The sequence below is a fragment of the Kitasatospora sp. NPDC048662 genome (genome assembly GCF_055587065.1).
On record NZ_JBVJHA010000002.1, the window covers coordinates 176,685 to 234,355 of the forward strand.

Sequence of the window (57,671 nt, forward strand, 5' to 3'; positions counted from 1 at the left end):
GCACTCGCTGCTCAGCGGCGTTCACCAGGCCCGTGCCTGCGGCCGGCTCGACCCGCTCGCCTTCCACGCGCCCGTCGGCCGGGCCGCCGCACCGCCGCTCAGCAGTGCCCACCTGACCACCGCCGCGCACACCGCCCTCGACGAACTCGACCCGCTCGCCCTCCGCGCGCCCCGCGCGCTGCTCGCGCCTCTCGACGACTCTCACCTGGCCGTCTCCCGGGACGGCACCGGCAACGCCTCGTCGAGTTCGGCGTACACGGGCCGGAGCTCCCCGCGCAGGAACAGTTGCCGCATCGTCGAGCGCCGGACCTTGCCGCTGGTGGTGCGGCGCACCGAGCCGGGGCGGACCAGCAGGACGCCGGCCGGCCGCGCGCCGAACTCCTCGGCCAGGCAGCCGCGCACCCGCGCGGCGAGCGCCGCCAGCGTGGCCTGGTCGCGGCCGGGGTGCCGGACTTCCTGGACCACCACCAGCCGGTCTGGCTGGTCGGCGCCGAACACCACGGCGGAGGCCAGGCGTTCGCCGCAGTCGATCAGGCGGCGTTCCATCTCCTGGGGGTGGACGCTCTGTCCGGCCACCTCCACGGTGTCCTTGAGCCGGCCGGTCAGGTACAACTCGCCGTCGCTGAGCACGCCGAGGTCGCCGGTGCGCAGGAAGCCGCGGGCGCCGGCGGCGGTGACGGCGCCGAACACCTCGGCGGTCTCCAGCGGCCGCTGCCAGTACCCGGCGGCGACCGCCGCGCCCCGCACCCACACCTCGCCCTCCGCGCCGTCGGGCAGTTCGGTGCGGTTCACCGGGTCGACGATCCGCACCTCGCCGCCGCGCGGCCGCCCGCAGCTGACCACCCGTCGGCCGTCCGCGGCTCCCACCGGCAGCCCGGACCGGACCGCGGCGGGGCTGCCGCCGGTGGTGCTGACCAGCAGCGTCGCCTCGGCCAGCCCGTACCCGGCGACCATCGCGCCGGGCCGCAGCCCGGCCGCGGCGAAGCGTCCGGCGAACGCCTCGACGGTGGCCGCGGACACCGGTTCGGCGGCGTTCACGGCCATCTCCCAGCGCGACAGGTCGAGCCCGGCGAGTTCCGCGTCGGTGATCTCGGCGGCGCACCGGGCGTACGCGGAGTCGGGGGCGGCGGCGACCGTCACCCCGTACTCGTCGATGGCCCGCAGCCAGCGCACGGGGCGTCCGAGGAACAGCCGGGGCGGCATCAGCACGGCGGTCGCGCCCAGCCACAGCGGGTGCAGCACCTGCCCGATCAGGCCCAGGTCGTGGTAGCAGGGCAGCCAGCCGCCGATCCGCGAGCCGGCGTGGGTGCCCAGCGCCTGCTGGATCTCCCGCATGGTGGCCAGCAGGTTGGCGTGGGTGACCTGCACGCCGCGCGGGGCGGCGGTGGTGCCGGAGGTGTACTGGATCAGCGCGACCGTCTCCGGGCCGAGGCGCGGCATCGGCCGTCCCTCCGCCCGCTCGGCGGCGTCCGGCAGCACCGTGTCGACGGCCAGGCACAGCACGGCGCCGCGCCCCGCGTCGGACAGTCGCCGCGAGACGTCCGCGGCGTGCCGGGAGACGGTGAGGACCACGGCCGCGCCGGTCTCCCGGGCGATCGCGGTGGTCCGCTCGGCGGCGGCCGCGGACGTGGACGGCGGCGGGACGGGCACCGCGACGGCGCCCGCGTACAGGCAGGCCACCACCGCGACGGCCAGTTCCACGCCGGTTTCCAGCGCCACCAGTACCGGCCGGCCGGTCGCCTGGCGGTCGGTCAGCCAGTTCGCCAACTCACGGGCCCGGCGGTCGAGTTCACCGTAGCTCGCGGTGCGCGCAGCGGTGCCCGGATCACCCGGCTCGACCACCGCCGGCTCGGCGGCCGCGCGGGCGAACCGCTCGACCAGGGCCTCGGTCAGAGTTGCCGGCTCCCGCATTCCGCACCTCCGGAGGTTCCGCGCCCGGCCCGCTCCTCGAGCCGCGCTGCGCCCAGTCTCCGGCGGTCCGCTCAACCGGCTCTTGAAGCCCGCTCTCCTCCGGCTCGGCCGCGCCCGCGCGGTCAGCGCCATGTCCCTCCCGGCAGCAGTCGCTCCAGGTGGCGCAGTTCGGAACGCAGCGCGAGTTCGACGGCGCTCAGCGGCACGTCCGGGATCAGTTGCTCGGGGTGTCCGGGGGGCGGCGGCAGCAGGGTGATCGGCGGTTCCAGCGGCCACGGGCGTTCCACCGGCCGTCCGAGCAGCAGGGCCTCGTACCGGGAGGCCGCCGTGCAGAGGTACATGTCGCCGAGCAGCGACAGGCCCCGCAGCAGCCGTCTCACAGCCGTCCCCAGCAGCCTCCGTCCCGAACCTGTCGTCCCGGCCATTACCCCACCTCGCTTCGTCTCCGGCGTACCGCGGAGGGCAGGATCGGAGCGGCGACTCGAACCTCCCTCGAATCGCGCCGGAAAACGACGGTGCCCGCCCCCGTGTGCGGGGACGGGCACCGTGCGGAGCAGCAGCACTCAGGCGAGCTTCTCCAGGATCAGGTCCTTCACCTTCGCCGCGTCGGCCTTGCCGCGGGTGGTCTTCATGACCGCGCCGACCAGCGCGCCGACCGCCTGCACCTTGCCGTCGCGGATCTTCGCGGCGATGTCCGGGTTGTCGGCGATCGCCTGGTCGACGGCCGCGCCGAGCGCCGAGTCGTCGGAGACCACGGCCAGGCCGCGCTTCTCGACGACCTGGTCCGGCTCGCCCTCGCCGGCGAGGACGCCCTCGATGACCTGGCGGGCCAGCTTGTCGTTCAGCTTGCCCTCGGCGACCAGCGCGCAGACCCGGGCCACCTGGGCCGGGGTGATCGGCTGCTCGGACAGCTCGGTGCCGGTCTCGTTGGCGCGCCGCGCCAGCTCGCCCATCCACCACTTGCGGGCCTGGTCGGCGGGGGCGCCGGCCGCGATGGTCTCCAGAATCGGCTCCACCGCACCGGCGTTCAGCACCGACTGCATGTCCTGGTCGGACAGGTTCCACTCCGCCTGCAGCCGGGCCCGGCGGACCCGCGGCAGCTCGGGCAGACCGGCCCGCAGTTCCTCGACCCACTCACGGGCCGGGGCGACCGGGACGAGGTCGGGCTCCGGGAAGTACCGGTAGTCCTCGGCGTTGTCCTTGATCCGGCCGGAGGTGGTGGAGCCGTCCTCCTCGTGGAAGTGCCGGGTCTCCTGGACGATCGTCCCGCCGTCCGTCAGCACGGTGGCGTGCCGCTGGATCTCGAACCGGGCGGCCCGCTCCACGCTGCGCAGCGAGTTGACGTTCTTGGTCTCGCTGCGGGTGCCGAAGGTCTCGGTGCCGTTGGGGCGCAGCGACAGGTTGACGTCGCAGCGCATCTGGCCCTTGTCCATCCGCGCCTCGGAGACGCCCAGCGCCTTGATCAGCTCGCGCAGTTCGGCGACGTACGCCTTCGCGACCTCCGGGGCCCGGTGGCCCGCGCCCTCGATCGGCTTGGTGACGATCTCGATCAGCGGGATGCCGGCCCGGTTGTAGTCGAGCAGCGAGTACTCGGCGCCGTGGATGCGGCCGGTCGCGCCACCGACGTGGGTGGACTTGCCGGTGTCCTCCTCCATGTGGGCGCGCTCGATCTCCACCCGGAAGATCTCGCCGTCCTCCAGCTGCACGTCGAGGTAGCCGTTGAAGGCGATCGGCTCGTCGTACTGGCTGGTCTGGAAGTTCTTCGGCATGTCCGGGTAGAAGTAGTTCTTCCGGGCGAACCGGCACCACTCGGCGATCTCGCAGTTCAGCGCGAGACCGATCCGGATCGCCGACTCCACACCGACCGCGTTGACCACCGGCAGTGAGCCGGGCAGGCCGAGGCAGGTCGGGCAGGTCTGCGAGTTCGGTTCCGCGCCCAGCTCGGTGGAGCAGCCGCAGAACATCTTGGTCTTGGTACCCAGCTCGACGTGGACCTCAAGGCCCATCACCGGGTCGTACGAGGCGAGTGCCTCCTCGTAGGAGACCAGGCTCATGACGCTCACAGCGTCCCTTCTTCAGTCATGGGGGGTTCAGCCGAGCAGGACGTCGTCGTCGCCGAGCCGCTTGAGCTCGCGGACGAGGAGCGCGGTGCCGGTGATCAGGGCGGCGGCGCCGACCACGGCGTTGATCAGCTTGAGGGTGTCGTTGTCCTCGCGGGCGTGGCGGATGTCCTTGACGACCGAGATCGCCCCGAACGCGCTGGTGCCGATGGACAGCCACAGGCCGGGCTTCGAGTGCTTCCAGCCCTTGGCCTTCTCGATCTTGCTCATAGTGCCGGTGCCTCCTCCAGCAGGGTGTGACCCCACTTGTCGTTGAGCGCGGCCTCGACGGCGCCGCCCACGCGGTAGAGGCGGTCGTCCGCCATCGCGGGGGCGATGATCTGCAGGCCGACCGGGAGATTGTCCTCCGGAGCCAGACCGCAGGGCAGCGACATGGCCGCGTTGCCCGCCAGGTTCGAGGGAATGGTGCACAGGTCGGCGAGGTACATCGCCATCGGGTCGTCCGCCCGCTCGCCGATCGGGAACGCGGTGGTCGGCGTGGTCGGGGAGATCAGCACGTCCACGCCGGCGAACGCGGCGTCGAAGTCCCGGGAGATCAGCGTGCGGACCTTCTGCGCCGAGCCGTAGTAGGCGTCGTAGTAGCCGGACGACAGCGCGTAGGTGCCGAGGATGATGCGGCGCTTGACCTCGTCGCCGAATCCGGCCTCGCGGGTCAGCGCGGTGACCTGCTCGGCGGAGCGGGTGCCGTCGTCGCCGACCCGCAGGCCGTAGCGCATCGCGTCGAACCGGGCGAGGTTCGAGGAGCACTCGGACGGGGCGATCAGGTAGTACGCGGGCAGCGCCAGCGTGAACGACGGGCAGGACACCTCGACGACCTCGGCGCCCAGCTCGCGCAGCAGCTCCACCGACTCGTTGAAGCGCTGCATGACGCCGGCCTGGTAGCCCTCGCCGGCGAACTCCTTGACGATGCCGATCCGCATGCCGCGGATGTCGCGCATCTTCGCGGCCTCGACCACGGCCGGGACCGGCGCGTCGATCGAGGTGGAGTCCAGCGGGTCGTGGCCGGCGATCGCCTCGTGCAGCAGCGCCGCGTCCAGCACGGTGCGGGCGCACGGGCCGCCCTGGTCGAGCGAGGACGAGAAGGCGACCAGGCCGTAGCGGGACACCGAGCCGTAGGTCGGCTTGACGCCGACGGTGCCGGTGACGGCGCCGGGCTGGCGGATCGAGCCGCCGGTGTCGGTGCCGATCGCCAGCGGAGCCTCGAACGCGGCGAGCGCCGCCGCGGAGCCGCCGCCGGAGCCGCCGGGGATCCGGGTCAGGTCCCACGGGTTGCTGGTCGGGCCGTACGCCGAGTTCTCGGTGGAGGAGCCCATCGCGAACTCGTCCATGTTGGTCTTGCCGAGGATGACGACGTCCGCGTCCTTCAGACGCCGCGTCAGGGTGGCGTCGTAGGGCGGGATCCAGCCCTCCAGCATCTTCGAGCCGCAGGTGGTCGGGATGCCCTTGGTGGTGAAGACGTCCTTCAGCGCCAGCGGCACACCGGCCAGCGGGCTGAGCTGCTCGCCCTTGGCGCGCTTGTCGTCCACCGTGCGGGCGGCGGCCAGCGCGCCCTCGCTGTCGACGTGCAGGAAGGCGTTGACCTTCTTGTCGACGGCGTTGATCCGGTCCAGGTGGGCCTGCGCGACCTCGACGGCCGACACCTCGCCCGAGGCGATCGCGGAGGCCGTCTCGGCCGCCGTGTACTTGATCAGGTCGGTCATCTGGGTCAGTCCTCCCCGAGGATCTGCGGCACGCGGAAACGCTGGTCCTCACTCGCCGGGGCGCCGGACAGCGCCTGCTCCGGGGTCAGCGACTGTCGCACCTCGTCCGCCCGCATGACGTTGCTCAGCGGGAGCGGGTGGGAGGTCGGCGGGACGTCCTGCCCCGCGACCTCGGAAACGCGGGCGACCGCGCCGATGATCACGTCGAGCTGCTCGGCGAAGTGGTCCAACTCCTCCGCCTGCAACTCCAGACGCGACAGCCGGGCGAGGTGGGCGACCTCCTCGCGCGTGATGCCAGGCATGCAGCGATCCTCAAGGGTGAGTTCTGGTGGACCGGGCGGCCCTGGGCACACCCGTCCTTTTTGGTCTTGGGGGCCATCCTATGTGCCCCTTCCGTGGCACGGAGAACCGCGCGAGCAACCGGGCAGACGCGGAAAGGTCCGCCCGGGGGCGGAACTCCCCTCCCCGGGCGGACCTCGCGGGCGAAGAACTATCGCGGAAGCGACGAAACCGGCGCCGCCCCCGTCTGCCGCACCTGCAGCCACGCCGTCGCCTGATCGACGGGCAGCGCGGCCGACACCAGCCACCCCTGCACGGCGTCCACCCCGAGGTCGTGCAGCCGCTCCCAGGTCTCGTCGTCCTCGACGCCCTCGGCGACCACCGTCAGGCCCAGCGAGTGGGCGAGTTCGACGGAGCAGCGCACCACCGCCGCGTCGTGGTCGTCGGCGACCATCCGGGAGACGAAGGAGCGGTCGATCTTCAGTTCGCCGACCGGGAGGCTGCGCAGCCGTACCAGCGAGGAGTGCCCGGTGCCGAAGTCGTCCAGCGACATCCGCACGCCGTAGCGGCGCAGTTCGGCCAGCGTGTCGGCGGCCCGCCGGCTGTCGTCGAGCAGCAGCCGTTCGGTGATCTCCAGTTGGAGTGCCTCGGCGGGGACCTGGTGCCGGGTGAGGTGTCCGGCGACCCGGGCGGCGAAACCCGGATTGAGGACGTCGCGCGGCGAGACGTTGACGGCGACCGGCACCAGCAGGCCCTGGTGGCGCCAGCGGGCGATCTGCCCGACGGCACTCTCCAGCACGTAGTCGGTGAGCCGGGGCATCAGTCCGGAGGACTCGGCAAGGCTGATGAACTCGTCGGGGGGCACCCGGCCCTGCCCGGGCCGCTCCCAGCGCACCAGCGCCTCCAGGCCGACCACCCGGCCGTCGAAGGCGACCTTCGGCTGGTAGTGCAGGGCGACCTCGTTCATCTCCAGCGCCCGCCGCAGGTCGCCGAGCAGGCCGATCCGGTACGGGGTCTCCAAGTCCCGTGCCTCGTCGTACAGTTCGACGCCACTGCGGCTGTGCTGGGCGTGGCCCATCGCCACGTCGGCCCGTCGCAGAAGCGATTCTGCGTCCGGGGCGTGCGTCGGGTGCACACAGACCCCGGCGCTGGCCTCCAGCACCAGCAGCAGCCCGTCCAGCCGGATCGGTGCGGCGAGTTCGGCGATCAGCCCCTTGGCGATCCGCTCCAGCAGCTCGGGGCTGCCGACGCCGGGGAGCAGCACCGCGAACTCGTCGCCGCCCATCCGGGCCACCACCGGGCGCTCGCCGCGGCGGCGCACCTGCGGGGGCAGCACGGCGGTGTCCGGTCCCGGCGCGAAGCCGCCGCCGGAGCGCAGCGCCCGGTGCAGCCTGCGGGCGATGTGCACCAGCAGCCGGTCGCCGGCGGTGTGCCCGAGCGCGTCGTTCAGCGACCGGAAGCGGTCCAGGTCGAGCAGGATCAGCCCGACGCTGTAGCCGGGTTCGCCCTCGTGGGCGGCGAGCGCCTCCTGGGTGGCGATCAGCAGGGCCTGCCGGTTGGGCAGGTCGGTCAGCGGGTCGGTGAGCTGGTCCCTGGCCCGGTCCCGGGCGATCCGCCAGGCGGCGACCAGTACGGCCAGCGGAACCGCGAACAGCGGGAGCAGTTCGGGTTCGTAGCGGTACACCAGGACGGCCAGCGGGATCAGCGGTGCGGCCCCGGCCAGCAGGACACCGAGCAGCAGCACCGCCCCCGCCATCCCCTGCGGCGGGCGTGTGGGCGCGCCGCCGGTCGTACGATCCATAAGCCCAGTCCTCCGTCGGGCCCGCCCCCGCTGGGCCGCCTCACGGTGAGGCACCCCCTCCTCGGGATGCCGGTGGACGTCAGACGAGGGCGTGTCCCCGGGGCTCCGGCAGAACCGGTGCCACACACTCCTGCTGACAGTTCGTAGCGCCCAGGGTAAGCCGGGGTCCGCCGCACGGGCGCACTTTCCGGTCACCTCCGAGCGCGACGTCATATCCGCGCGCTGCTCGATGACACAATGCCCGATTTCGCTCTCGAACACCCGGCTGGCGCGGCATCAGGACGATAACGACCCGTCAGGACACCTGCTCCTGCGGCACTTCTCCGGCGTTCTCCTCACTGTCCACGTCCAGCCCGAGATGCCGGCGGGCCGCGTCCGCGCCCTGGCCGAGCAGCACCTCGAACCCGGCGTCGTCCAGCACCGGAACGCCGAGCTGCACCGCCTTGTCGTACTTGGAGCCGGGGTTGTCGCCGACCACCACGAAGTGCGTCTTCTTCGACACCGAGCCGGTCACCTTCGCGCCGCGCGAGGTCAGCGCCTCCTTCGCGCCGTCCCGGGTGTGCCCGGCGAGGGTGCCGGTGACCACCACCGTCAGCCCCTCCAGCGGCCGTTCGCCCTGCTCCTCGCCGGCTTCCTCGGTGAACCGCACGCCCGCGTCCCGCCACTTGCGGAGGATCTCCCGGTGCCACTCCTCCGCGTACCACTCCTTGACGGACCGGGCGATGGTCGGCCCGACGCCCTCGACGGCGGCGAGTTCGGTCTCGTCGGCGGCGAAGATCCGGTCCAGGTCGCGGAACTCGCGGGCCAGTTCCTGGGCGGCCACCGGGCCGACGTGCCGGATCGACAGGCCATTCAGGAAGCGCCACAGCGGGCGGTCCTTGGCCTTGTCCAGATTCTCCAGCAGCACGCCGGTGTTCTTCTTCGGGGCGCCGGCGGTGGTGGCGAAGAAGGACGTCCGCTTCTCCTTGCCGGTCTTGTCGTCCGGCTTGGGCATGCCGGTCTTCGGGTCGCGCACCAGCACCTTGATCGGCAGCAGTTGCGCCTCGGTCAGGCCGAAGATGTCGCCCTCGTCCTTGACCGGCGGGTCCGCGGGCTCCAGCGGCTGGGTGAGCGCCGTCGCCGCGACGTAGCCCAGACCCTCGATGTCCAGGCACTGGCGGCCGCCGAGGAACGCGATCCGCTCACGGATCTGCGCCGGGCAGTGCTGGGCGTTCGGGCAGCGCAGGTCGATGTCGCCCTCGGACATCGGGCGCAGCTCGCCGCCGCACTCCGGGCAGTGCGTGGGCATCTCGAACGCCACCTCGTTGCCGTCGCGCAGGTCGTAGACCGGGCCGAGGATCTCCGGGATCACGTCACCGGCCTTGCGCAGCACGATGGTGTCACCGAGCAGCACGTCCTTGGCCTTGACGATCTGCTGGTTGTGCAGCGTCGCGTACTGCACCATCGAGCCGGCCACCTTCACCGGCTCGGCCAGCACCGCGTACGGGGTGGCCCGGCCGGTGCGGCCGATGCCGATCTTGATCTCGGCGAGCTTGCCGGTGACCTCCTCCGGCGGGTACTTCCAGGCGATCGCCCAGCGCGGCGACTTGGAGGTGGAGCCGAGCCGGCCCTGCAGGGCGATCTCGTCGACCTTGACCACCACGCCGTCGATCTCGTGCTCGACGGAGTGCCGCTGCTCGCCGAAGTGCTTGATGAACGCCCGCACCTCGTCGAGCGAGCCGACCACCTTGTTGTGCCTCGCCGTCGGCAGGCCCCAGTCGTGCAGCAGCTGGTAGGCGTGCGACTGGCAGTCGATGTCGAAGCCGACCCGGGCGCCGATGCCGTGCACCACCATCCGCAGCGGGCGGGCGGCGGTGACCAGCGGGTCCTTCTGCCGGAGCGATCCGGCGGCGGCGTTGCGCGGGTTCATGAACAGCCGGATCATCGCCCGCGGCCGCTTGCCCTCCTTGGCACGCTCCTCGTTCTCCTGCCGGCGGCGCTCGTTCTCCTCGGCGAAGGAGGCGTTCAGCGCGTCGAAGTCCTCGGTGGGGAAGTACACCTCGCCGCGGATCTCGACCAGCGCGGGGATGTTGTCGCCGTGCAGGCGGTGCGGGATCTCCTTGATGGTGCGGACGTTGGCGGTGATGTCCTCCCCGACCCGGCCGTCGCCGCGGGTCGCGGCCTGCACCAGCACCCCGTTCTCGTACGTCAGGTTGACGGCCAGCCCGTCCACCTTCAGCTCGCACAGGTAGTGGTAGTCGATGCCGGACAGTTCGGTGGCGACCCGCTCGGCCCAGGCGGCCAACTCTTCGGCGTCCATCGCGTTGTCGAGGCTGAGCAGCCGCTCCCGGTGCTCGACCGGCGCGAACAGCACGGTGGGCGCGCCGCCGACCTTCTGGGTCGGCGAGTCGGGCGTCACCAGCGCCGGGTGCTCGGCCTCCAGCGCCTCCAACTCGCGCATCAGGGCGTCGAATTCGGCGTCGCTGATGGTCGGCGCGTCCAACTCGTAGTACCGGGCCCGGTGTTCCTCGATCTCGGTCGCCAGTTCGGCGTGCCGGGTCCGCACCTCCGCCGGGATCTCCTCCCAGCCCTCCACAGCAGCCGCCACCGGGCCCTCCTCGCTCGTCACTCCGGGTTGTCCACCAGGCTCCGCGCCGCCTTCACGGTCTGCGCCAACGCCCGCCGGGCATACGCCGGGGACGCCCCCGCCAGCCCGCACGTCGGCGTCACCACCACCCGGCGGCCCAGGAGCTCCGGGGCCAACCCGAGCCTGCGCCACAACGTCCTGACACCCTGGACACTACCGGCCGGGTCTGACACTGCTTTTGATTGAACCGCAGCGGTGTCAGTGGAGGGCACCACACCGGCGAGGATCAGCGTCCCGCCCTCGATCGCCTCGCCCAGGTCGTCGTCGTCACGCTCGGTCAGGAGTCCGAAGTCGAGGCTGATCCCGGCCACACCGGCCCGGCGCAGCAGCGGGATCGGCACCTTCGGCGCGCAACTGTGCACCAGCACCGCCGTTTCCACGCCCCGGATCACCTCGCGCAGCGCCTGCTCGGCGAGTTGGCGGTCGATCGCGCGCAGCCGCTGGAAGCCGCTGGCGGTCTTCACCGACCCGGCCAGCACGGCGGGCAGCAGCGGCTCGTCCAGCTGCAGCACCACCGTCGCGCCCGGCACCCGGCGGCGGACGTCCTCCAGGTGCCGGCGCAGCCCCTCGGTCAGCGACGCCGCGACGTCCCGGCAGGCGCCGGGGTCGCTGAGCGCCTTCTCGCCGTGCCGCAGCTCGATCGACCCGGCCAGCGTCCACGGCCCGACCGCCTGGATCTTCAGCAGCCCTTCGTAGCCCTGGGTGTACTCCTCCAGCGCGTCCAGGTCCTCGCCCAGCCAGGACCGGGCCCGCTTGGTGTCCCGCCCCGGGTGGTCGGTGAACCGCCAGCCGCTCGGCTCGGTCTGCACGAACAGCTCGGTCAGCAGGCCCGCGCCGCGCCCGATCATGTCCGCCCCGGGCCCCCGCCCGGGCAGCTCCGGCAGGTGCGGCAGCTGCTCCAGCTCCGCCATCACGCCGCGGGTCATCTCCCGCACATCCCCGCCGGGCATCGACCCCACCCCGGTCGCGGCCCCGGCCAGCTTCCCGAAAACGTCCACGTCAGTCACGGGACAGAGCCTACGCAGCCCGGGCGTCAGGCGTCGCCGAGGAAGCCGGTCAGGCTGCGCAGGTACTCCGCGGGGTGCGAGACGTGCGGGACGTGGCCGGCGCCCTCCAGGGTTCCGATCTCGGCCCGGGGCAGGGCCTCGGCGAGCTTGGCGATGATGGCCGCGAACCACGGCGGGCTCTCGGTGCCGTTGGTCAGCAGGGCGGGGCCCAGGTAGCCGGACAGCCCGGCGAGATCGAGGAACGACCAGCCGGGATCGCCCAGTTCGTCGAGGAAGGTGGGGGCGTTGAAGAGCAGGACGTCCCGGAGCCGGTCCGGGAACTCGTCCCAGGTACCCGGGCCGAGGGCGACCTCGTCGATGAACTGCTTCGCGCCCGCGAGATCCTCGCCCGCGCGCAGGTGCGCGTGCACGGACCCGAGTCTCTCCCCCATGGCCCGCATCAGCGGCCCGAGGTCCCGGTCCTGCGCCACGATCCCCATCAGCGGGGGCTCGTGCGCCACCAGGCTGCGGAACAGTTCGGGGCGCCGCGCGGCCAGGCCCAGCGCCGCCGAGGCACCGAAGGAGCTGCCCACGACATGCGCCGGCGCCAGGCCGAACGTCTCCACCAGCGCGGCCAGATCCTGCTCGTCCTCGGCCCGGGACCCCTGCCCGGCGGGGCGTTCGCTGCGGCTGTGCCCCCGCCGGTCGTAGACCAGGACGCGGTACCGCTCGGCCAGCACGGGCACCACGGACGCCCAGGTGGCGTGGTCGCTCCAGGATCCGTGGACCAGCACCAGCGGATCGCCGCTCCCCGCCAGCTCGTAGTAGAGGCCGACGCCGTTCACCCGGGCCAGCGGCATGCGCGCCCTCCTCACCTGCCGGAGCCGCGAGCGCAGCCCCCGTCCCTCCAGTGGACCGCAGGCGCGGGCCCCCGGCTACTTACTGCCCCGGGCGCACCGTGATCTCGGTGATCTCGGCGTCGCGCGGCAGGTCGAGCGCGGCGAGGATCGCGGTGGCGACCGACTCCGGCGCGATCCACTTCGAGGGGTCGTACTCCTTGCCCTCCTGCTGGTGCACCTTGACCTGCATCGCGGTGGCGGTGCGCCCGGGGTACACGGTGGTGACCCGGACCCCGTTGGCGTGCTCCTCCTGCCGCAGCGCGTCGGCGACCGCCCGGACGGCGAACTTGCTGGCCGCGTACGAGCCCCAGGTCGGGGCGGCGCGCAGCCCCGCACCGGAGTTGACGAAGACCACGTGCCCGCGTGCCAGCCGCAGCGAGGGGAGCAGCAGGCGGGTGATCTCGGCGGGCGCGACGGCGTTGACGTTCAGCTGCTGCTGCCACGCCTTGACCGGGGTCTCGGCGACGGTGCCGAGTTCGACCACGCCGGCGATGTGCAGCAGCGAGTCGAGTTCGACGGGCAGCGCCTGGTGGCCGAACGCCCAGGACAGCTTGGCGGGGTCGTCGAGGTCGCCGACCAGGGTCCGCGCCTCGGGGTAGCGCTCGCGCAGCTGGGCGGCGCGGCGGGCGTCCCGGGCGAGCAGCCAGACCTCCTCGCCGCGGGCGGTGAGCTTGTCGGCGACGGCGGCCCCGATGCCGGAGCCGGCGCCGGTGATCAGGTGGGCACCCATGGGATTCCTCAGTTCTGCTGGACGGTGGCGTGGGCGAGGGCTTCGGCGGGAGTCTGCGCGAAACTCACCAGCTCGGCGAGCGGACGCGGCAGGAACCCTTCGCTGTCCATCCGTTCGAGCTGCGTCCGCAGCCCGGCGTAGAACCCCTCGGTGTCGAGGAACACCACCGGCTTGTCGTGCTGCCCGTGCTTCTTCAGCTCCAGCACCTCAGTGACCTCGTCCAGCGTCCCGAGGCCGCCGACCAGCACCACCAGTGCGTCCCCGCGCGCCAGCAACTCGGCCTTCCGGGTGGCCAGATCGGGCATCACCACCAGCTCGTCGGCGCCCTCGTACGCCTTGTGCCGCAGGAACTCCACCGACACCCCGACCAGCCGTCCCCCGGCCTCCTGCACCTCGTCGGCCAGCAGCCCCATCAGCCCGGTGTGCGACCCGCCCCACACCAGCGTGTGCCCGGCCGCCCCGAGCAGCCGGGCGAACTCCCCCGCCGGGGCGGTGTACTTGGCATCGAGCAGGTTCGCCGAACAGAAGACCGTGATGTTCATAGTGCGACCAGTCCTATCACCGCCCGCCACGCCCGGGTCAACCCGGCAACGACCGGCCGCAGCCGGGCAGTCCCCGGACCTCGGCCCCTGGACCTCGACTAGACCTCGACGGCCCGCTCGGTGCTCGCGATGGTGGCCGAGCCGACCACCCGGGTGCCGTCGTACAGCACCACGGCCTGGCCGGGGGCGATGCCGCGGGCGGGGGTGTCGAGGCGGACGTGGAGCTGCTCGTCGGTCAGGACGGCCGTCACCGGGACTTCTTCGCCGTGGGCGCGCAGCTGCGCGGTGTAGCGGCCTTCGCCGCTCGCCGGGGTGCCGCACCAGCGGGGGCGGATGGCGGTGAGGACGTGCACGTCGAGGCCGCTGGCGGGGCCGACGGTGACGGTGTTGTTGACCGGCGAGATGTCCAGGACGTAGCGCGGCTTGCCGTCGGCGGCGGGGCGGCCGAGGCGCAGGCCCTTGCGCTGGCCGATGGTGAAGCCGTACGCGCCGTCGTGCTCGCCGAGCTTGGTGCCGTCGGTGTCGAGGATGTCGCCGGGAGCCGTGCCGAGGCGTTCGGCGAGGAAGCCCTGGGTGTCGCCGTCGGTGATGAAGCAGATGTCGTGGCTGTCGGGCTTCTTGGCGACGGCGAGGCCGCGCCGCTCGGCCTCCTCGCGGATGACGTCCTTGGTGGTGTCACCGAGCGGGAACAGCGAGTGGGCGAGCTGCTCGGCGTCCAGCACGCCGAGCACGTACGACTGGTCCTTGGCGCCGTCCACGGCCCGGTGCAGCTCGCGGGTGCCGTCGGGCAGGTCGACGATCCGGGCGTAGTGGCCGGTGCAGACGGCGTCGAAGCCGAGGGCGATCGCCTTGTCGAGCAGGGCCGCGAACTTGATCTTCTCGTTGCAGCGCAGGCACGGGTTGGGGGTGCGCCCGGCGGCGTACTCGGCGACGAAGTCCTCGATCACGTCCTCGCGGAAGCGCTCCGCCAAGTCCCAGACGTAGAACGGGATGCCGATCACGTCGGCGGCGCGGCGGGCGTCCCGGGAGTCCTCCAGGGTGCAGCAGCCGCGCGCGCCGGTGCGGAAGGACTGCGGGTTGCTGGCGAGCGCCAGGTGGACGCCGGTCACCTCGTGGCCGGCTTCGACGGCCCGGGCGGCGGCGACGGCGGAGTCGACGCCGCCGGACATCGCGGCGAGCACGCGCAGGCGGCCGGTGGACGGGGTGGTCGGGGCGCCGGGGAAGTCAGTCATAAGGAGTCCAGCCTAACGGGGGCCGGGCGGGCGTCGGACGGCCAGTTCGTTCCGGGCTCCGACGGTCGGCCCGGCCCCGGACGGCCAGTTCGTTCCGGGCTCCGACGGCCGGCCCGGCCCCGGACGGTCAGTTCGGCACCAGGACGGGCGGCTCGGCAGCGGCCGGGACAGCAGCGGTCCGCGAAGGTAGTGCGGTGGCCAGCAGGAACGCGGCGAGCAGCAGCCCGGTGAGGTCGCGGACGGTGCGCTCGGGCAGGGGTGCGTCCATCCCCTCAGAAGACGTCCGACAGCAGATGGTTCCGCTACCGAACGAACCCGGTCAGCGGCCGGCCCGCACCAGTCCGGCCCGGCGGGCCCGCTCCACCGCGCCGGGCAGCGCGGCGGCCAGCGCCTCCACATCCGCCCGGGTGGAGGTGTGACCGAGCGAGAACCGCAGCGAGGCGCGGGCGAGTTCGGCGTCCACGCCCATCGCCAGCAGCACGTGACTGGGCTGCGGAACGCCCGCCGAGCAGGCCGAACCGGTCGAGCACTCCACACCGGCCGCGTCCAGCAGCATCAGCAGCGCGTCGCCCTCGCAGCCGGGGAAGGAGAAGTGCGCGTTGGCGGGCAGCCGGCCCGCCGGGTCGGGGTCGCCGTTCAGCAGCGCCTCGGGCGCGGCCGCCCGGACCACCGCGAGCAGGTCGTCGCGCAGCATGCCGACGCCCGCCGCGTACTCGGGCTGCCGCTCGACGGCGAGCGCGGCCGCCACCGCGAACCCGGCCGCACCGGGCACATCCAGCGTCCCGGAGCGGACGTCCCGCTCCTGGCCGCCGCCGTGCAGCAGCGGAACGGGGGTGGCGGAGCGCGACAGCAGCAGCGCGCCGACCCCGTACGGCCCGCCGATCTTGTGGCTGGTGACGGTGAGCGCCGTCAGCCCGGAATCGGCGAAGGACACCGGGACCTGGCCCAGCGCCTGCACCGCGTCCGCATGCATCGGGATGCCGAACTCGGCGGCGACGGCGGCGAGTTCGCGGATCGGCTGAACGGTTCCGACCTCGTTGTTGGCCCACATCACGGTGACCAGCGCGACCGTCTCCGGCGCCCGCCCGATCGCCTCGCGCAGCGCCTCCGGGCGCACCCGGCCGACCTCGTCCACCGGCAGGTACTCGACCTCGGCGCCCTCGTGCTCGGCCAGCCAGTGCACCGCGTCCAGCACCGCGTGGTGCTCGACCGGGCTGCTCAGCACCCGGCGGCGGACCGGGTCGGCGGCCAGCCGGGCCCAGTACAGGCCCTTGACCGCCAGGTTGTCGGACTCGGTCCCGCCCGCGGTGAGCACGATCTCGCTGGGCCGCGCGCCCAAGGACTCGCCCAGCGACTCCCGGGACTCCTCGATCACCCGGCGGGCCCGCCGCCCGGCGGTGTGCAGGGAGGACGCGTTGCCGACGGCCCCGAACTGCGCCGTCATCGCGGCGATCGCCTCGGGAAGCATCGGGGTGGTGGCGGCGTGGTCGAGGTAAGCCATAGCGGGTCCAGTGTAGGCGGCCCAGAGGTCACGATTTGGCCATTGCACCCTCTGCAACGCGCCGTTAGCGTTCCGGCCACGCCGCTGTGAGAGGGGGAGGGCCGTGTCCCAGACGGTCGACCGTGCGCTGACCATCCTGGCCTCGCTCGGCGAGGGCCCGGCCTCGCTGGAGCAGGCCGCGTCCCGGATCGGCGTGCACAAGTCCACCGCCCTGCGGCTGCTGCGCACCCTGCAGGAGCACGGCTTCGTCACCCGGCAGTCCGACCACCGCTACCGGCTCGGCGGCCGCCTGTTCGCACTCGCCCACCAGGCCCTGGAGGGCATCGACATCCGCCAGGTCGCCGCCCCGTACCTGGCGGTGCTCAACGAGCGCTACGGGCACACCGTCCACCTGTCGGTGCTGGAGGGCGACGAGGTGCTCTACCTGGACAAGGTGGACGCCAAGTACCCGGACCCGGGCCGCAGCTGGCTCGGCGAGGACAGCCGGATCGGCCGGCGCGCCCCGGCGGCGGCCACCGCGGCGGGCAAGGTCCTGCTGGCCGACCTGCCCACCGACCGGCTCGCCGCCTTCCTCGCCGAGACGGAGCTCCCGGCCCGCACCCCGCAGTCGACCGGCGGCCCGGACGAGCTGCGCACCGAACTGGCCGAGGTGCAGCGGCGCGGCTGGGCGGTCGACCAGGCCGAGTACCACGCGTCCGTGAACTGCATCGCCGCCCCGATCGCCGGCACCGAGGGCACCGCGATCGCCGCCTGCTCGATCTCCGCCCCCGTGCAGATCGCCTCGGTCGTCGAACTCAGCAAACTGCTGCCGGAACTGCTCTGCACGGTCGAGGCGATCTCGCTGGCGTACGGCGGCTCCCCCACTCCGCGCTGGTGCGAGAACCGCTGCGGCGCCAAGCACGAGGTGCGCGCCGCCCGCACCTGAGCCTCACTCCTCGCCGGCCCGGGAACCGTTGCGGTGCCAGGCCCGAGGTGCCCGCCACCCGTACCTGAGCGCCAGCATCCGCATGGTGAACGCCGCCACCGCCGCCAGCGCGGCGCTCGCCGGGGTGAGCTGGTCCACGCCGATCAGGACCGCCGTGATCGCCGCGCCGACCAGCGCCGGCACCGCGTAGATCTCCCGGTCCCAGCGCAGCAGCGAGGGCGGCTCCATCGCCAGCACGTCACGCACCACGCCGCCGCCCGCCGCGGTCAGCATCCCGCAGGCCACCGAGGAGACGGCGCCCAGGCCGTGGTCGTGCGCCTTGATCGTGCCGGTGACGGCGAACAGGCCGAGGCCCGCCGCGTCCAGCACCATCACCGCCCGGGTGATCCGCTCCACCTCCGGGTGCAGGAAGAACACCACCACCCCCGCCACCAGCGGGGTCGCGAAATAGCCGGCGTTGGTGAACGCGGCCACCGGCAGCGCCCCGATCATCAAGTCCCGCAGCACGCCGCCGCCGAGTGCGGTGGCCTCGGCCAGCACACAGATGCCGAAGATGTCCATGTTCTTGCGGACCGCCATCAGGCCGCCGGACAGTGCGAAAACGAAGATGCCCACCAGGTCGAGGATCTGCTGGACGTCGTGCGGGAAGATCTCGGATGTCACGTGGTCAGTGTCCACGCCGACCTTCCGGCTCCGGTCGCCGGGCGGTCAGACGAACGACTCGTGCGGCGCCGGCCCGCCCAGCGCGTTCAGCTTGGCGGGCATCCGCAGTGTCGTCATCCGCCGCCACCCGCCCGCCCGTTCGTACCCGTACACCGCGTGGATGCCTGCGGCCAGCGCCGCCGACTTCGCCCTCGGCCAGCGCAGCAGCTCCCCCATGTGCGCCATCACCGCCAGGCTGACGTCCCGGTAGGTGCGGATCTCCGCCCGCGCGGTGTCCTGCAGGATGTCCAGGATCGACCGGCCGTGCCCGTGGTACGCGAGCCGCAGCAACTCCTCGTGGCAGAACGCCAGATGGTTGTCCTCGTCGTTGGAGATCATCCGCACCGCCCGGCCCACCTCGGGGTGGTCGCCGAAGATCCGCTTCAGCATCCGCATCTGCTCGGACGCCCGCTGCTCGGTCACCCGGCTGTGCGCCAGGTAGGTGATCACGTCCTGCTCGTCCAAGGGCTCGTCCCGGCGCAGCCGGGAGTGCGCCAACCCGATGCCCTGCCGCTCCAGGATCATCGTGTAGTCGGTCTCGTCCGGGACCTCGGCCGGCTCCAGACCCCGCTTGTGCAGCAGCGCCTTGAAGATCCGCCCGTGCTTGTCCTCGTCCGCGCCGTGCCGGGCCACCTTCGGCGCCAGCTCCTGGTCGGGTACCAGCCGGGCGATCCGGCCGTTCTCCCAACCGCCCTGGTCCTCCCCCTTGGCCGCGATCGAACAGAACAGCCGGAACGCCCGGTCGTCGTCGTGGATCTCCTGGAACAGACTGCGCGCCGACAGCATGGTGGACCTACCCCTCGCACGGGAGCCGGAACATTCCGGTCCAGCTCAAGGCACCCCCACTCCCCGGGCAACAGCTCACGCCCCCCACTGCGCCGGACGAAGGAAAGCCTGCCCGGCTCGGACTACCCGACCAGCCGGCGCCGCCAGTCCAGTCCGGTGACCCGGATCGCCTCGTCCGGGCTGCCGTCCCAGCGCACCTCCAGGCCGCGGTCCTCCAGCGCCGCGACGACCTCCCGGCCGACCGCCGCCGTGGTGTCCGGCGAGCCGTCCCAGCCGCCGTACAGCAGCCACAGGTCCTGGCCGGACGCCGCGCCCTCGGTGCCCTGGGAGTGGAAGTAGACGAAGCCTCGGGAACCCTCCGCCGCCTCGGCACCGATCTCCTCGTGGCCGCAGTTGCGGCAGCAGGTGAAGTTCTCCCGGGCCGTGATGCCGGCCGCTTCCAGCGCGGCGAACGCCCGCGCCACCCGCTCCGGATCCGTCTCCCCCACCCACGCCCGCTGCTCGGCGACCCGCTCCAGCCACATCCGGTCGGCCAGCTGCTTCGCCTGCTCCTTCGTCACCGGCCGGGAGCCGCCGTCCACCAGGCACTCCGCCGCGAAATCGGCCACCTGCGCACGGGTCGCGTACCCGCCCGCGAGCAGAACGCGCACCGCCTCGACCAGGGTCCGCTCGTCCTGCGCGGACAGCTCCAGCGGTGCGGGCTCCGGAACGTCGAACTCGATCCGCTCCCACGCCACCCCGGCGTCCCAGCCCTCGTCCTCCCGCGCCCACCCGAGCAGCAGCGCGGCGACCTGCTCCAGGTCGTCCACCCGCGCCCCGTAGTGCCGCGCGGGGCTCCCCGCCCGGTGCTCCACCGTCCACGCCCCGTTCTCCGGGCACGCCTGCGCGTACGTGTGCGGCAGGTCCGGCACCCGCTGCAGCACCACGAAGGAGTCCGGCCACTCCCCCATGTCCCGCACCGTGTCGAGGAGTTCGTCCTCCGACACCCGCACCCCGACCCTGCCGGAGTTGTCCTCCACCGCGATATCGAGCATGCCCACCACTGTCCCACCCGCCACTGTCAGCGCCCCCTCCCCGTGCCCCGCCAGGGGCGCGTGGGGGCACCTTCCAGCCCGCTGGGGCTGGGGGAGAACTGCGCGAGCAACCATCCGCTGAAACGGCAAGGTCCGCCCCAGGAGGGAACCCCCTCCCAGGACGGACCTCGGTTCGGCGAACTACTCGGCGTTCTCCGGGAAGTGGCAGGCCACCTGATGCCCGGCCCGCGCGGCGCTGAGCGGCGGTTCCTGGCTCGCGCAGATGTCCTGCGCCTTCCAGCACCGGGTGCGGAAGCGGCAGCCCGACGGCGGGTTGAGCGGCGACGGGACGTCACCGGTGAGCAGGATCCGCTCGCGGCGCTCCTTGCGCCGCGGGTCGGGGACCGGCACCGCGGACATCAGGGCGTTGGTGTAGGGGTGCATCGGCTTGGCGTACAGGGAGTCGCGGTCGGCGATCTCCACCACCTTGCCGAGGTACATCACGGCGACCCGGTCGGAGACGTGCCGGACCACCGAGAGGTCGTGCGCGATGATCAGGTAGGTCAGGCCGAGTTCCTGCTGGAGATCGTCCAGCAGGTTGACCACCTGGGCCTGGATGGAGACGTCCAGGGCGGAGACCGGCTCGTCCGCGACGATCATCTTCGGGCGCAGGGCGAGCGCGCGGGCGATGCCGATGCGCTGGCGCTGGCCGCCGGAGAACTCGTGCGGGTAGCGGTTGTAGTGCTCGGGGCTGAGTCCGCACAGTTCCAGCAGGTCCTGGACGGCCTTCTTGACGCCGTGCTCGGTCTGGACGTTCTGGAGCCGGAACGGCGCACCGACGATGGTGCCGATGGTGTGCCGGGGGTTCAGCGAGGAGTACGGGTCCTGGAAGATCATCTGGATGTCGCGGCGGTAGGGCCGCATCGCCGAGACTCCCAGGTGGGTGATGTCGGCGCCCTCGAACTCGATCTTCCCGCCGGTGGGTTCGTCGAGTCGGGTGACCAGGCGTCCCATGGTGGACTTGCCGCAGCCGGACTCGCCGACCACGCCGAGCGTCTCGCCGGCCATGACCTCGAAGTCGATGCCGTCGACGGCGCGCACGGCGCCGACCTGACGCTTCAGCAGGCCCTTGGTGACCGGGAAGTGCCGGGTCAGTCCGGTGACCCGCAGCAGGGGTTCACGGTCCGGGCCGGGTGCCTGGGCGGGCACCTTCGCGGCCTGCGGGGCCGCCGTCTGGCTGTCCGTCATCGGTTGTCTCCAAGTGGGTGGTACGTGCTCACAGCCGGGGCGCGATCTCTTCGGTGAAGATCCGGTGGCGTTCGGCGATCGGCAGGTGGCAGGCGGCGAAGTGCCGGGGCGCGGCCTCGGCGAGCACGGGCACCTCGCTGGTGGAGCGGCCGCCGGTGAGCTCGGCGTACGGGCAGCGCGGGTGGAACGCGCAGCCGGACGGCACGTTGATCAGGCTCGGCGGGGTGCCCTTGACCGGGATCAGCCGGTCCTGGAGCTCCCGGTCGAGTCGGGGCATCGAGCCGAGCAGGCCCCAGGTGTAGGGGTGCTCGGGGGATTCGAAGATGGTGGCGGCGGGGCCGCGCTCGACGGGCTTGCCGCCGTACATGACCAGGATGTCGTCGGCGATCTCGGCGACCACGCCCAGGTCGTGCGTGATGATGATGACGGCGGAGCCGAACTCCTTCTGCAGGTCCCGGATCAGGTCGAGGATCTGCGCCTGGACGGTGACGTCCAGGGCGGTGGTCGGCTCGTCGGCGATCAGCAGCGAGGGGTCGTTGACCAGGGCCATGGCGATCATGGCGCGCTGGCGCATACCGCCGGAGAACTCGTGCGGGTAGTTGTCGACCCGCTTGTCGGGCTGCGGGATGCCGACCCGGTCGAGCATCTCGATGGCCCGGGTGCGGGCGACCTTCTTGGAGGTGCCGGGGTGGTGGGCCCGGTAGCCCTCGATGATCTGGGCGCCGACCGTGTAGTACGGGTGCATCGCGGTCAGCGGGTCCTGGAAGATCATCGCCATCTTCTGGCCGCGGAGCTTGCGCACCTGGTCCGGGTTGGCCGAGACCAACTCCTCGCCGTCCAGCCAGATTTCGCCGGAGATCTGCGGGGCGCCGCGCTTGCTGCCGGTGCGGTGCAGGCCCATGATCGACAGCGAGGTGACGGACTTTCCGGAGCCGGACTCGCCGACGATGCCCAGGGTCTTCCCGCGCTCCAGGTCGAAGCTCAGGCCGTTGACGGACTTGACCAGTCCGTCGTCGGTCGGGAAGTGCACCTTCAGGTCGCGGACGGACAGAAAGGGCTTGTCAGCCTGGAGGGGCTTGTCGTTGTTGCTCATGCCAGCTTCACCCGGGGATCGACGACGGCGTACAGCAGGTCAACCAGGAGATTGGCCATCACGATGAAGAACGCGGCGAAGAGCGTCACACCCATGATCACCGGTAGGTCGCTGGAGGCGATCGACTGGACCGCCTCGTAGCCGAGCCCGCGCAGGTTGAAGGTGGACTCGGTGAGCACCGCGCCGCCGAGCAGACCGCCGAGGTCCATGCCGAAGATGGTCAGGATCGGCGTCAGCGTGGAACGCAGGGCGTGCTTGCCGATGACCACCGGCTCCTTGAGGCCCTTGGCGCGCGCGGTGCGGATGTAGTCCTCGCCGAGCACGTCCAGCAGGGTGGCGCGACTGAGTCGGGCGTAGGTCGCCGCGAACAGGAAGGCCAGGGTGATCCAGGGCAGTACCAGCCCCTGGAACCAGGCCACCGGATCGACCGTGAAGTCCGTGTACTTGCGCGGGAACCAGCCGAGCTGTCCGACGAAGACCGCGAGCGCGACCATGCCGGTGAAGTACATCGGCAGCGAGACGCCGGCCAGCGCGACGGACATGCTGATGCGGTCCAGCGGGGTGCCCCGGCGCAGCGCGGAGATGACGCCGGTGGCGGTGCCGAACACCAGCCACAGGATCGAGGCACCGACGGCCAGCGAAGCGTCCACGCCGACCCGGTTGAGCAGCAGCGGCCAGACCGCCCGCTCGGTCTTGAACGAGTAGCCCAGGCAGGGGGCGTAGCAGTGGGTCACGTCGGTGCCGGCGTTGTAGTCGCGGCCGACGACGATGCCCTTCAGGAAGAGCCAGAACTGTTCGACGATCGACTTGTCGAGGCCCATCTTGTGGCGGATACCCTCGACGGCCACCTTGTCCGCGATCTTGCCCACGTAGAGCAGCGCGGGGTCGGTTCCGGTGAGCTTGGGCACCATGAAGAAGATGCCGAAGGTCACCGCAGCGACCACCAGCAGCATGAGGACGACGTTGATCAGTCGCCTGAAGAGATACACGAGCACTGCGGTCGGCCCTGCCACGGTCCGGCCGGACGTCCCCGGTGGGGGACTGTTCCGGCCGGACCGGGCAGGGCCTTCACCTGCCCTTCGGACTAGCGGTGCGAACTAAAGGGAGAAGGTCAGGTCACTTGCCGTCGGAGACGCCGAGGGCCTGGAAGTCCACCTCGCCGAACGCGTCGGAGATGTAGACGTTGGTCAGGCGCGGGTTGCGCCAGTTCAGGGCCTTGTCGGCGACGATCGGCAGGTAGTAGCCGCCGTCGATCACCTTGTGGTTGATCTTCTTGTACAGCTCGGCGGCCTTGGCCGGGTCGGTCTGCTGCGCGGCCTGGTCGAACCAGCCGTTGATCTCCGGGTCGTTGATCTCGGAGTAGTTGCTGTTGCCGTTGCTCGGGATGAAGCGGCCGTCCATCAGCGGCTGCATGTAGCCGGAGCCGGTCGGGAAGTCGGCGCCCCAGCCCATCACGATCAGGCCGTAGCCCTTGGACTTGACCACGTCGGGCGCGCCGATCTCGGAGGCGATCAGCTTGCCGTCGTACTGCTGGACCGTGACGTCGATGTTGACGGCCTTGAGGGCGGTCTGCAGCGCCACCGCGGAGTTGACCTCCTTCGGCTTGTTGCCGCGCACCGCGATGTTGGTCTTGAAGCCTTCCGGCTTGCCGCAGGCCTTCAGCTCTTCCTTGGCCTTCTCGATGTTCGGCTTGCCCTGGGTCAGCTTGTACGGGTCGTAGTCGTCCGAGCCGAGGATGTTCGGGGGCAGCATCGAGCCGTAGATCGAGCCGGCCACCGAGCCGCCGCGGGCGGTCTGCAGGGCGGTGGTGTCGGCCGCGTACAGCACCGCGTTGCGGCAGTGCTGGTTGTCGAACGGGGCGACCGACGGGGCGAGGCTGACGTAGCGGATGAAGCCGTTGTACGGGTCGTCCGTGTTGGCCTTCAGCGCCTGGTCCTGCAGCACCTTGACCTGCGCGGCCTGCGACAGGCCGGTCTGGGCCCAGTCGAGGTCGGCGGTGTTCGCCAGCAGCTGCGCGTCCATGTCGTCGGCGTTGGTGGTGACGGTCAGCTTGACGACGTCCGGCAGCGCCTTGCGGAACGGGTCGGAGGCCGGGTCCCAGTTCTCGTTGCGGACCAGCTCGTAGAGCTTGCCCGGCTCGGCCGACTTGAACTTGTACGGGCCGGAGGAGACCGGCTTCTGGCCGTACTGGGCGCCGGTGTCCAGCTTCTGCGGGACCGGGGCGGCGGAGCCCATGGCCAGCAGGTACGGGAAGTCCGAGTTGGGCTTGGCCAGGTTGAAGACGATGGTGTTGTCGTCCGGGGTCAGGACGGTCTTCAGGCCGAGCTTGTTCGGGTCCGAGTCGGTGTAGGGGCCCTTGTAGTTCTGGCCCTGGTCCAGCTCGTTGATCAGGTAGGTCGGGCCGCCGGAGATGACGTCCTGCGCGAAGATGCGCTCGATGCCGTACTTGATGTCCTTCGAGGTGATGACCGAGCCGTCCTCGAACTTCAGACCCGGCTTCAGCTTGAAGGTGTAGGTCTTGGCGTCCGCGGAGATCTCCGGCTGGGCGGCGGCCAGGTCGGGGACCAGCTTCAGGCCCTCCTTGCCCGGCTTGCCGTCGAAGGCGAGCAGGGTGCGGGCGTAGAAGCGCTCGAAGTTCCACACCGAGGCGTAGTACGCGCGACCGGGGTCGAGCGAGTCCACGTCGGTGGTGGTCCACATGTTGAGGGTGCCGCCCTTCTTGTCGGACGCGTTCACCACCTTGTCGACGGCCGCGTTGAAGCCCGCGCCGCCCTTGTTGCTGCTCTCGTCGCCGCTGTCCTTGCTGCCGCCGCAGGCAGTGGCGGTGAGCGCGAGGGTGGCCGCGAGGGCGGCGACCGCGAGCGTCCTGTTTCGCTTCATGGGTTGGAAACCTCCAGAGTCGCGGGCTCAGTTGCCCTTGGGGTCGAGCGCGTCGCGCAGGCCGTCACCGAAGAGGTTGAAGGCGAGCACGGTGATGAAGATGGCGAGGCCGGGAACGACCATGTACATGGGGTCCGCCTCGTAGATCCGGACCGCGTCGGAGAGCATCTGCCCCCAGGAAGCGGTGGGCGGGCGGACACCGGCCCCGAGGAAGCTGAGCGCCGCCTCGTTGAGGATGTTGGTGGGGATGATCAGGGTCGCGTAGACCAGGATCGGCGCCACCAGGTTGGGCAGGAGTTCGCGGAACAGGATGTGGGTGCGGCCGGCGCCGAGGCTGCGGGCCGCGTCCACGAACTCCCGTTCGCGCAGGGACATGGCCTGGCCTCGGACGATGCGCCCGATGTACGGCCAGCCGAAGAAGCCGATGACGAAGACCAGAATGAGCGGCCGCAGCCACTGGTCCGGGATGCCGAACGCCGAGGTGGGCATCACCGACACCAGCGCGATGCTGAACAGCAGCTGCGGGAAGGCCAGCAGGATGTCCATGACGCGGCTGATGAACGCGTCCACCCAGCCGCCGAAGTAGCCGGCCATGACGCCCATGACCACACCGATGCAGACCGACAGCACGGCGGCGCCGAGCGCCACCAGCATCGAGATCTGCGCACCGAAGAGGATCCGGGAGAACACGTCGCGGCCGAACGTCGGGTCGACACCCAGCAGGAAGTCGCTGCTGATGCCGCCGAACGCGCCCTTGGGCAGGCCGAGGTCGGGGTTGATCTGGTCCGGGTGCGGTTCGTTCGGCGGGTGGCCGAACATCGAGCTCAGCACCGGCGCGAAGATCGCCGCGAGCACCAGCAGGATCACCACGACACCGCCGGCCAGCGCGATCTTGTCGCGCTTGAGGCGGTCCCAGGCGATCCGGCCCGGCGAGCGACCCTCGATCTTCTTGGCCGGCTCGGAAGTTGACGCGCCGTCAGGCTGCGCGCCGGCCGGCGGACCCGAGGTCTCGGTGGGTGTGGTCATGAGTCAGTTCGTTCCCCTCGCCGACGGTGGCCGGCCCACGGAGTCGCGTTTGGTGCGGAAGGCAGAGCGGTTGCGGTGGTGCCGGGTGCCGATGCGGCGGTGCAGAAGTGCGTTTGGCAAGCAGGGCGTTGCGGGTGGTGCCGTTCGACGCCGGGCGGAGTGCCCCGGCGCGCATGGTGCTGCCGCACGGAGATGCGCATCGTGCGGTTCATGCTGTGGCGGCGGCACGTTCACCTTCGTGAGGATCGTCTCGCGCTCCGCATTGGGCAGCACTCTCCGTCATTGGATGTGCCGGACGGAAGACCCCCATGGCGAAGGATGCCTAACCGTGATCTGCTCGCATGCACATTCGTTGCGCTGGCATATCGCTCTTCACACAGCTGTCACTCGCACGTCAAGGGGCACACTGACGACACCCCGCCAGTGGCGGGGAAACGCCAGGTGGCGCCGTTGGTGGCACGCGTAGAGCGCGCAACAGCGGAAAACCCCCGCCGACCTTCGGGGGAAGGTTCGTACGGGGGTCTTCAGGCGTTCCGCCGGGGTGCGGTCAGCGGCCCGGATAGCCCGGCCACTGGGGCTGCGGCCAGCCCGGCGCGGGCCCGGCCGGCGGTTGCGCTGCGTAACCGAAACCGGTGGAGTAGGCCTGCGGCGGACCCTGCCGGTCGAAGAACGGGCGGGCGTTGGCCCGCAGCCACATCGCCACCGGGTCGAACTCGTCGGCCATCATCACGGTCGAGACGGCCGGCCCCTCGGGGGCGTGCGCGGCGGCCCGCTGCACCAGCGCCCTGGCCGCCTCCACGGCCTGCGGCGAGGTGTCGTAGAGGTCCAGTCCGATCGCCAAGTACGGCTCGCCCAGCACCGGTTGCACCCAGGCCCGGCGCAGCGAGCGCAACGGGCGCACCTCGGCGGCCTGTTGTTCCAGCACGGCGAAGAACTGCGGTGCCTGGCCGGTCGGTTCGGAGATCCGCAGCGGCCCGGCCGGCAGCCGGTCCAGGCCGACGGCGATCCGCCGCAGGTCGGCCCACGGCACGCCGATGCCGCCGCCGGGGCGGTGCGGGTCCAGCCACAGGCCCCAGCGGGAGCGGTACAGGGAGCCGGCGATCTCCGGCCCGGACACCACCTCGTGGCCGCGCGCCCAGCCACTGGCCGCCAGCTGCCCCGGGGAGGTCACACAAGGCGCGTAGCCGTGCCCGCCGACGTCCATGTTCCCGTACTGGGCGTCCGGGCTGCCCGGGCTGCCGTGCCACAGCAGCATCCAGACCTGCCCGCTCGCGAGAGCGCGCAACAACCCCTCGTACGCCTCCCAGCGCTCCGGTGCGACCGCTGCGAGGGCGCGCTCGATCGCGCCCGGATCGCCGGCTGCTCCCGTCACGTCGTCGCCTCTTTCTCGACTTCCCTCGTCCGCCCGTCCACCGCGCGGCGGTGTGCCGGAGCAACCCTATGGGGCGCGCCCGACAGCCGTCATGCCGCCGTCCCGGACATCCGGTGGATTCACGGTCTGACGTAGAAGGGCTGTACCCGCCCCAGCAGCCAGTCCACCACCGGGTCGGCGACCAGGTCGAGCAGCACCAGGTGGACGCCCCAACTCGGCGCCGCGGTTCCGAGCGCCCGGCCGAGCGCCAGGTTGACGTCACCGGGGTCGGCGGGGGCCGCCGGGTCCAGCTGGACGCCGATGTACAGCAGGGTCGACTCGCCCTCCACCCGGGCCAGCGCCCGCCGGGCCGTCAACACACCGGGCAGGGCGGCGAGTTCGCCGGTCGCGGCGGCCAGGAAGGCGAACGGCTCCTGGTGCGGCTCGGGTTCCTTGAGCGCCACCCGCGCGCCCTCGGTGACGCCCTGCGCCTCCCACTGCTCGCCGCGCGGCCCGCGCCGCAGCTCCCCCACCCCCTCCGGCGGCACCGGGATGCCCACCGGCGCCTCGGGGTTGACCGCGATGCCGATGCCCAGCGGCAGGCCCCGGGCGAACTCCCACATCGGGGCGATCGCGAACGGGATGCCCGGCGCGTGCTGCAGGTACAGCTCCTGCGAGCTGTACACCGGCACGTAGGGCGCGCCCGCGAGTTCGAGGGTCGGCAGGTCGAGCTCGCCGGACTGCGGGTCGGCACCGGCCGGCAGCGGAATCCACACCTGGCTGCGGGCCAGCACCTCGATCACCCTGGGTGTCGCCCCCGGGTCGCCCAGGGCCGCCATCAGCACCTGCTCCAGCTCGTTGGCCGGCCAGCTCCCGCCTTCCGGAACCTGACCCAGCGGGAACCCCATCTCGCCCCTCCACACTCACGGTTGTGTTCAGGTTAGCGGCGCGCACGAGTGCCCTGCGGCGATCGCGGTCGAACCCCACTCCCACCAGCGGGCCCCGGCATGCCATGATGGGCCCGCCCAAACTTCATACCGGCCGCTCGAACCCGCGCGGGAGAGCCGGAACGACCGTCATCCGGTCGCGACCGGCGCCGAAGGAGCAAGTCCTCCCCGGAATCTCTCAGGCCCCCTTACCGCCCGGGCGAGGCAGATCTGGAAAGTGGACACGGCCGCGCCGTGCGCCCACCCACGGTGCAAACCGCCATCCTTTCGGATGGCGGTGAAGCTCTCAGGTTCGACGACAGACGGGGAGGTTCGCCCCAGCCTGCCCGTTTCCAGATCCCGGGAGTCCTGCCGTGTCCCTCCGCCTGACCGCGCTCGACGCGCTGCACCGCTCGCTCGGCGCCACCATGACCGACTTCGCGGGCTGGGACATGCCGCTGCGCTACGGCAGCGAGCGCGAGGAGCACCTCGCGGTCCGCACCAAGGCCGGCCTGTTCGACCTGTCGCACATGGGCGAGATCACCGTCTCCGGCCCGCAGGCCGGCGAACTGCTCGACCACGCGCTGGTCGGCTTCATCTCCGCGCTCGGCGTGCTGCGCGCCCGCTACACCATGATCTGCCGCGAGGACGGCGGCATCCTGGACGACCTGATCGTCTACCGCACCGCGGACGACGAGTACCTGGTGGTCGCCAACGCCTCCAACGCCCAGGTGGTGCTGGACGCCCTGACCGAGCGCGCGGCCGGCTTCGACGCCACCGTCCGCGACGACCGCGACGCCTACGCGCTGCTCGCCGTCCAGGGCCCGGAGGCCAACGGCATCCTGGCCAAGCTCACCGACGCCGACCTGCCCGGCCTCAAGTACTACGCGCTGCTGCCCGCCACCGTGGCCGACCGTCAGGTCTGGCTGGCCCGTACCGGCTACACCGGCGAGGACGGCTTCGAGATCTTCTGCGCCCCCGCCGACGCCGAGCACCTGTGGACGGCGCTGACCGAGGCCGGCACCGCCGAGGGCCTGGTCCCGTGCGGCCTGTCCTGCCGCGACACGCTGCGCCTGGAGGCCGGCATGCCGCTGTACGGGCACGAGCTGTCCACCGAGCTGACCCCGTTCGACGCCGGCCTCGGCCGGGTGGTGCGCTTCGACAAGACCACCAACGGCGGCGAGTTCGTCGGCCGCAAGGCGCTGGAGGAGGCCTCGGCCGCAGCCGAGGCCAACCCGCCGCGCAAGCTGGTCGGCCTGGTCTCCGAGGGCCGCCGCGTCCCGCGCGCCGAGTACTCCGTGGTGGACGCCGAGGGCGCCGTGATCGGCCGGATCACCTCCGGCTCGCCGTCCCCGACCCTGGGCAAGCCGATCGCCATCGCGTACGTGGACGCCGCGCACGCCGAGCCGGGCACCACCGTCGCGGTGGACGTGCGTGGCAAGGCCGAGCCCGTCCAGGTCGTCGCGCTGCCGTTCTACAAGCGCGCCCGCTGACCTTCGATCAGCCCTTCACCTGCTGTCCGAGCAGATTTTTCCGGTTCGTCCGCCCAGCGGACGGCCGCGCCCTCCCCTCTTGCGATCCTGGAGAATGACGTCATGAGCAACCCCACGCACCTGCAGTACACCAAGGAGCACGAGTGGCTGACCGCCGCCGTGGACGGGGTGTCGACGGTCGGCATCACCGCGCACGCGGCCGACGCCCTCGGCGACATCGTCTACGTCCAGCTCCCCGCGGTGGGTGACACCGTCACCGCCGGTGAGACCTGTGGCGAGCTCGAGTCCACCAAGTCGGTCAGCGACCTCTTCTCCCCCGCCACCGGCGAGGTCACCGAGGTCAACCAGGAGGTCATCGACGACCCGGCCCTGGTCAACTCGGAGCCCTTCGAGGGCGGTTGGCTGTTCAAGGTCCGGGTCGAGGCGACCGACGAGCTGCTCGACGCCGACGGCTACACCGCCTTCATCGGCGCCTGACCGGGAGATCTCCCCTATGACGGTTCTCAACCAGTCCCTCCACGCGCTCGACCCGGAGATCGCCGCCGCGGTCGACGCCGAGCTGCACCGCCAGCAGACCACCCTGGAAATGATCGCCTCCGAGAACTTCGCCCCGGTGGCGGTCATGGAGGCCCAGGGCTCGGTGCTCACCAACAAGTACGCCGAGGGCTACCCCGGCCGCCGTTACTACGGCGGCTGCGAGCACGTCGACGTGGTCGAGCAGCTCGCCATCGACCGGGTCAAGGAGCTGTTCGGCGCCGAGCACGCCAACGTGCAGCCGCACTCCGGCGCGCAGGCGAACGCCGCGGCGATGTTCGCGCTGATCCAGCCGGGCGACACCATCCTGGGGCTGAACCTGGCCCACGGCGGTCACCTGACCCACGGCATGAAGATCAACTTCTCCGGCAAGCTCTACAACGTGGCCGCCTACCACGTGGACGAGAAGACCGGCCAGGTCGACATGGCCGAGGTCGAGCGCCTCGCCAAGGAGCACCAGCCCAAGCTGATCATCGCCGGCTGGTCCGCCTACCCGCGTCAGCTGGACTTCGCCGAGTTCCGCCGCATCGCGGACGAGGTCGGCGCCCTGCTGATGGTCGACATGGCGCACTTCGCCGGCCTGGTCGCCGCCGGGCTGCACCCCTCCCCGGTGCCGTACGCGGACGTGGTCACCACCACCACCCACAAGACCCTGGGCGGCCCGCGCGGCGGCGTCATCCTGTCCAAGGCCGAGTTCGCCAAGAAGATCAACTCCGCGGTCTTCCCCGGCCAGCAGGGCGGCCCGCTGGAGCACGTCATCGCCGGCAAGGCGGTGGCCTTCAAGGTCGCGGCCACCGACGAGTTCAAGGACCGTCAGCGCCGTACCCTGGAAGGCGCGAAGATCCTCGCCGAGCGCCTGCTCCAGGAGGACGTGACCGCCTCCGGCGTCTCCGTCCTGTCCGGCGGCACCGACGTGCACCTGGTGCTGGTCGACCTGCGCAACAGCGAGCTCAACGGCCAGGACGCCGAGGACCGCCTGCACGAGGTCGGCATCACCGTCAACCGCAACGCCGTCCCGAACGACCCGCGCCCGCCGATGGTCACCTCGGGTCTGCGCATCGGCACCCCGGCGCTGGCCACCCGCGGCTTCGACGCCAAGGACTTCCGCGAGGTCGCCGACGTCATCGCGGAGACCCTCAAGCCCGGCTTCGACGCCGCCAAGGCCGAGTCGCTGAAGGCCCGGGTCACCGCGCTCGCCGCGAAGCACCCGCTGTACCCCGAGCTGTAACCCTTCCTCGCGGCCACCGACACCTGGCGGTCGCCCGGAACCCCCGGGGCACCACGCACACTGGAAGACGTGCGCGCGGTGCCCCGTTCCATGCGCAGTCCCCGTCCCACCGGACGAACCACTCCACGAGACCAGACAAGGACGTCACCCCGTGGCCATCAGCGTCTTCGACCTCTTCTCCATCGGCATCGGACCGTCCTCCTCGCACACCGTCGGCCCGATGCGCGCCGCCCGGATGTTCGCCCGCCGGCTCGCCTCCGAAGGACACCTCGACCAGGTCGCCTCGCTCCGCGCCGAGCTGTACGGCTCCCTCGGCGCCACCGGCCACGGCCACGGCACCCCCAAGGCCGTCCTGCTCGGCCTGGAGAACAACTCCCCCCGCACCGTCGACGTCGACCAGGCCGACCTCGACGTCGAACGGATCCGCGCCGCCAAGCGGCTCAACCTGCTGGGCCGCCACGAGATCGCCTTCGACCCCGACACCCAGCTGATCCTGCACCGCCGCAAGGCCCTGCCCTACCACGCCAACGGCATGGCCCTGTGGGCCTACGACGCGGCCGGGGAGGTGCTCCTCGAAAAGACCTACTACTCCGTCGGCGGCGGCTTCGTGGTCGACGAGGACGCGATCGGCCAGGCCCGGGTCAAGCCCGACGACACCGTGCTGCGCCACCCCTTCCGCACCGGCGAGGAACTGCTCCGCCTGACCCGGGAGACCGGCCTGTCCATCTCCGGCCTGATGCTGGAGAACGAGAAGGCCTGGCGCACCGAGGCCGAGATCCGGGCCGGGCTGCTCGAAATCTGGGACGTCATGAAGGAGTGCGTCGCCGCCGGCATGTCCCGCGAGGGCATCCTCCCGGGCGGCCTCAAGGTCCGCCGCCGCGCCGCGTCCGCCGCCCGCGCCATGCGCGCGGAGGGCATCGGCCCCGGCAACGCGATGGAATGGGTCACCCTCTACGCGATGGCCGTCAACGAGGAGAACGCCTCCGGCCGCCGCGTCGTCACCGCCCCCACCAACGGCGCCGCCGGCATCATCCCCGCCGTCCTGCACTACTACCTGAACTTCATCCCTGGCGCCGACGAGGACGGCATCGTCCGCTTCCTCCTCGCCGCAGGCGCCATCGGCATGCTCTTCAAGGAGAACGCCTCCATCTCCGGCGCCGAGGTCGGCTGCCAGGGCGAAGTCGGCTCCGCCTGCTCCATGGCCGCGGGCGGCCTCGCCGAAGTCCTCGGCGGCACCCCCGAACAGGTCGAGAACGCCGCCGAAATCGGCATCGAGCACAACCTCGGCCTCACCTGCGACCCCGTCGGCGGCCTCGTCCAGATCCCCTGCATCGAACGCAACGGCATGGCCTCCGTCAAAGCCGTCACCGCCGCCCGCATGGCCCTCCGCGGCGACGGCCGCCACCACGTCTCCCTCGACAAGGCCATCAAGACCATGAAGGAGACCGGCGCCGACATGAAGATCAAGTACAAGGAAACCTCACGCGGCGGCCTCGCCGTCAACGTCATCGAGTGCTGACCCCCACCACCCCAGCCCACTCCACCCCCCTCGCCGCCCCAAGCAGCCAGGGGGGCTCCGCAGGGACCCCGACCCTCTCGGTGATCACTCGCGGGCTCCCCAACAGCACTTCCCTCAGCGCCACCGAAAGCTCCCCGCAGGGGGCTTCCCCAGCTGCAACCAGGCCCGCCCCACGCAACCCCGCCGACTCCGGGCTTCTGCCGCCGGAAGCCCCCGCAGGGACCCCGGCCCTCTCGGTGATCACTCGCGGGCTCCCCAACAGCACTTCCCTCAGCGCCGCCGAAAGCTCCCCGCAGGGGGCTTCCCCAGCTGCCACCAGGCCTGCCCCACACAACCCCGCCGACTCCGAGCTGCCGCCGTAAGCTCCCCACAGGGGCTTCCCGAACTGCCGCTGCGCTGGCCGCACGACGCACGGGAGACTCCGGGCTGCCGCCGGAGGCTCCCGCAGGGGCCCCCGGCCTTCTCGGTGATCGCTCGCGGGTTGCCCGGCAGAACTCTTCCGATTCCGCCAGAAGCTCCCCGCAGGGGCTTGGCAGGCGGGCTTCCGCGGTTGCCGCCAGGCCTGCCGCACGACGCCCCGCCGGCTCCGGGCTGCTGCCAGAAGCTCCCCGCAGGGGCTCGGCAACCCTGCCGCCCGCCGGAAGCCCCCGGCAGGTGGGCTTCCCCGGCTGCCGCCGGGCCTGCCCCGCGACGCCCCGCCGACTCCGGGCTGCCGCCGGAGGCTCCCGCAGGGGCCCCCGGCCTTCTCGGTGATCGCTCGCGGGCTCCCCAGCAGCACTTCCCTCAGCGCCGCCGGAAGCTCCCCGCAGGGGCCCGGCAGGCGGGCTTCCCCAGCGACCGCCAGGCCTGCCCCGCGACGCCCCGCCGACTCCGGGCTGCCGCCGGAGGCTCCCGCAGGGGCCCCCGGCCTTCTCGGTGATCGCTCGCGGGTTTGCCCGGCAGCACTTCCCCGACTCCACCAGAAGCTCCCCTCAGGGGCTTGGCAGGCGGGCTTCCCCAGCGACCGCCAGGCCTGCCCCGCGACGCCCCGCCGGCTCCGGGCTGCTGCTGGGAGCTCCCCGCAGGGGCTTCGCGTCGGTCCGGGGGTTCGGCCATAGCTAGAAGGTCCCGGTTCGGGGGACCTCTGGAGGCTGTTGGTGCGTGTCCGGATTATGAGATGATTTAGAGGTGGCCTGAGATCCTAAGGCTTAACTAAGGATCGGCCTTGGTTTCGACTTGTTTTTAGGGTCGCGGCGTGCGATAGTTATGCGTGCAGGGCGTTACAGCCCGGCCACTTCCATCCGGCGGCACGCACCCCCTTGGCTGCCGGATGACGCGCAGGGGCCCCGGACCGCGAACAACCGCGGACAGGGGCCCCGCATCGTTTTCCAAAAAAAATCCGAGCAAAAAGGATCAGACTCGGGTCCGCACCTCGAACCAGACGCCCTTGCCGCGTGGCAGCAGGTCCGCTCCCCAGCGGTCGGCGAGTTCGTTGACCACTTGTAGGCCGTGGCCGTTCTGGTAGCCGATCTCGGGGGCGAGTATCAAGCAGGGCATCGCCCGCGAGGAGTCCCGGACTTCGATCCGCAGCCAGCCGGGCCGCCTGATCAGTTTGAGTCCGATCATTCGCCCGCCGGCATGTCGCACGGCGTTGGCGACCAGTTCCCCGGTGAGCAGCTCCCCGACTTCCAGCAGATGGTGGAGCTTCCAGGACTGTAAGACCGAGAGCACCAGCCGCCGCGCGACCCCGGCCGACTCCGGCCGGGAGGGCAGTCGCACCTCTTCCGCGACGTCGGCATCGCGGAGCACGCCCAGGAAGGCGTGCTCCATCTCGTCCGCGGTCATCCGTTCCAGTTCGGCGAGCACGACCGCGGTGCCGGCTCCTGACGAGCCGTCACCGCGGGTGTCGACCAATGGAAGTGATGCCTGTTCCGCTTCGCCCCATCCCGCCATGGCGCCCATCATTGCGGAACGTGGGCAGCCGCGTACGGACAATGAGCAAACGATCACCGCACATTTGGCATATGCCGTCAGCAACCGAACAGGCGCCCGACGATCACCACTGCGACCAGTTGAGGTTCCAGCCGCCGAGCCCGTTGACCGGGTCGACCACCGCGCCCTTGGAGTTGACCACCGTGATCACGTCGCCGACCAGCGTGGAGGCGTAGAACTTGCCCGCGGGGCTGCTCGCGCTGCCGCCCTGGGTGTCGGTCAGGCCGATGCAGCCGTGGCTGCCGTTGGAGCGGCCGATGACGCCCGCGCCCCAGTAGTTTCCGTGCACGTAGGTGCCGGTGTCGGTCAACCTGATGGCATGCGGAACCACCAGATCGTATTCGTCGCCGGATCCTGCCTTGGTGACGCCGGCGGAGGTCATCCGGGTGGTGCCCTCCATGCCCTCGACCACCATGGAGCCGCTCCAGGTCTCGTAGCCGGGCTTGCCGGCGGTGAACGGGATGGAGTCGGTCTGCTGGCCGTCGCGGACGACCGTCATGCGGTGGGTGTTGACGTCGGCGGTGGAGATCTGGGAGCGGCCGATGGTGAACGGCTCGTCCTTGTCGACGCCGCCGTACACGCCGGGCGCGGTCTCCACGTCCTTGAGCTTGTAGTGGACGGTGACCTTGGTGTTGGGGTTCCAGTACTTCTCGGGGCGGAAGTCCAGCCGCTTGTCGTTGAACCAGTGGCCCTTGACCACGGTGCCGTCGTTGGCCTCGAAGGTGATGCCGGCCAGCACCGCGTCCTTGTTCTTCACCGCCCGGTTGAACCGGACCGAGACGATCATGCCGACGCCGTACTGCTCGTTGTCGGCGATGTTGTCGCTGACGCCCGCGTCCTTCTCGGGGGTGAGGGTGGAGAAGGTGGAACGCGCGTTGGCGACCACGCCCTGGGAGTCCTCGGCGAGCGCGTCCACCGTGTAGGCGGTGGATATCTTGAGGTTGCCGGACGGCGCCCAGCCGGTGCCGTCGGAGGTGAGCGCGCCGGGCACCTCGACCCCGTCGGGGCCGGTGACCTTGACGGAGGTCAGCTTGCCGCCGGTGGCCGCGACCTTGACCGCGCCGGTGGTCTTGACGTCGGTGGCGTTGTTGGCGGGTTCGATGGCGATGGTCGCGGCCGACACGGTCGGCTTGGCCGAACTGGCCGCCGCCGCGGGGCTGTCGGCCTTGGCCGGGTTTGTGCTGCAGCCGGCCGTGGCCATCAGCACCAGGGCACCTGCGAGCGCCCCCACCGCGTAACCCCCGCGTATAGCCTTCACGTTCCTGCTCTCCCCAACACCCTGCCTGTCGGCTGACAGGTCTTTCGGTTGATATGACGGGTCGAACACGGAAAACGTTGCGCGCCAAGTGTCCCGGTACGGTCACGAACGGCCGACGGCCCGGCGATCAAAAGATCACCGGGCCGTCACTGCCGATCGACCGGCGCGGGTTACCACTGGCTCCACGGGATGGTCCAGCCGCTCAGACCGTTGTCCCCGGCGACCGTCTTGCCGTTCTTGGAGTTCACGATCTTGACCACGTCGCCGACCATCGACGAGTTGAAGTACTTGCCGGCGCTCGAACTGTCGCTGCCGCCCTTGGCGTCGGCGAGGCCCACGCAGCCGTGGCTGGCGTTCGACTTGCCGAACGCGTCGCCCCAGTAGTTGCCGTGCACATAGGTGCCGGAGGTGGTCAGCCGCATCGCGTGCGGCACGTCCGGGACGTCGTACTCCTTGCCCTTGATGTTGGACACCGTGGCGGAGTTCATCCGGGTGACCTTCTCCTTGGTGGCGATCACCATGGTGCCGTTCCAGGACGGGTTCTGGTCGTCGCCCGCCGTGATCGGAATGGTCTGGTTGTCGTTGCCGCCCCGCGAGACCGTCATCATGTGGGTCGCGGCGTCCACCGTCGAGACCTGGTAGCGGCCGATGGTGAACGGCTCGTCCTTGTCCACGTCGCCGTACATGTCGGGCGCGATCTCGACGTTCTTCAGCCGGTACTTCACCGTCACCTTGGTGCCGGGCTTCCAGTACTTCTCCGGCCGGAAGTCCAGCCGGGAGTTGCCGAACCAGTGGCCCTTGGCCACCGTGCCGTCCGAGCCCTCGACGGTGATGCCGGCCAGCACGGCGTCCTTGTTCTTGACGGCCTTGCTGAAGTTCACCGAGACGATCATGCCGACGCCGTACTGGCCGTTGTCGGCGATGTTGTCGTTGGTGGCGACCTTCTTGGCCGGCGTCAGCGTGGTGAAGGTGGTGGTGGAGGCGGCCACCAGGCCGGCCGAGTCGGTCGCCTGCGCGTTCACCGTGTACGTGGTGCCGACCGTCAGCTGCTCGGTGGGCTTCCAGCTCAGGCCGTCGGCGGCGATCTCGCCGGACACCGCCTTTCCGTTCTTGTCGGTCACCGCGACCGTGGTCAGCTTGCCGCTGGCCACCGTCACCTGGAGGCCGTCCTTGGGCGCCACGTCGTTCGCGCCGTCGGCCGGCGTGACCGTCAGCTGAGCGGTCGACACCTTCGGCGCCGCGTCCGAGGAGGACGAGGAACCGCCGCCGCTGCCGCCCTTGGCGTCGCCCGAACCGCCGCCGCTGCTGCAGGCCGTACCGAGCAGCAGGACACCACCCACCAGCACGGCCGTCGCGGCCCGGCGCGCCCGCCGCCCGCCCCCGACTATTCCGGCCTCGGCCTTCTGAACCGCCTTCACCGCGCTGCTCCCCTCCGGTATGCACAGCCCACCGCGTTCCCGACCGTGTCGGGCGCGCGCGGGTCAGGATAACCGGCGAAGCTGAGTGAATCTTCCGAGGGAGCCGGGTGCCGGTTCAGTGAACTGCGGCCGACCGCCCGACCGTCCACTGCGACCACGGCAGGTTCCAGCCGTTCAGGCCGTTGTCGGGCGAGACCCGGTCGCCGTGCGAGCCGCGCACCTCCACCACGTCACCGACCAGGGTGTGCTGGTAGAGCCAGCCGGCCGGGGTGCCGGCGTCGCCGTCGCTGGTGTCGGCCAGGCCGATGCAGCCGTGGCTGGTGTTGGCGGCCCCGAACACCCCGCGGTCGGTCCAGTAGTTGCCGTGCACGAAGGTGCCGGAGGTGGTGAGCCGCAGCGCGTGCGGGACGTCCTTGATGTCGTACTCGTCGCCGAGGCCGACGGTCTGCGAGTTCATCCTGGTCACCTCGAAGCGCTCGGAGACCACCATGGTGCCCAGGTAGGTGGAGTGCTCGGGGCTGCCGCCGCTGACCTCCAGGGTGCGCAGCAGGCGTCCGTCCTGGCGGACCGTCATGGTGTGCCGGTCCAGGTCGACGGTGGCGATCAGCGCGCGGCCGACGGTGAAGTGGACGTCCTTGTTCTGGGTGCCGAGGTAGCCGGGCGCGGCCTCCACGTCCTTGAGCCGCAGCCCCAGGGTGACTCTGGTGCCGGGCGGCCAGAAGGCGTGCGGGCGGAAGTCGAGGCGCTGGTCGCCGAACCAGTGCCCGGCGATCTCCTGCGGCGGCTCGGCGGTGACGGAGACGGCCCGTTCCACGGCGGACCGGTTCTCGACCGGGCGGGAGAAGCGCAGCGACACGGGCATGCCGACGCCGACGGTGGAGCCGTCCTCGGGGGTGAAGAAGGCGACGACGGTGCGGTCGGGCGGCACCGTGGCGAACCGGACGCGCTGGACGGCGCGCAGCCCGTCGGCGTCCTCGGCTGTGGCGTCCAGGCTGTAGGCGGTGGCGCCGGTGAGCCGGGCGTCGGGCGTCCAGCCGGTGGCGTCGTCGCTGAGCGTGCCGGGCACCCGGGCGCCCTTGTCGTCGGTCAGCCTGACGTCCAGCAGGCGGCCCTGGGCGACCGTCACCTTGACCGCGCCGTCCAGCGCGACGTCCTGCGCGCCGTCGGCGGGGCCGATCGTGAGCCGGGCGCGGGACGGCGGTCCGGCGTCGCCCAGGCCGAACACGCCGGAGCAGCCGGTCAGCAGGACCAGTCCGGCCACGGCCGCCCGCCGGGCCCAGCGCCGTACCGCGGCGTGCATGCCGTCCTCCCGCTGTCGTGCGAAACCACCCGCCGGGCACAACGACCGATCGCACTCCCCGGACACGATCGGATGGTTTCCCCACCGGGCCGCGCCGGGCACAGGATTGATCACGGTGCGTCACACATTCCGACCCGGGGTGACGGGCGGCGTCGCGCAGGGAACAACCGGAAGAACGGGGACGAGCCCCCGGATGGCTGGGAGGGTCGCCATGACAGCGTGGCAGGAGCGGGGTGCGGGCACGTCCCGGGAGGCACGACCGGCCGCCCGGCCGAACGGTTCGGCGCCCCGGCCCGCCCCGGCGCCGCCCTGGCCGGGCAGCTGGCAGCCGCTGGGCGCCCGGTTCCGCACCGACGGCGAGGGCGGCCGGGGCACCAACTTCGCGCTCTGGGCGCCGGGCGCGGAGGCGGTCGAGCTGTGCCTGTTCGACGACCGCGGCCAGGAGAGCCGGCACCGGCTGACCGAGCAGACGTACCAGACCTGGCACGGCTACCTGCCGGGCGTGCTGCCCGGCACCCGCTACGGCTTCCGGGTGCACGGCCGGTGGGACCCGTGGACGGGCGCCCGGCACAACCCGGCGAAGCTGCTGCTCGACCCGTACGCCCGCGCCATCGACGGCGGCTGCGTCACGCACGACGCGGTGAGCTCGGCCGTCCGCCACTGGCCGGAGCGGGACGTCGCGGACACCGTCCGGGACGACCGGGACTCGGCGCCGTACGTGCCCAGGGCGGTGGTGGTGCACGACGCCGACGACTGGTACGACGACCAGCGCCCGAAGACGCCGTGGGCCGAGACGGTGCTGTACGAGCTGCACGTGCGCGGCTTCACCAAGCGCCACCCCGACATCCCGCCCGGGCTGCGCGGCACCTACGCGGGCCTGGCCCACCCGGCGGCGATCGCGCACCTGACCGGGCTGGGGGTGACGGCGGTGGAGCTGCTGCCGGTCCACCATCACGTCAGCGAGGACCACCTCCAGCAGCGCGGCCTGGTCAACTACTGGGGCTACAACACGCTCGGCTTCTTCGCCCCGCACGCGGGCTACTCGTCCTCCGGCAGCCGGGGCCAGCAGGTCGGCGAGTTCAAGCGGATGGTGCGGGCGCTGCACGCGGCGGGCATCGAGGTGATCCTCGACGTGGTGTACAACCACACCGCCGAGTCGGGCGTGATGGGCCCGGCGCTGTCCTTCCGCGGCATCGACAACGCCGGCTACTACCGGCTGGACCGCTCCCGCCGCGGCTACGCCGACTACACCGGCTGCGGCAACACCCTGGACACCCGCCGCCCGCAGGTGATCCGGCTGATCACCGACTCGCTGCGCTACTGGGTCGCGGAGATGGGCGTGGACGGCTTCCGCTTCGACCTGGCGGCGGCGCTGGCCCGCGGCAGCGACGCGGTGGAGATGGAGCACCCGTTCCTGGCCGCCGTGTCGCAGGACCCGCTGCTCAGCCGGGTCAAGCTGATCGCCGAACCGTGGGACGTCGGCCCGGGCGGCTACCAGCTGGGCGGCTTCCCCCCGCTGTGGGGCGAGTGGAACGACCGCTACCGGGACACCGTGCGCGACTTCTGGCGCGGCGCCCGGCCGGACGTGCGCGAGCTGGCCACCCGGATCGCGGGCTCCTCCGACCTGTACCAGCGCGGCGGCCGGCGCCCCTACGCCTCCGTCAACTACGTGACCTCGCACGACGGTTTCACCCTGCGCGATCTGGTCTCCTACGACCGCAAGCACAACCTGGCCAACGGCGAGGACAACCGGGACGGCACCGACGACAACCGGTCCTGGAACCACGGCGCGGAGGGCGACACCGACGACCCGGCGATCCGCGAGCTGCGGGTGCGCCAACTGCGCAACCTGCTGACCACCCTGCTGCTGTCCAGCGGCGTACCGATGCTGACGGCGGGCGACGAACTCGGCCGCACCCAGCACGGCAACAACAACGCGTACTGCCAGGACAACGAGACCGGCTGGCTGGACTGGTCGCTGCTGGACGACCCGGGGTGGCGCTCGCTGGCCGAGCTGACGGCCCGGCTGATCCGGCTGCGCCGCGCCCACCCGGTGCTGCGGCAGCGGGCGTTCTTCTCCGGCCGCCCGGCCGGGCCCGACGGGCCGCGCGACCTGAGCTGGTTCACCCGGGACGGGCGGGAGATGACCGAGGCGGACTGGTTCGCCCCGGGCCACGCGCTGGCCCTGCGGCTGTCCGGCACCGCGATGGCCGAGCGCGACCAGCAGGGCCGGGCGGTGCACGACGCGGACTTCCTGCTGCTGCTCAACGCCGGCCCCGAGCCGCGGCACTTCACCCTGCCCGGCCCGCACCGCCCGCTGATCGACACCGCCCTGGCCGGCGCGCCGGCGCCGGAGCCGGTCACCGGGATCACCCTGACCGCCCGCTCGACCGTGCTGCTCACGGCATGACGGCATGACGGGAGGCCCGGGCGCCGGCCCGGGCCTCCCGTTCGACCGGCCGTCAGACCCGGTCGGCGACGATCATCAGGTAGTGGAAGCTGCCTTCCTTGTACGCCGTCAGGAACGGGTCCTCGATGCCGGTGGCCACCGAGGACTGCGCGCGCAGCTCCCAGTACGGGATGGTGTCGGCGGTCAGGTCGACCACGCTGATCGGCACCAGGTTGTTGGCGGCCAGCGCCTTGAAGTACTGGCTGCGCGGGTGGATGTTGCAGATGTAGTGCTCGTCGATCCGGCTGACGGCCTTCGAGCGCAGGCCCATCACGTCGTTGGAGCAGCCGGTGATGCAGACGTAGCGGCCGCCGGGGGCGAGCAGCCGGGAGAACTCGCCGAACGCCTCGAACAGGTCCACGTACATGGTGGTCTCGTTGGTCCAGATCGCCCGGCGGGAGGCGGTCTGGAAGCCGGTGTCCAGCATGTTGCGGAAGTGGAAGCGGACCCGGTCGGCGATGCCGCGCTCGTGCGCCTGCCCGTTGGCGAACGCCACCTGCTGCTCGGAGATGGAGACGCCGTCCACCTCGCAGCCGAACCGCAGGTTGGCCATGATGCTGGTGCCGCCGCGGCCGGAACCGGCGTCCAGCAGCGCGTCGGTGGGCGCGATGTCGCCGAGGTGGTCGAGCAGCACGTCCGCCTGGGCGGTCTCCAGCCGGTGCATCTCCTTGATCATGCGCTCGTCGCGGGTCTGGTCCGGGCCCTCGAACACCGACGGGTCGACCGGGCCGAGGCCGTAGTGGTGGTGGTAGAGGCCGTCGACCTCACCGAGCTTGATGTTGACCGGGTCCTTCTCCAGGTTCCAGTAGTTGGCGACCGACTTCTGGAACGCGGTGCGCAGCACGTTGGTGGCGCTCGGGACGGTGGTGGTCATGTACGGCGTGCTCCTCAACTGGCGGTGGACGATGGTCAGTCGGTCTGGTAGCGGGCGCTGCCCGCATGCCACTCGCGGTTGCCGCCGACCCAGGCCCAGGTGCCGGCCAGGAAGCGGCGCAGCTCGGGCGAGCCGGTCAGGGCGAGGGCGGAGGCCTCGGCCTCGAAGGTGTGCATCAGTTCGTCGTGGATCGCCACGCTCTGCTGGACGGCCTCCTCCAGCGAGCAGCCCTCCTCGGTGGCGATCAGCATCGGCAGGCTGAAGTCGCTGGGGTCTTCCTTGCCCATCGAGTACAGGTCGTTCATCAGCACGGTGGCGGTGCCGGCCAGGTTGAAGGTGCGGCGCACGGCGGGGTCGGCGAACTCGGCCTGCGGCACCTCGTAGCCGGCGATCGCGTCGACCAGCACCATGCACGGGATGAAGGAGTTCTCGTGCCGGTGCATCAGGTACTCCCACACCGGCGGGCGGTGCCCGGTGGTGTGCCACATGCCTTCCTGGCCGTACGCCACGAACATGATCGCCAGCTCGTGCCGCAGCCGCCGGACCTGGTTCCAGCTGGCGTACGCGGCCAGGTCGCCGAGGGCGGAGCGGAGCGCCATGGCGACCGGGTCGCGCTGGACGTTCTCCTCCAGCTGGGGGGCGTAGCGCAGCGGCAGTTGGGCCTGGTCGATGACGGAGTGGCAGATCGCCAGGCGCTGGCCGATCACCTCGTGCCGGGGTTCCTCGACCTCGCCGTCCACCACGTGGTCGTCCACCGACCATTCGGCCAGGCCGCACTTGGCGGCGGCGAGCAGCCGGTCGGGGTCGTCGGTCTCGGGGTGGGCGAGCATCATCAGCCGGCCGAAGTTGGCCTTGCGCAGCATGTCGGTGCGGCCGGGGTAGATGCCGATCCGCTCGGCCCACTCGATCAGCCGCTCGTTGACCAGGTCGCCGAGCGCCGGGTCGTCGCGCATCGCGGGCGGGCAGTACAGCGCGGGGGCTTTGCCGTTGGTGATCGGCCGGGCGGCGGGGGCGTCCCGGACGATGTCGCCGGTAGCCCGGTGGGGGACGGTCGGGCGGTGCGTCAGCAGGCCGCTGGTGCCGAGGCCGGTGGGGCCGGGGGCGTGCCAGGTGAGCCGGCCGGGGGCGGGGCGCTCGGGGTGGGTGAGGATGGCGGAGACCAGCGCCGCCAGCTCGTGGGTGCCGTGCGGGGCGAGCGTCCGGGTGAGCAGTGAGGGCATGTCGGGGTCGTCTTTCGGCGTGGGGCGGTCAGGACCGGGGGTGGTCGACCTCGACGTTCTCCAGCACGCCCAGCGCGTCGGGGACCAGAATCGCGGCGGAGTAGTACGTCGAGACCAGGTAGTTGACGACGGCCTTCTCGTCGATGCCCATGAAGCGGACGTTCAGGCCGGGCTCGACCTCGTCGGGGATGCCGACCTGGGTGAGGCCGACCACGCCCTGGTTGTGCTCGCCGGTGCGCATCGCGAGGATCGAGGTGGTGCCGCCGCGGACCGGGATCTTGCCGCAGGGCAGCAGCGGGACGCCGCGCCAGGCGGGCACCCGGTGGCCGTGCACCTCGGCGGTGGAGAAGTAGACGCCGCGCCGGTTGGCCTCGCGGCCGAACGCGGCGATCGCCTTCGGGTGCGCGAACAGGTAGTCGGTGTCGCGGCGCATCGCGAGCAGCTCGTCCAGATCGTCGGGGGTGGGTGCGCCGGAGTGGGTCTGGATCCGCTGGTCGAAGGCGCAGTTGGAGAGCAGCCCGAAGTCGGGGTTGTTGACGATCTCGTGTTCCTGGCGCTCGCGCAGCGCCTCGATGGTCAGCTGGAGCTGCTCCTGGGTCTGGTCCATCGGCTTGTTGTAGAGGTCGGCGACCCGGCTGTGCACCCGAAGGACCGTCTGGGCGACGCTCAACTCGTATTCGCGGGGGCCGAGTTCGTAGTCCACGAAGGCGGTGGGCAGGCCGTACTCGCCGTGGTGGCCGGCCGACATGCCGATCTCGGCCTCGCCGTGCTCGTTCTGTTCGGCGGCCTGCCCGGCGAGGAAGAGCGCGATCTGTGCCTGGAGGGCCGGGGAGCGGTCCACGATCTCCTGGAAGGCCGGCCAGGGCAGCGACATGGCGGTGCCGGCGGTGGCGGCCTTCACGCTGTACGGCCAGCGCCCGTCGGGGAGGTTGAGCGCCTCGTCGCCGAGGTGGTCGCCGTCGGCGTGCACGGCGAGCACGGTGTCGTCGCCGTACTTGCCGGTGCCGATCCGCTCGACCTTGCCGTGCGCGATCAGGAACACCTCGTTGATCGGGGTGCCCTGCTGAACCAGGACCTCGCCGGCGCTGAAGCCGCGCTGGACGAAGCGCCCGGCGAGCTCGTTCAGTACCGCGTGGTCCGCGAAGCCGCGCAGCGCCGGGACTTCGCGCAGGGTGGGCGCCGCCACCTTGACCTCCCGGCCGGTCTGCACGAAGGACACCCGGCCGCGGCCGACGGCGTAGGAGAGCCGCCGGTTGACCCGGTAGGTGCCGGCCGAGACGTGGACCCAGGGCAGCTTGCGCAGCAGCCAGCGTGAGCTGATCTCCTGCATCTGCGGCTTGGACTTGGTCGTGGTGGCGAGGTTGCGCGCCGCCGCGGTGCTCAGGCTCTGCTGGGCCGGGGCCTGGACTTCGGGGGCGTGCTCGGTCTCGACCGACATGCGGGTCTCCTGGCTGCTCCGGTGATCCACGGCGATCACTTCGGCCCAGATCAGACACCGCGGTGCCGGGGGGCCTGCAAGGAGGCGCTCGTGGTGTGCCGTTGGCCGAAGTGCGCCCCATCACGCCGGGCCCCGAGGGTTGTGCGCCCCTTGCGCCAGGGGGCTCCCAGCAGCGGCGCGCGGCGCCCCGAGCGACCCGAACGGCGCAATGGGGAGCGCCGTGAACAGGGCTGACGCCCCGTCCGGCCTGGCCGGATCTCGCCGACAGGGGCAAAAAACCGGATGAGAAATGTCGGTGGCAGCGCCTACCCTCTCGCCGATGGCCGAGAACCAGAACCCCGCTCCGCCCACCCCCGCGGATTCGAACACTCCGTCAACGGACCACACCGAAAGTTCACCCGCATCGGTTCCCCGATCGCCGGTGCGGTCCCTGCTGCGCCTGTGGCCGTACGCCCGCGAGGCCCGCTGGCGGATCTTCGGCTCGATGGCCGCCGCCGGGCTCGCCTCGCTCAGCGTGCTGGCCGTGCCGATCGTGCTGCGCAAGATCGTGGACGGGCCGGTCGCCCACCACGACCTGGCCGGGCTGTGGCCGCTCGCCGTCGCCCTGCTGCTGCTCGGCTTCGCCGAGGCCGGCCTGTTCGGCATCCGCCGGATCATCGTGGCCCGCCCGCTGGCCAAGGTGGAGGCCAGGATGCGCGGCGACCTGTTCGCCAAGCTCCAGCGGCTGCCGATCTCCTTCCACGACCGCTGGCCGTCCGGGCAGCTGCTCTCCCGGGCCACCTCGGACCTGTTCGTGATGCGGCTGTTCCTGGCCTTCCCGCTGGTCTTCCTGGTGGTCAACTCCACCGTCTTCCTGACCGGCACCGCGCTGATGTTCGCGCTGGACTGGCGGCTCGCCCTGATCACCCTGATCCCGGCGATCCCGCTGATGATCTACACCCGCCGCTTCGAGGCCGGGTACTCGGCCGCCTCCCGGCTCGCCCAGGACCAGAACGGCGACCTCGCGACCGTGCTCGAGGAGTCGGTGCTCGGCATCCGCATCCTCAAGGCCTTCGGCCGGCACCGCACCATGGCCGAGGAGTTCCGCGGCCACAGCGCCGCCCTGCGCGACACCGAACTCCGCAAGGCCGGGCTGCTGGGCGACCTGTGGGCGGTCATCGTCGGCCTGCCCGAACTCGCCCTCGGCGGCGCCCTCGCCACCGGCGTCGTGCTGGTCGCCCACGACGAACTCTCGGCCGGCACCCTGGTCGCCTTCCTCTCCACCGCGCTCGCCCTGCGCTGGCCGGTCGAGTCGATCGGCTGGCTGCTCGGCTTCGCCGCCGAGGCCGCCAGCGCCACCAACCGCTACTTCGAGGTGATGGACGAACCGGAGCCCGCCGACCCCCCGTCCGGTGACACCCCGTCGGACGACCGCGGCATCCGCTTCACCGGCGTCCGCTTCCGCTACCCCGACGCCCCGGCGGGCACCCCCGACCTGCTGGCCGGCATCGACCTGCACATCCGCCCCGGCGAGACGCTCGCCCTGGTCGGCGCCACCGGCAGCGGCAAGACCACCCTCACCGCGCTGCTCCCCCGCCTGTACGAGCCCACCGCCGGGTCGATCACGCTGGACGGCACCGACATCCGCGACCTGCCACGCGAGGAGCTGCGCCGCGAGGTCGCCGTCGCCTTCGAGGAGCCCACCCTGTTCTCCGCCACCGTCCGGGAGAACGTGCTGATGGGCGCCCCGAACGCCGACCCGGAACAGCTCGCCCGCGCCCTCGACACCGCGCAGGCCGGCTTCGTCGACCGGCTCCCCGAGGGCCTGGACACCGAGGTCGGCGAGCAGGGCCTGAGCCTGTCCGGCGGCCAGCGCCAGCGCCTCGCGCTGGCCCGCGCCGTGGTCGGCGAACCCCGCTTCCTGGTCCTCGACGACCCGCTGTCCGCGCTCGACGTGCACACCGAGGCACTGGTGGAACGCGCCCTGCGGCGGGTCCTCGCGGACACCACCGCGCTGGTCGTCGCGCACCGCCCGTCCACCGTGCTGCTGGCCGACCGGGTCGCGCTGCTCGCCGACGGGCGGATCACCGCCGTCGGCACCCACCAGGAACTCCTGGAGTCCTGTCCCGCCTACCGGGCCCTGATGTCCGGCGAATCCGAACTGGAAGGGGCGCTGGCCCGATGACCACCGCCGTCGCCGAACCCGCCGTCGAAGAGGACGACCTGGTTCCCGCGGCCGCCGACGACCAGGACATCCCCGTCCCGCCCGGCGCCCCCCGCGCCCTGCTCGGCTCACTGCTCGCCCCGCACCGCCGCCGGATCGCCGTCGCCGTGCTCGCCGTCCTGCTCCAGCAGGCCGCCCTGCAGGCCGGACCCCTCCTGGTCGCCTACGCCATCGACCGCGGCATCCCCGCGCTGCGCGACCACGACTCCGGCCCGCTGATCGCCGTCACCGCCGCCTACCTGGCCTGCGCGCTGGTCGCCACCCTGCTGCAACGTTCCTTCATCCGGCTCGCGGCCCGGATCAACCAGGACATCCTGCTGGACCTGCGCGGCCGGATCTTCAAGCACGCGCAGCGGCTCAGCCTGGACTTCCACGAGCGCTACACCTCCGGCCGGATCATCTCCCGCGCCACCAGCGACGTGGACACCCTGCGCGAACTGCTCGCCGAGGGCCTCCAGGAACTCCTGATGGTCTGCCTGTCGGTCGGCTACATCACCGTGGTGCTGATCCTGATGGACTGGCGCCTGGGCCTCGCCGCGCTGGTGTCCTTCCTGCCGATGTACCTGATCATCCGGTCCTTCCGGCGCCGCTCCCAGCAGGTCTACCGCCGCTCCCGCACCGCGGTGGCCGCGCTGATCGTCCGCTTCACCGAAACCATGAACGGCATCCGCCCGGTCCAGGCGTTCCGCCGCGAACGGGCCAACAACAAGGCGTTCGACACCGTCAACCAGCAGTCCGCCACCGCCACCGCGGACGGCCTGCTGGAGATGGCCCGGTACGTCTTCCTGTCCCGGATCACCGCCAACACCTGGATCACCGCCGTGGTCGTCCTCGGCGCGCTGCTGGTCAGCGACGGCAGCCTCGAACTCGGCGTCCTCACCGCCTTCGTGCTGTACCTGCGCCGCCTCTACGACCCGATCGACCAGCTGGCGATGTTCCTGAACAGCTACCAGTCGGCCGCCGCCGCCCTGGAGAAGATGGCCGGCCTGCTCGCCCACGAGCCCTCCGTCCCCGAACCCGCCGAACCCTCCCCGCTGCCCGCCGCCACCGGCAAGGGCCGCGAAGTCGCCTTCCGCGAGACCCGGTTCGCCTACGCCAACGGCAAGGAGGTGCTGCCCGAGTTCGATCTCGTCCTCCCCGCCGGCCGGACCACCGCCGTGGTCGGCGCGACCGGCGCCGGCAAGTCCACCCTGGCCAAGCTGCTCGCCCGCTTCTACGACCCCACCGCCGGCGCCGTCACCCTCGACGGCGTCGACCTCCGCGACCTCACCACCGCCGACCTGCGGTCCGCCGTCGTGATGGTCACCCAGGAGTCCTTCCTGTTCTCCGGCACGGTCGCCGAGAACATCGCGGTCGGCAAGCCGGACGCCACCCGGGCCGAGATCGAGGCCGCGGCCCGCGCGATCGGCGCCCACGAGTTCATCACCGCCCTCCCCGACGGCTACGACACCGACGTCCGCAAGCGCGGCGGCCGCATCTCCGCCGGCCAACGCCAACTGGTCGCCTTCGCCCGCGCCCTGCTCGCCGACCCCGCCGTCCTCATCCTCGACGAGGCCACCTCCTCCCTCGACGTCCCCGGCGAACAGGCCGTCCAGCACGCCATGCGGACCGTCCTGGCCGGCCGCACCGCCGTGATCATCGCCCACCGCCTCTCCACCGTCGAAATCGCCGACCGCGTCCTCGTCATGGACCAGGGCCGCATCGTCGAGGACGGCACCCCGGCCGCCCTGATCGCCGGCGAAGGCCGCTTCGCGACGCTCCACCAGACCTGGAAGGACAGCCTGGTGTAGAGGTGCCTTCGGGGAGTCCGGGGAACGGCGGGACCGAGTCCGCCGGCGATCAGCCGGGGCAGAAGGTCCCGCCGTTCCCGGTCCCCGTCGCTGCCCCCAGCCGCACCGGAAATCGATCGACCCGCTCCTGGCACCGCCGCTAGCCTCGGTCCGTGGACGACCCGACCGCCGGCCGAGCCGGCCCCCCAGACGCCCGCAGCCCGCTCCGCTTCCTGTGGTGGCTGGTCCGCAGCCAGCGCCGCCGCTCGCTGGCGGGCACCTTCTACGGCACCGCCTGGATGCTCGGACTGACCGTCCAGCCGTACCTGCTCTCCCGCGCCGTGGACGACGGCCTGCGCCCGGGCCGGACGGGGGTGGTGCTCGGCTGGTCGGCGGCGATGCTCGGCTTCGGCCTGCTGAACCTCGTGCTGGCCTGGTGCCGGCACCGCACCATGACGATGGTCCGCAACGACGCGTCCTTCCGCACCATCGCCGTGGTGCTGCGGCACAGCGTCCGGCTCGGCGCGGCGCTGCCCCGCCAGGTCTCGGCCGGCGAGGTGGTCACCATCGGCATCTCCGACGTGTCCCGGATCGCCATGGCGCTCACCTTCATCGGGCCCGGCGTGGGCGCGGTGATCTGCTACCTGACGGTCGCCGCGATCCTGTTCACCCTCTCCCCGCTGCTGGCCCTGGTCGTCCTGCTCGGACTGCCCCTCCTCGCCCTGACCCTCCGCCCGCTGATGGCCAGTCAACAGGCCGCCGAGAGCCGCTTCCGCGACCACCAGGGCCGCCTGACCGTCCGGTTCGAGGACCTGGCGGGCGGCCTGCGGGTGCTGAACGGCCTGGGCGGCAAGGACGTGTACGCGGCCCGCTACCGGGCCGACTCCCGGGCGCTGCGCGCCGAGGGCTACCGGGTCGGCGCGGCCGTCAGCTGGATCCAGGCACTCGGCGGCGGCCTGCCGGTGCTGCTGCTCGCCGCCGTCACCTGGCTCGGCGCCCGCCTCACCGTCGAAGGCGACCTGACACCCGGCCAGCTGACGGCGGTGTTCGCGTACGCCGCCGTGCTGGTCGCCCCGGTGTACTTCCTGATCGAGAACAGCCAGGACATCGGCCGCGCCCTGGTCTGCGCCCGCCGGGTCACCGACTTCCTCCACCTAACCCCGGAACCGGACCGAGCCACCGACCAACTCCCCGCCCCCACCGCAGAGTTGATCGACCACGAGTCCGGCGTCCGACTCGCCCCGGGCGAGCTGACGGTGCTCGCCGCCGCCCGCCCCGCCGACACCGCCGCCGTCGCCGAACGCCTCGCCCGGCTCGCTCCCGCCACCACCGCCACCTGGGGCGACACCCTGCTCGCCGACCTGCCCCTGGCCGACGTCCGGGCCCGGATCACCCTCGCCGAGAACGAGGCGACGCTGTTCGCCGGCACCCTGCGCGAAACCGTCCGCGGCCGCACCGACGCCCCCGACGACACCCTGCTGGCCGCCCTGGAGTCCGCCGCCGCCCTCGACCTGCTCGGCTCCCTGGGCGGCCGACTCGACGCCCCGATCGCCGCCGACGGCCGCAACCTGTCCGGCGGACAACGCCAACGCCTGCGCCTCGCACGCGCGTTGACCGCCGAACCGGACGTCCTGCTGGCCGTCGAGCCGACCTCCGCGGTGGACGCCCACACCGAGGCCGCGATCGCCACCGGACTGCGCGCCGCCCGCACCGGCCGCACCACCGCCCTCACCAGCACCTCCCCACTGCTGCTCGACCAGGCCGACACCGTCCACTACCTGGTGGACGGCAAGGTCGCCGCCAGCGGCACCCACCGCGAACTGCTCCGCACCCGGCCCGGCTACCGCTCCCTGGTCACCCGCGGCTCCAACTCCCCCACCGAGGTGGCCGAATGAGCACCCTGCCGATCGCCACCGCCCGCCAGGTCCGCCACGCCGCCACCCGGCTGGTCCGCGAGGACGGGCGGGCGTTCGCCGCCGTCCTCGCCCTCAACGGCCTCGCCGCCCTGCTCGGCCTGGCCGGGCCCTGGCTGCTCGGCCGGATCATCGACCGGGTCACCAACGGCGCCACCACCGGCGACATCGACCGCCTCGGCCTCCTGCTGCTCGGCTGCGCCACCGTCCAGATCCTGATGAACCGCCAGGCCCGCTACCTGGCCCACCGATTCGGCGAACGGGCCGCCGCCCGGGTCCGCGAACAGCTCCTCGACCGGGTCCTCGCCCTGCCCGCCGCCACCGCCGAACGGGCCGGCACCGGCGACCTCACCTCCCGCGGCACCACCGACGCCACCGCCGTCGGCGAGACCCTCCGGGACGCCGCCCCCGAACTCTTCGTGGCCGCCGCCCAGGCCCTGTTCATCCTCGGCGCGATCCTCACCGTCAGCCCCCTGCTGGGCAGTTGCGGCCTGCTCGGCGTCGTCGGCATCGCCCTCGGCGCCCGCTGGTACCTGCGCCGCGCCCGCGCCGCCTACCTCGCCGACCGGGCCGCCAACGCCGCCCTCGCCGAGACCCTCTCCGCCACCGCGAACGGCGCCCGCACCATCGACGCCCTCGGCCTCCAGCAGCAGCGCCTCGACGCCGGCCGCCACGCCATCGACACCGCCAACCACGCCCGGCTGCGCACCCTGCACCTGCGGCTGCGCTTCTTCGCCGTCATCAACCTCTCGTACGCCCTCCCCGTCGTCCTGGTCCTCCCGCTCGGCGCCCTGCTGGTCGCCCACCACACCGTCACCCTCGGCGCCGCCGTCTCCGCCGTCCTGTACCTGCGGCGCCTCGAAGAACCCCTCGACACCATCGTCGTGCTGCTCGAATCCGTGCAGAGCAGCACCGCCGCGTACGCCCGCGTCGAAGGCCTTGCCGCCACCCCGGCGCCCGCCCCGGCCGCCGACCGCGAACCCGCCGACGACCGGATCCGGGTCACCGACGTCCGCTACGCCTACCCGGACGGGCCCGACGTGCTGCACGGCCTCGACCTCGACCTGCGCCCCGGCGAACGCCTCGCCGTGGTCGGCCCGTCCGGCTCCGGCAAGACCACCCTCGGCCGCCTCCTGGCCGGCATCGACCGGCCCCGCACCGGCACCATCACCGTCGGCGGCGTCCCGCTCGCCGACCTCTCCCCCGAAAGGCTGCGCCGTCAGGTCGTCCTGGTCACCCAGGAGCACCACGTCTTCCTCGGCACCCTCCGCGACAACCTGCGGATCGCCGCCCCCGACGCCGACGACCCCACCCTCACCGCCGCACTCGACGCCGTCGGCTGGCACCACGACCTGCCCGAGGGCCTGGACACCGACCTCGGCCCCACGAACCGCCTCGACGGCGCCCAGGCCCAACAACTCGCCCTCGCCCGCGTCATCCTGGCCGACCCGCACACCCTGATCCTCGACGAGGCCACCGCCCTCCTCGACCCCACCGCCGCCCGCAACACCGAACGCGCCCTCGCCGCCACCCTCACCGGCCGCACCGTCATCGCCATCGCCCACCGCCTCCACACCGCCCACGACGCAGACCGCGTAGCCGTCCTCACCCAGGGCCACCTCACCGACCTCGGCCCCCACGAAAAGCTCGTCACGACCGACGGCCCGTACGCCCGTCTCTGGCACTCCTGGCGGTCCTGAAACCAGGGGCCCGGGGGTGCGAAACCAGGGGCCCGGGGAACGGCGGGGCCGAGTCTGCGGAGGACCAACAGGGCGCGAAAAGGTCCCGTAGTTTCGGGTCCCCTTCTTTGAGCGCCGACCGACTCGACCCTTCGCTTCCCCGGCCCCTGAAAGCGCCTACCTGAGCACCCCCGCCTCCAGTCCCCCCAGCTCCACCGGCACCGCCAGCAGCCCCAGCTCCGCGATCGACGCAAGCCGCGAATGCGCGGGAAGCACTCGCACCGTGTACCCGAACGGCCCAGTCCGCGACAGCTCCATTCGCCCCTCGTACCGCAGCCGCCCGTCCAGATCCGTCCCTCCCCCGGCCGGCTTCAACGCCAGCGTCGTCGCCTCGGAGATCCGGTCACTCTCGTCCACCCGCCCGGAGACCACCTGCACCTCGACGTCCTCCGGCCCGAGCCGCCCGAGCGCCACCTGCACCCGGAGCGCGAGCGTGGCGCCCAACTCCTGCGCCTCACCGACCCCGTCCGCCTCGACGTGCTCCACCCGCACCGAGGGCCACGCGTCCCGGACCTTCGCCTTCCAGCCCGCAAGGGCTTTCGCACCGGCGTAGTCGAAAGCCGGACCGGCCAGCCCCCGTCGCGCTTCCGCCGCCGGAACATAGAGCCGCTCCACGTACTCGCGCACCATCCGGCCGGCGAGCACCTTGGGCCCCAGGGTGACCAGCGTGTGCCGCACCATCGAGATCCACCGGTGCGGCAGCCCGTCCGCGCCGCGGTCGTAGTAGCGGGCGGCGACCTGGTGCTCGATCAGGTCGTAGAGCGCGGCGGCCTCGATGTCGTCGCGCCGTTCGGCCTCCCGGCTCTCCGGGTCGAGTACGCCCTCGCCGGTGCCGCCGTCGGCGGTGGGGATGGCCCAGCCGTTCTGGCCGTCGTACCACTCGTCCCACCAGCCGTCGAGGATGGACAGGTTGAGGCAGCCGTTCAGCGCGGCCTTCATTCCGGAGGTGCCGCAGGCTTCCAGCGGGCGCAGCGGGTTGTTCAGCCAGACGTCGCAGCCGGGGTAGAGGGCTTTGGCCATCGCCATGTCGTAGTCGGGCAGGAAGACGATCCGGTGCCGCACCGCGGGGTCGTCGGCGAAGGCGACGAGTTGCTGGATGAGGCGCTTGCCGCCGTCGTCGGCGGGGTGTGCCTTGCCGGCGACGACGATCTGCACGGGCCGTTCGGGGTGCAGCAGCATCGCGCGCAGCCGGGCGGGGTCGCGCAGCATCAGGGTGAGCCGCTTGTAGGACGGGACGCGCCGGGCGAAGCCGATGGTGAGGACGTCGGGGTCGAGCACGGTGCCGGTCCAGCCGAGTTCGGCGTCGCCGGCGCCGCGCTGCTGCCAGGAGGCGCGGAGCCGTCGGCGGGCCTCGTCGACGAGTTGGGCGCGCAGGGTGCGGCGCAGTTTCCAGACTTCGGCGTTGCCGATCCGCTCCAGGCCGGTCCACTGGCCGGCGGTGCCGACGGCCATGGCTTCGTCGGCGCGTTCCTGGCCGATCTCGGTGGCGCCGAGCCGGACCACGGCGGGGTCGATCCAGGTGGGGGCGTGGACGCCGTTGGTGATCGAGGTGATCGGGACTTCGGGTGCGTCGAAGCCGGGCCACAGGCCGCGGAACATCTCCCGGCTGACGGCGCCGTGCAGGGTGGAGACGCCGTTGGCGCGCTGGGCGAGCCGCAGGCCCATGGCGGCCATGTTGAAGAGTTTGGGGTCGCCGCCGGCCCAGCTCTCGGCGCCGAGTGCGAGCACCTGGTCGACGGGGACGCCGGGCAGTGCGGCGTCGCCGCCGAAGTGGCGGGCGATCAGGTCCCGGTCGAAGCGGTCGATGCCGGCGGGGACGGGTGTGTGGGTGGTGAACACGGTGCCGGCCCGGACGGCCTCCAGCGCGTCGGCGAAGCCGAGGCCGGGGTGTTCGGTGGTGAGTTCGGCGATCCGTTCCAGGCCGAGGAAGCCGGCGTGGCCCTCGTTGGTGTGGAACACCTCGGGTTCGGGGTGGCCGGTGAGCCGGGCGTAGGTGCGGACGGCGCGGACGCCGCCGATGCCGAGCAGTATTTCCTGCAGCAGCCGGTGTTCGCTGCCGCCGCCGTAGAGGCGGTCGGTGACGTTGCGTTCGGCGGGGTTGTTGGCCTCGATGTCGGAGTCGAGCAGCAGCAGCGGGACTCGGCCGACCTGGGCGCGCCAGATCTGGGCGGCGAGGGTGCGGCCGCCGGGCAGTGCGAGGTCGATCCGGCAGGGGGTGCCGTCGGGTTCGCGGAGCAGGGTGACGGCGAGCGCGTCGGGGTCGAGCAGGGGGTAGCGCTCCTGCTGCCAGCCGTCCCGGCTGAGCGACTGCCGGAAGTAGCCGTGCCGGTAGAAGAGTCCGACGCCGATGACCGGGACGCCGAGGTCGGAGGCGGCCTTGAGGTGGTCTCCGGCCAGGATGCCGAGGCCGCCGGAGTACTGCGGGAGGGCGGCGGCGATGCCGTACTCGGGCGAGAAGTAGGCGACGCCGGCGGGGAGCTCGCTCCCGGGGTCGTTCGCGGACTGGTACCAGCGCGGGCCGGTGAGGTAGTCGCGCAGGTCGTCGGCGAGGTCGCCGAGCCGGCGCAGGAACCGCCGGTCGCCGGCGAGGGCGGCGAGCCGGGCCGCGGGGACTTCGCCGAGCAGCCGGACCGGGTCTTCTCCGACGGCGGCCCAGACGTCCGGGTCGACGGAGCGGAACAGCTCCCTGGTCTCGGGGTGCCAGGACCAGCGGAGGTTCAGCGCGAGCTCGTGCAGTGGCTGCAGTTGTTCGGGCAGGACGGTGCGGACGGTGAACCTGCGGATTGCCTTCACGGCTTGAAGGGTAGTCCCGACCTTTCGCCTGACTGGGCGTCAACGTGCGGGCGCCACACCCGTTCGGAGCAGCGTTGAGATCGTTCCGGGCGCGTGGTGGCAAATCAGGGCGCGCGGCGGGCGCAAGCAGGTAAAACATGCGCCGTCGGGTGTGAACTCCTGGGATCGGAGGTGTTGCGGGTGCCTGTTTCACCGTTGCATACCGGCTGAAACCGCGCGCCTACCCGCCCGTAGCTCTTGCCCGCGGTGCGAGGATGCAACAAGGTCGTGGGTGCCGCTGGTGCACGATCGGACGGTCGTCCCCCGCTGCATCCGGCCGGTGCAGGTCCGGTTTTGACGTGCCCTCACTTCCCTTAGCCCATTCGGCCCCAGTAGGCGTGTCTTCGCGTGTCCTCGTTCCCCGGCCGGTCGTTTTCCGGTGGGCTGGGTCACGCGGGGGCGCGCACCGAGCGACGCGCGCCGGGATCACGCACGTTCGCCGCGGCGGGTCCCGCTGCGGCGGTCGGCGGGCGGGGTGGCCGGGTCCGTCGGCGCGGGGCCGGCTCCGGCCGCGCGTCCTTCCTCACCCAGCAGTCCTCCCGGTACTCTCCCGGCGTCGCCCGCCGGGCAGAGCTGCCGCCGATCTCGGGCAGGAGCTTGGCATGCACGGCGACACGCGGGACCAGTCCACGGTACCGACGGACCACACCCCTGACGGACCGTCGACCGGGGAACCCCCGGTACCGGCCCCGCGCACCGGGGCGGCCCGCAAGCGGGCGGGCGCACCGCCCGCGAAACGGACCGGCAGCCCGCGCAAGGCCGCGTCGAAACGGACCACCACCGTCAGGTCCGTCGCGGCCCCGCCCACCGGCGCCCCATCGGCCACCGCCGCCACCGCATCCACTGCGCCTGCCACTGGCACCACGTCGTCCCCGCGTAAATCCCCAACCCGTCCCACCCGCACCAGGACAGAGAGCGACACCGTGATCGGCCGCATCCCCGTGCTTGACGTGACCCCGCTCGTCGACGCCGGCCGGCGTCCGGCCAAGGCCGTGGAGGGCGAGCGCTTCCTGGTCTCCGCCACGGTGTTCCGCGAGGGCCACGACGCGGTGGGGGCCAATGTGGTGCTGCGCGACCCGCGCGGCCGCTCCGGTCCGTGGACGCCGATGCGCGAGCTGTCCGAGGGCAGCGACCGCTGGGGCGCGTACGTCACGCCGACCGCGCCGGGCCGCTGGTCGTACCTGGTGGAGGCGTGGGGCGACCCGGTGGCGACCTGGCGCAAGCACGCGGCGGTGAAGCTCCCGGCCGGGATCGACACCGCGCTGGTGCTGGAGGAGGGCGCCCAGTTGCTGGAGCGGGCGGCGGCCGGGGTACCGAAGAAGGAGGGCCGGGCCCAGGTGCTGGCCGCGGTGGACGCGCTGCGCGACTCCGGCCTGCCGCCGCTGAGCCGCTACGCGGCGGCGCTGGTGCCGGAGGTGACGGCGCTGCTGGCCCGCTTCCCGCTGCGCGAGCTGCTCTCGGCGACCCGTCCACAGCCGCTCCAGGTGGACCGCAAGCGGGCGCTGTTCGGCTCCTGGTACGAGTTCTTCCCGCGCTCGGAGGGCGCGGTGGTGGACCCGAACGGCGTGGAGGCGCCGGTCTCCGGCACCTTCCGGACGGCCGCCGAGCGGCTGCCCGCGGTGGCCGCGATGGGCTTCGACGTGGTGTACCTGCCGCCGATCCACCCGATCGGCCGGGCCCACCGCAAGGGCCCGGACAACACCCTGGAGGCCGCTCCGCAGGACGTCGGCTCGCCCTGGGCGATCGGCTCCCCGGAGGGCGGGCACGACGCCGTCCACCCGGACCTCGGCACCCTGGAGGACTTCGACCACTTCGTCGCGGAGGCCGGCGCGCTGGGCCTGGAGGTGGCGCTGGACTTCGCGCTCCAGTGCTCGCCGGACCACCCGTGGGTGCACAAGCACCCGGAGTGGTTCAGCCACCGCGCGGACGGCACCATCGCGTACGCCGAGAACCCGCCGAAGAAGTACCAGGACATCTACCCCGTCAACTTCGACCAGGACTTCGACGGGATCGTCCGCGAGACGGTGCGGATCCTGCGGTTCTGGATGGGCCACGGGGTGCGGATCTTCCGCGTCGACAACCCGCACACCAAGCCGGTGAACTTCTGGGAGAAGGTGCTCTCGGACATCGCCCGCACCGACCCGGACGTGCTGTTCCTGGCGGAGGCGTTCACCCGCCCGGCGATGATGCACACCCTGGGCAAGATCGGCTTCCACCAGTCCTACACGTACTTCAC

The 57,671-nt window shown here is 72.0% G+C and carries 45 protein-coding genes and 1 riboswitch (1 of these 46 only partly in view); of the genes, 11 read left to right on the top strand and 34 right to left on the bottom strand.

All coding sequences use genetic code 11. The features are described from left to right. From ACZ6R9_RS06785 to ACZ6R9_RS06860, 16 genes are all read right to left on the bottom strand, one after another. A partial coding sequence (locus ACZ6R9_RS06785) for a hypothetical protein (protein ID WP_465536967.1) occupies positions 1-205 on the bottom strand: 205 nt, incomplete at its 3' end. Beyond that, positions 202-1,911 (bottom strand): fatty acyl-AMP ligase, encoded by a 1,710-nt coding sequence (locus tag ACZ6R9_RS06790; RefSeq protein ID WP_465536969.1) that lies wholly within the window; start codon positions 1,909-1,911, stop codon positions 202-204. The genes ACZ6R9_RS06790 and ACZ6R9_RS06785, both read right to left, overlap by 4 nt. 122 nt (positions 1,912-2,033) lie before the next feature. Next, positions 2,034-2,291: a DUF6059 family protein gene (locus ACZ6R9_RS06795; protein ID WP_465536971.1), complete on the bottom strand. Its 258-nt coding sequence runs from the start codon at positions 2,289-2,291 to the stop codon at positions 2,034-2,036. A 183-nt stretch (positions 2,292-2,474) separates the two neighbouring features. Beyond that, positions 2,475-3,974, bottom strand: coding sequence for an Asp-tRNA(Asn)/Glu-tRNA(Gln) amidotransferase subunit GatB (gene gatB / locus ACZ6R9_RS06800; protein ID WP_465536972.1), 1,500 nt, complete (start codon positions 3,972-3,974; stop codon positions 2,475-2,477). A gap of 27 nt (positions 3,975-4,001) precedes the next feature. Beyond that, positions 4,002-4,241: a hypothetical protein gene (locus ACZ6R9_RS06805; RefSeq protein ID WP_380482058.1), complete on the bottom strand. Its 240-nt coding sequence runs from the start codon at positions 4,239-4,241 to the stop codon at positions 4,002-4,004. Continuing rightward, positions 4,238-5,731 carry an Asp-tRNA(Asn)/Glu-tRNA(Gln) amidotransferase subunit GatA gene (gene gatA, locus ACZ6R9_RS06810; protein WP_465536974.1) on the bottom strand — a complete coding sequence of 498 codons (1,494 nt, stop codon included), beginning with the start codon at positions 5,729-5,731 and terminating at the stop codon, positions 4,238-4,240. The genes ACZ6R9_RS06805 and gatA overlap by 4 nt, the downstream gene beginning before the upstream one ends. Before the next feature lie 5 nt (positions 5,732-5,736). After that, on the bottom strand, positions 5,737-6,033 hold the full coding sequence (gene gatC / locus ACZ6R9_RS06815; RefSeq protein ID WP_035866399.1) for an Asp-tRNA(Asn)/Glu-tRNA(Gln) amidotransferase subunit GatC: 297 nt from the start codon (positions 6,031-6,033) through the stop codon (positions 5,737-5,739). A gap of 188 nt (positions 6,034-6,221) precedes the next feature. Then, positions 6,222-7,811, bottom strand: a complete 1,590-nt coding sequence (locus ACZ6R9_RS06820; protein ID WP_465536975.1) for a putative bifunctional diguanylate cyclase/phosphodiesterase — start codon at positions 7,809-7,811, stop codon at positions 6,222-6,224. A 295-nt stretch (positions 7,812-8,106) separates the two neighbouring features. Beyond that, positions 8,107-10,398: an NAD-dependent DNA ligase LigA gene (ligA, locus tag ACZ6R9_RS06825; RefSeq protein WP_465536977.1), complete on the bottom strand. Its 2,292-nt coding sequence runs from the start codon at positions 10,396-10,398 to the stop codon at positions 8,107-8,109. 17 nt (positions 10,399-10,415) lie between these two features. Continuing rightward, positions 10,416-11,387 carry a methionine synthase gene (locus ACZ6R9_RS06830; RefSeq protein ID WP_465537677.1) on the bottom strand — a complete coding sequence of 324 codons (972 nt, stop codon included), beginning with the start codon at positions 11,385-11,387 and terminating at the stop codon, positions 10,416-10,418. Positions 11,388-11,470: 83 nt separating this feature from the next. Beyond that, positions 11,471-12,283 (bottom strand): alpha/beta fold hydrolase, encoded by an 813-nt coding sequence (locus ACZ6R9_RS06835; RefSeq protein ID WP_380482063.1) that lies wholly within the window; start codon positions 12,281-12,283, stop codon positions 11,471-11,473. A gap of 79 nt (positions 12,284-12,362) precedes the next feature. Continuing rightward, complete coding sequence (locus ACZ6R9_RS06840) at positions 12,363-13,052, bottom strand: SDR family oxidoreductase (protein WP_380482064.1); 690 nt, start codon at positions 13,050-13,052, stop codon at positions 12,363-12,365. 8 nt (positions 13,053-13,060) lie between these two features. Then, on the bottom strand, positions 13,061-13,594 hold the full coding sequence (locus tag ACZ6R9_RS06845; RefSeq protein ID WP_380482066.1) for an LOG family protein: 534 nt from the start codon (positions 13,592-13,594) through the stop codon (positions 13,061-13,063). A gap of 98 nt (positions 13,595-13,692) precedes the next feature. Further along, positions 13,693-14,826, bottom strand: a complete 1,134-nt coding sequence (gene mnmA / locus ACZ6R9_RS06850; protein ID WP_465536979.1) for a tRNA 2-thiouridine(34) synthase MnmA — start codon at positions 14,824-14,826, stop codon at positions 13,693-13,695. Positions 14,827-14,953: 127 nt separating this feature from the next. Further along, positions 14,954-15,094, bottom strand: coding sequence for a hypothetical protein (locus ACZ6R9_RS06855; RefSeq protein ID WP_465536981.1), 141 nt, complete (start codon positions 15,092-15,094; stop codon positions 14,954-14,956). A gap of 51 nt (positions 15,095-15,145) precedes the next feature. Further along, positions 15,146-16,327: a cysteine desulfurase family protein gene (locus tag ACZ6R9_RS06860; protein ID WP_380482071.1), complete on the bottom strand. Its 1,182-nt coding sequence runs from the start codon at positions 16,325-16,327 to the stop codon at positions 15,146-15,148. Between the two features lie 103 nt (positions 16,328-16,430). Between ACZ6R9_RS06860 and ACZ6R9_RS06865 the strand changes: the two genes are divergently transcribed. Next, positions 16,431-17,252, top strand: a complete 822-nt coding sequence (locus tag ACZ6R9_RS06865; RefSeq protein ID WP_380482073.1) for an IclR family transcriptional regulator — start codon at positions 16,431-16,433, stop codon at positions 17,250-17,252. A 3-nt stretch (positions 17,253-17,255) separates the two neighbouring features. Here ACZ6R9_RS06865 and ACZ6R9_RS06870 read toward each other — a convergent pair whose 3' ends face one another. From ACZ6R9_RS06870 to ACZ6R9_RS06915, 10 genes are all read right to left on the bottom strand, one after another. Beyond that, a complete protein-coding gene (locus ACZ6R9_RS06870; protein ID WP_380482075.1) occupies positions 17,256-17,915 on the bottom strand; it encodes a trimeric intracellular cation channel family protein in 660 nt (219 codons plus the stop codon). 45 nt (positions 17,916-17,960) lie between these two features. After that, positions 17,961-18,740: a ferritin-like domain-containing protein gene (locus tag ACZ6R9_RS06875; RefSeq protein WP_380482077.1), complete on the bottom strand. Its 780-nt coding sequence runs from the start codon at positions 18,738-18,740 to the stop codon at positions 17,961-17,963. A gap of 122 nt (positions 18,741-18,862) precedes the next feature. Next, positions 18,863-19,774: a DUF6891 domain-containing protein gene (locus ACZ6R9_RS06880; RefSeq protein WP_380482079.1), complete on the bottom strand. Its 912-nt coding sequence runs from the start codon at positions 19,772-19,774 to the stop codon at positions 18,863-18,865. Positions 19,775-19,954: 180 nt separating this feature from the next. Continuing rightward, positions 19,955-21,001: an ABC transporter ATP-binding protein gene (locus tag ACZ6R9_RS06885; protein WP_380482080.1), complete on the bottom strand. Its 1,047-nt coding sequence runs from the start codon at positions 20,999-21,001 to the stop codon at positions 19,955-19,957. Positions 21,002-21,029: 28 nt separating this feature from the next. Beyond that, positions 21,030-22,094: an ABC transporter ATP-binding protein gene (locus tag ACZ6R9_RS06890; protein ID WP_380482082.1), complete on the bottom strand. Its 1,065-nt coding sequence runs from the start codon at positions 22,092-22,094 to the stop codon at positions 21,030-21,032. Continuing rightward, positions 22,091-23,089, bottom strand: coding sequence for an ABC transporter permease (locus ACZ6R9_RS06895; RefSeq protein WP_380482084.1), 999 nt, complete (start codon positions 23,087-23,089; stop codon positions 22,091-22,093). Before ACZ6R9_RS06895 ends, ACZ6R9_RS06890 begins: the two co-directional genes overlap by 4 nt. A 121-nt stretch (positions 23,090-23,210) precedes the next feature. Further along, positions 23,211-24,974, bottom strand: coding sequence for an ABC transporter substrate-binding protein (locus tag ACZ6R9_RS06900; RefSeq protein ID WP_380482086.1), 1,764 nt, complete (start codon positions 24,972-24,974; stop codon positions 23,211-23,213). A gap of 27 nt (positions 24,975-25,001) precedes the next feature. Further along, entirely contained in the window at positions 25,002-26,000 is a 999-nt protein-coding gene (locus ACZ6R9_RS06905; protein WP_380482088.1) for an ABC transporter permease, read from the bottom strand. Positions 26,001-26,547: 547 nt separating this feature from the next. Next, on the bottom strand, positions 26,548-27,372 hold the full coding sequence (locus tag ACZ6R9_RS06910; RefSeq protein ID WP_380482090.1) for an enhanced serine sensitivity protein SseB C-terminal domain-containing protein: 825 nt from the start codon (positions 27,370-27,372) through the stop codon (positions 26,548-26,550). 119 nt (positions 27,373-27,491) lie between these two features. Then, positions 27,492-28,259, bottom strand: coding sequence for an enhanced serine sensitivity protein SseB (locus tag ACZ6R9_RS06915; protein WP_380482092.1), 768 nt, complete (start codon positions 28,257-28,259; stop codon positions 27,492-27,494). Between the two features lie 138 nt (positions 28,260-28,397). Beyond that, a riboswitch (glycine riboswitch) is annotated at positions 28,398-28,502 on the top strand. Between the two features lie 149 nt (positions 28,503-28,651). On the opposite strand from ACZ6R9_RS06915, the gene gcvT reads away from it, so the two are divergent. The 4 genes from gcvT (at position 28,652) to ACZ6R9_RS06935 (ending at position 33,051) form a co-directional block, all read left to right on the top strand. Continuing rightward, positions 28,652-29,770 (top strand): glycine cleavage system aminomethyltransferase GcvT, encoded by a 1,119-nt coding sequence (gene gcvT / locus ACZ6R9_RS06920; protein ID WP_380482094.1) that lies wholly within the window; start codon positions 28,652-28,654, stop codon positions 29,768-29,770. A gap of 102 nt (positions 29,771-29,872) precedes the next feature. Then, complete coding sequence (gcvH, locus tag ACZ6R9_RS06925; RefSeq protein ID WP_380482096.1) at positions 29,873-30,247, top strand: glycine cleavage system protein GcvH; 375 nt, start codon at positions 29,873-29,875, stop codon at positions 30,245-30,247. A gap of 16 nt (positions 30,248-30,263) precedes the next feature. Further along, entirely contained in the window at positions 30,264-31,532 is a 1,269-nt protein-coding gene (locus ACZ6R9_RS06930) for a serine hydroxymethyltransferase (RefSeq protein WP_465536987.1), read from the top strand. Between the two features lie 151 nt (positions 31,533-31,683). Continuing rightward, positions 31,684-33,051 (top strand): L-serine ammonia-lyase, encoded by a 1,368-nt coding sequence (locus tag ACZ6R9_RS06935; RefSeq protein WP_465536988.1) that lies wholly within the window; start codon positions 31,684-31,686, stop codon positions 33,049-33,051. Between the two features lie 1,392 nt (positions 33,052-34,443). Here ACZ6R9_RS06935 and ACZ6R9_RS06940 read toward each other — a convergent pair. The 4 genes from ACZ6R9_RS06940 to ACZ6R9_RS06955 all read right to left on the bottom strand — a co-directional run bounded on the left by ACZ6R9_RS06940 (position 34,444) and on the right by ACZ6R9_RS06955 (position 38,998). Next, a complete protein-coding gene (locus ACZ6R9_RS06940; protein ID WP_465536990.1) occupies positions 34,444-34,983 on the bottom strand; it encodes an ATP-binding protein in 540 nt (179 codons plus the stop codon). A 103-nt stretch (positions 34,984-35,086) separates the two neighbouring features. Then, positions 35,087-36,280 carry a L,D-transpeptidase gene (locus tag ACZ6R9_RS06945; RefSeq protein ID WP_380482104.1) on the bottom strand — a complete coding sequence of 398 codons (1,194 nt, stop codon included), beginning with the start codon at positions 36,278-36,280 and terminating at the stop codon, positions 35,087-35,089. 170 nt (positions 36,281-36,450) lie between these two features. Continuing rightward, the gene (locus ACZ6R9_RS06950; protein ID WP_380482106.1) at positions 36,451-37,698 is read right to left on the bottom strand and encodes a L,D-transpeptidase; all 1,248 of its coding nucleotides are present in this window, start codon (positions 37,696-37,698) and stop codon (positions 36,451-36,453) included. 115 nt (positions 37,699-37,813) lie between these two features. Then, positions 37,814-38,998 (bottom strand): L,D-transpeptidase, encoded by a 1,185-nt coding sequence (locus ACZ6R9_RS06955; protein ID WP_465536992.1) that lies wholly within the window; start codon positions 38,996-38,998, stop codon positions 37,814-37,816. A 211-nt stretch (positions 38,999-39,209) separates the two neighbouring features. On the opposite strand from ACZ6R9_RS06955, the gene glgX reads away from it, so the two are divergent. After that, on the top strand, positions 39,210-41,408 hold the full coding sequence (gene glgX / locus ACZ6R9_RS06960; RefSeq protein ID WP_465536993.1) for a glycogen debranching protein GlgX: 2,199 nt from the start codon (positions 39,210-39,212) through the stop codon (positions 41,406-41,408). A 52-nt stretch (positions 41,409-41,460) separates the two neighbouring features. On the opposite strand, the gene ACZ6R9_RS06965 is transcribed toward glgX, so the two are convergent. The 3 genes from ACZ6R9_RS06965 to ACZ6R9_RS06975 are packed head-to-tail and all read right to left on the bottom strand — an operon-like array spanning position 41,461 to position 44,979. Then, positions 41,461-42,321, bottom strand: a complete 861-nt coding sequence (locus ACZ6R9_RS06965; protein ID WP_380482111.1) for a geranyl diphosphate 2-C-methyltransferase — start codon at positions 42,319-42,321, stop codon at positions 41,461-41,463. A 35-nt stretch (positions 42,322-42,356) separates the two neighbouring features. After that, positions 42,357-43,541, bottom strand: coding sequence for a family 2 encapsulin nanocompartment cargo protein terpene cyclase (locus tag ACZ6R9_RS06970; RefSeq protein WP_380482113.1), 1,185 nt, complete (start codon positions 43,539-43,541; stop codon positions 42,357-42,359). 28 nt (positions 43,542-43,569) lie between these two features. Beyond that, positions 43,570-44,979 carry a family 2B encapsulin nanocompartment shell protein gene (locus ACZ6R9_RS06975; protein WP_465536995.1) on the bottom strand — a complete coding sequence of 470 codons (1,410 nt, stop codon included), beginning with the start codon at positions 44,977-44,979 and terminating at the stop codon, positions 43,570-43,572. A gap of 319 nt (positions 44,980-45,298) precedes the next feature. Here ACZ6R9_RS06975 and ACZ6R9_RS06980 point away from each other — a divergent pair, with 319 nt between their 5' ends. The 4 genes from ACZ6R9_RS06980 (at position 45,299) to ACZ6R9_RS06995 (ending at position 52,564) form a co-directional block, all read left to right on the top strand. Continuing rightward, positions 45,299-47,143, top strand: coding sequence for an ABC transporter ATP-binding protein (locus ACZ6R9_RS06980; protein ID WP_465536996.1), 1,845 nt, complete (start codon positions 45,299-45,301; stop codon positions 47,141-47,143). Further along, on the top strand, positions 47,140-48,972 hold the full coding sequence (locus ACZ6R9_RS06985; RefSeq protein ID WP_465536997.1) for an ABC transporter ATP-binding protein: 1,833 nt from the start codon (positions 47,140-47,142) through the stop codon (positions 48,970-48,972). Before ACZ6R9_RS06980 ends, ACZ6R9_RS06985 begins: the two co-directional genes overlap by 4 nt. Positions 48,973-49,124: 152 nt before the next feature. Next, a complete protein-coding gene (locus tag ACZ6R9_RS06990; RefSeq protein ID WP_465536999.1) occupies positions 49,125-50,846 on the top strand; it encodes an ABC transporter transmembrane domain-containing protein in 1,722 nt (573 codons plus the stop codon). Continuing rightward, complete coding sequence (locus tag ACZ6R9_RS06995) at positions 50,843-52,564, top strand: ABC transporter ATP-binding protein (RefSeq protein WP_465537000.1); 1,722 nt, start codon at positions 50,843-50,845, stop codon at positions 52,562-52,564. Before ACZ6R9_RS06990 ends, ACZ6R9_RS06995 begins: the two co-directional genes overlap by 4 nt. Before the next feature lie 156 nt (positions 52,565-52,720). Here ACZ6R9_RS06995 and glgP read toward each other — a convergent pair whose 3' ends face one another. Then, positions 52,721-55,396, bottom strand: coding sequence for an alpha-glucan family phosphorylase (gene glgP, locus ACZ6R9_RS07000; protein WP_380482125.1), 2,676 nt, complete (start codon positions 55,394-55,396; stop codon positions 52,721-52,723). Positions 55,397-56,358: 962 nt separating this feature from the next. Between glgP and ACZ6R9_RS07005 the strand changes: the two genes are divergently transcribed. Further along, positions 56,359-57,671: the 5' portion of an alpha-1,4-glucan--maltose-1-phosphate maltosyltransferase gene (locus tag ACZ6R9_RS07005; RefSeq protein WP_380482127.1), read on the top strand. Its footprint extends 643 nt past the window's final position; 1,313 of the gene's 1,956 nt are visible here — the first part of the coding sequence; it begins with the start codon at positions 56,359-56,361; its stop codon lies off the right edge, out of view.

Excerpts from the sequence above, each read along its gene's own strand:
- ACZ6R9_RS06790 (WP_465536969.1), bottom strand. The coding sequence starts at position 1,911 with ATGCGGGAGCCGGCAACTCTGACCGAGGCCCTGGTCGAGCGGTTCGCC.
- ACZ6R9_RS06805 (WP_380482058.1), bottom strand. The coding sequence starts at position 4,241 with ATGAGCAAGATCGAGAAGGCCAAGGGCTGGAAGCACTCGAAGCCCGGC.
- gatA (WP_465536974.1), bottom strand. The coding sequence starts at position 5,731 with ATGACCGACCTGATCAAGTACACGGCGGCCGAGACGGCCTCCGCGATC.
- gatC (WP_035866399.1), bottom strand. The coding sequence starts at position 6,033 with ATGCCTGGCATCACGCGCGAGGAGGTCGCCCACCTCGCCCGGCTGTCG.
- ACZ6R9_RS06820 (WP_465536975.1), bottom strand. The coding sequence starts at position 7,811 with ATGGATCGTACGACCGGCGGCGCGCCCACACGCCCGCCGCAGGGGATG.
- ACZ6R9_RS06830 (WP_465537677.1), bottom strand. The coding sequence starts at position 11,387 with ATGCCCGGCGGGGATGTGCGGGAGATGACCCGCGGCGTGATGGCGGAG.
- ACZ6R9_RS06835 (WP_380482063.1), bottom strand. The coding sequence starts at position 12,283 with ATGCCGCTGGCCCGGGTGAACGGCGTCGGCCTCTACTACGAGCTGGCG.
- ACZ6R9_RS06840 (WP_380482064.1), bottom strand. The coding sequence starts at position 13,052 with ATGGGTGCCCACCTGATCACCGGCGCCGGCTCCGGCATCGGGGCCGCC.
- ACZ6R9_RS06845 (WP_380482066.1), bottom strand. The coding sequence starts at position 13,594 with ATGAACATCACGGTCTTCTGTTCGGCGAACCTGCTCGATGCCAAGTAC.
- mnmA (WP_465536979.1), bottom strand. The coding sequence starts at position 14,826 with ATGACTGACTTCCCCGGCGCCCCGACCACCCCGTCCACCGGCCGCCTG.
- ACZ6R9_RS06855 (WP_465536981.1), bottom strand. The coding sequence starts at position 15,094 with ATGGACGCACCCCTGCCCGAGCGCACCGTCCGCGACCTCACCGGGCTG.
- ACZ6R9_RS06860 (WP_380482071.1), bottom strand. The coding sequence starts at position 16,327 with ATGGCTTACCTCGACCACGCCGCCACCACCCCGATGCTTCCCGAGGCG.
- ACZ6R9_RS06875 (WP_380482077.1), bottom strand. The coding sequence starts at position 18,740 with ATGCTGTCGGCGCGCAGTCTGTTCCAGGAGATCCACGACGACGACCGG.
- ACZ6R9_RS06880 (WP_380482079.1), bottom strand. The coding sequence starts at position 19,774 with ATGCTCGATATCGCGGTGGAGGACAACTCCGGCAGGGTCGGGGTGCGG.
- ACZ6R9_RS06885 (WP_380482080.1), bottom strand. The coding sequence starts at position 21,001 with ATGACGGACAGCCAGACGGCGGCCCCGCAGGCCGCGAAGGTGCCCGCC.
- ACZ6R9_RS06890 (WP_380482082.1), bottom strand. The coding sequence starts at position 22,094 with ATGAGCAACAACGACAAGCCCCTCCAGGCTGACAAGCCCTTTCTGTCC.
- ACZ6R9_RS06900 (WP_380482086.1), bottom strand. The coding sequence starts at position 24,974 with ATGAAGCGAAACAGGACGCTCGCGGTCGCCGCCCTCGCGGCCACCCTC.
- ACZ6R9_RS06905 (WP_380482088.1), bottom strand. The coding sequence starts at position 26,000 with ATGACCACACCCACCGAGACCTCGGGTCCGCCGGCCGGCGCGCAGCCT.
- ACZ6R9_RS06915 (WP_380482092.1), bottom strand. The coding sequence starts at position 28,259 with ATGGGGTTCCCGCTGGGTCAGGTTCCGGAAGGCGGGAGCTGGCCGGCC.
- gcvH (WP_380482096.1), top strand. The coding sequence starts at position 29,873 with ATGAGCAACCCCACGCACCTGCAGTACACCAAGGAGCACGAGTGGCTG.
- ACZ6R9_RS06930 (WP_465536987.1), top strand. The coding sequence starts at position 30,264 with ATGACGGTTCTCAACCAGTCCCTCCACGCGCTCGACCCGGAGATCGCC.
- ACZ6R9_RS06940 (WP_465536990.1), bottom strand. The coding sequence starts at position 34,983 with ATGGCGGGATGGGGCGAAGCGGAACAGGCATCACTTCCATTGGTCGAC.
- ACZ6R9_RS06955 (WP_465536992.1), bottom strand. The coding sequence starts at position 38,998 with ATGCACGCCGCGGTACGGCGCTGGGCCCGGCGGGCGGCCGTGGCCGGA.
- glgX (WP_465536993.1), top strand. The coding sequence starts at position 39,210 with ATGACAGCGTGGCAGGAGCGGGGTGCGGGCACGTCCCGGGAGGCACGA.
- ACZ6R9_RS06965 (WP_380482111.1), bottom strand. The coding sequence starts at position 42,321 with ATGACCACCACCGTCCCGAGCGCCACCAACGTGCTGCGCACCGCGTTC.
- ACZ6R9_RS06970 (WP_380482113.1), bottom strand. The coding sequence starts at position 43,541 with ATGCCCTCACTGCTCACCCGGACGCTCGCCCCGCACGGCACCCACGAG.
- ACZ6R9_RS06975 (WP_465536995.1), bottom strand. The coding sequence starts at position 44,979 with ATGTCGGTCGAGACCGAGCACGCCCCCGAAGTCCAGGCCCCGGCCCAG.
- ACZ6R9_RS06980 (WP_465536996.1), top strand. The coding sequence starts at position 45,299 with ATGGCCGAGAACCAGAACCCCGCTCCGCCCACCCCCGCGGATTCGAAC.
- ACZ6R9_RS06985 (WP_465536997.1), top strand. The coding sequence starts at position 47,140 with ATGACCACCGCCGTCGCCGAACCCGCCGTCGAAGAGGACGACCTGGTT.
- ACZ6R9_RS06995 (WP_465537000.1), top strand. The coding sequence starts at position 50,843 with ATGAGCACCCTGCCGATCGCCACCGCCCGCCAGGTCCGCCACGCCGCC.